General features: G+C 62.1%; 44 protein-coding genes and 1 tRNA gene (2 of these 45 cut by a window edge). 23 read left to right on the top strand and 22 right to left on the bottom strand.

Translation table 11 applies throughout. The annotated features are described in order from the left end of the window. Both ACFQDI_RS21375 and ACFQDI_RS21380 read left to right on the top strand, forming a co-directional pair. Positions 1–380: the end of a DNA translocase FtsK gene (locus tag ACFQDI_RS21375; RefSeq protein ID WP_377170737.1), read on the top strand. It extends 2,266 nt beyond the left edge of the window; only the last 380 of its 2,646 coding nucleotides appear in the window; its start codon lies off the left edge, out of view; it ends in the stop codon at positions 378–380. A 142-nt stretch (positions 381–522) separates the two neighbouring features. Next, positions 523–1,512, top strand: coding sequence for an AAA family ATPase (locus tag ACFQDI_RS21380; RefSeq protein ID WP_377170739.1), 990 nt, complete (start codon positions 523–525; stop codon positions 1,510–1,512). Between the two features lie 158 nt (positions 1,513–1,670). Here the strand turns inward: ACFQDI_RS21380 and ACFQDI_RS21385 are convergent, their stop codons facing one another. Beyond that, complete coding sequence (locus ACFQDI_RS21385; protein ID WP_377170741.1) at positions 1,671–3,194, bottom strand: hypothetical protein; 1,524 nt, start codon at positions 3,192–3,194, stop codon at positions 1,671–1,673. A gap of 855 nt (positions 3,195–4,049) precedes the next feature. Between ACFQDI_RS21385 and ACFQDI_RS21390 the strand changes: the two genes are divergently transcribed. The 8 genes from ACFQDI_RS21390 (at position 4,050) to ACFQDI_RS21425 (ending at position 13,686) form a co-directional block, all read left to right on the top strand. Further along, positions 4,050–4,961, top strand: coding sequence for a DUF58 domain-containing protein (locus ACFQDI_RS21390; protein WP_377170743.1), 912 nt, complete (start codon positions 4,050–4,052; stop codon positions 4,959–4,961). 76 nt (positions 4,962–5,037) lie between these two features. After that, positions 5,038–5,382 (top strand): DMT family protein, encoded by a 345-nt coding sequence (locus ACFQDI_RS21395; RefSeq protein WP_377170745.1) that lies wholly within the window; start codon positions 5,038–5,040, stop codon positions 5,380–5,382. Between the two features lie 247 nt (positions 5,383–5,629). After that, on the top strand, positions 5,630–6,442 hold the full coding sequence (locus tag ACFQDI_RS21400) for a hypothetical protein (protein WP_377170747.1): 813 nt from the start codon (positions 5,630–5,632) through the stop codon (positions 6,440–6,442). A 263-nt stretch (positions 6,443–6,705) separates the two neighbouring features. After that, entirely contained in the window at positions 6,706–8,049 is a 1,344-nt protein-coding gene (gene xseA, locus ACFQDI_RS21405; RefSeq protein WP_377170750.1) for an exodeoxyribonuclease VII large subunit, read from the top strand. 36 nt (positions 8,050–8,085) lie between these two features. Then, complete coding sequence (locus tag ACFQDI_RS21410) at positions 8,086–9,519, top strand: DUF1501 domain-containing protein (protein WP_377170752.1); 1,434 nt, start codon at positions 8,086–8,088, stop codon at positions 9,517–9,519. A 381-nt stretch (positions 9,520–9,900) separates the two neighbouring features. Beyond that, a complete protein-coding gene (locus ACFQDI_RS21415) occupies positions 9,901–11,418 on the top strand; it encodes a DegQ family serine endoprotease (protein WP_377170754.1) in 1,518 nt (505 codons plus the stop codon). Between the two features lie 203 nt (positions 11,419–11,621). Beyond that, positions 11,622–12,296: a response regulator gene (locus ACFQDI_RS21420; RefSeq protein ID WP_377170756.1), complete on the top strand. Its 675-nt coding sequence runs from the start codon at positions 11,622–11,624 to the stop codon at positions 12,294–12,296. Next, positions 12,277–13,686, top strand: a complete 1,410-nt coding sequence (locus tag ACFQDI_RS21425; protein WP_377170757.1) for a sensor histidine kinase — start codon at positions 12,277–12,279, stop codon at positions 13,684–13,686. The genes ACFQDI_RS21420 and ACFQDI_RS21425 overlap by 20 nt, the downstream gene beginning before the upstream one ends. A gap of 242 nt (positions 13,687–13,928) precedes the next feature. On the opposite strand, the gene ACFQDI_RS21430 is transcribed toward ACFQDI_RS21425, so the two are convergent. Both ACFQDI_RS21430 and ACFQDI_RS21435 read right to left on the bottom strand, forming a co-directional pair. Next, a tRNA-Val gene (locus ACFQDI_RS21430) sits at positions 13,929–14,003 on the bottom strand. Between the two features lie 64 nt (positions 14,004–14,067). Further along, positions 14,068–14,787 (bottom strand): VC0807 family protein, encoded by a 720-nt coding sequence (locus ACFQDI_RS21435; RefSeq protein ID WP_377170759.1) that lies wholly within the window; start codon positions 14,785–14,787, stop codon positions 14,068–14,070. A 222-nt stretch (positions 14,788–15,009) separates the two neighbouring features. Between ACFQDI_RS21435 and nadA the strand changes: the two genes are divergently transcribed. From nadA to ACFQDI_RS21450, 3 genes are read left to right on the top strand one after another with little or no spacing between them, the layout of a single operon-like run. Beyond that, positions 15,010–15,951 carry a quinolinate synthase NadA gene (gene nadA, locus ACFQDI_RS21440; RefSeq protein WP_377170761.1) on the top strand — a complete coding sequence of 314 codons (942 nt, stop codon included), beginning with the start codon at positions 15,010–15,012 and terminating at the stop codon, positions 15,949–15,951. 28 nt (positions 15,952–15,979) lie between these two features. Further along, positions 15,980–17,662 carry an Hsp70 family protein gene (locus ACFQDI_RS21445; protein WP_377170763.1) on the top strand — a complete coding sequence of 561 codons (1,683 nt, stop codon included), beginning with the start codon at positions 15,980–15,982 and terminating at the stop codon, positions 17,660–17,662. Beyond that, positions 17,652–18,971 carry a J domain-containing protein gene (locus ACFQDI_RS21450; protein ID WP_377170765.1) on the top strand — a complete coding sequence of 440 codons (1,320 nt, stop codon included), beginning with the start codon at positions 17,652–17,654 and terminating at the stop codon, positions 18,969–18,971. The genes ACFQDI_RS21445 and ACFQDI_RS21450 overlap by 11 nt, the downstream gene beginning before the upstream one ends. A 21-nt stretch (positions 18,972–18,992) precedes the next feature. Here the strand turns inward: ACFQDI_RS21450 and ACFQDI_RS21455 are convergent, their stop codons facing one another. Next, complete coding sequence (locus tag ACFQDI_RS21455) at positions 18,993–20,249, bottom strand: hypothetical protein (RefSeq protein WP_377170767.1); 1,257 nt, start codon at positions 20,247–20,249, stop codon at positions 18,993–18,995. 83 nt (positions 20,250–20,332) lie between these two features. Between ACFQDI_RS21455 and ACFQDI_RS21460 the strand changes: the two genes are divergently transcribed. Continuing rightward, a complete protein-coding gene (locus tag ACFQDI_RS21460; protein WP_377170769.1) occupies positions 20,333–22,024 on the top strand; it encodes a 4-alpha-glucanotransferase in 1,692 nt (563 codons plus the stop codon). Positions 22,025–22,071: 47 nt separating this feature from the next. Here ACFQDI_RS21460 and ACFQDI_RS21465 read toward each other — a convergent pair whose 3' ends face one another. Continuing rightward, positions 22,072–22,764: a L,D-transpeptidase family protein gene (locus tag ACFQDI_RS21465; RefSeq protein WP_377170771.1), complete on the bottom strand. Its 693-nt coding sequence runs from the start codon at positions 22,762–22,764 to the stop codon at positions 22,072–22,074. Between the two features lie 261 nt (positions 22,765–23,025). Here ACFQDI_RS21465 and ACFQDI_RS21470 point away from each other — a divergent pair, with 261 nt between their 5' ends. Further along, positions 23,026–23,658 (top strand): hypothetical protein, encoded by a 633-nt coding sequence (locus tag ACFQDI_RS21470; RefSeq protein WP_377170773.1) that lies wholly within the window; start codon positions 23,026–23,028, stop codon positions 23,656–23,658. Positions 23,659–23,886: 228 nt separating this feature from the next. Here the strand turns inward: ACFQDI_RS21470 and ACFQDI_RS21475 are convergent, their stop codons facing one another. The 4 genes from ACFQDI_RS21475 to ACFQDI_RS21490 form a co-directional block, all read right to left on the bottom strand. After that, positions 23,887–24,264 (bottom strand): zinc-ribbon domain containing protein, encoded by a 378-nt coding sequence (locus ACFQDI_RS21475; RefSeq protein WP_377170775.1) that lies wholly within the window; start codon positions 24,262–24,264, stop codon positions 23,887–23,889. A gap of 12 nt (positions 24,265–24,276) precedes the next feature. After that, the gene (locus tag ACFQDI_RS21480) at positions 24,277–25,650 is read right to left on the bottom strand and encodes an alkaline phosphatase family protein (RefSeq protein WP_377170777.1); all 1,374 of its coding nucleotides are present in this window, start codon (positions 25,648–25,650) and stop codon (positions 24,277–24,279) included. Positions 25,651–25,950: 300 nt separating this feature from the next. Continuing rightward, complete coding sequence (locus ACFQDI_RS21485; protein ID WP_377170779.1) at positions 25,951–26,337, bottom strand: hypothetical protein; 387 nt, start codon at positions 26,335–26,337, stop codon at positions 25,951–25,953. Between the two features lie 253 nt (positions 26,338–26,590). Further along, complete coding sequence (locus ACFQDI_RS21490; RefSeq protein ID WP_377170781.1) at positions 26,591–27,958, bottom strand: outer membrane protein assembly factor BamB family protein; 1,368 nt, start codon at positions 27,956–27,958, stop codon at positions 26,591–26,593. A gap of 66 nt (positions 27,959–28,024) precedes the next feature. Here ACFQDI_RS21490 and ACFQDI_RS21495 point away from each other — a divergent pair, with 66 nt between their 5' ends. Further along, the gene (locus tag ACFQDI_RS21495; protein ID WP_377170783.1) at positions 28,025–29,101 is read left to right on the top strand and encodes a hypothetical protein; all 1,077 of its coding nucleotides are present in this window, start codon (positions 28,025–28,027) and stop codon (positions 29,099–29,101) included. Beyond that, on the top strand, positions 29,098–29,946 hold the full coding sequence (locus ACFQDI_RS21500) for a phytoene/squalene synthase family protein (RefSeq protein ID WP_377170785.1): 849 nt from the start codon (positions 29,098–29,100) through the stop codon (positions 29,944–29,946). The genes ACFQDI_RS21495 and ACFQDI_RS21500 overlap by 4 nt, the downstream gene beginning before the upstream one ends. 36 nt (positions 29,947–29,982) lie before the next feature. On the opposite strand, the gene ACFQDI_RS21505 is transcribed toward ACFQDI_RS21500, so the two are convergent. Continuing rightward, positions 29,983–31,221: an aspartyl protease family protein gene (locus tag ACFQDI_RS21505; protein ID WP_377170787.1), complete on the bottom strand. Its 1,239-nt coding sequence runs from the start codon at positions 31,219–31,221 to the stop codon at positions 29,983–29,985. A gap of 242 nt (positions 31,222–31,463) precedes the next feature. On the opposite strand from ACFQDI_RS21505, the gene ACFQDI_RS21510 reads away from it, so the two are divergent. Then, the gene (locus ACFQDI_RS21510; RefSeq protein WP_377170789.1) at positions 31,464–36,152 is read left to right on the top strand and encodes a DUF7133 domain-containing protein; all 4,689 of its coding nucleotides are present in this window, start codon (positions 31,464–31,466) and stop codon (positions 36,150–36,152) included. A gap of 149 nt (positions 36,153–36,301) precedes the next feature. Here ACFQDI_RS21510 and ACFQDI_RS21515 read toward each other — a convergent pair whose 3' ends face one another. From ACFQDI_RS21515 to ACFQDI_RS21540, 6 genes are all read right to left on the bottom strand, one after another. Then, a complete protein-coding gene (locus tag ACFQDI_RS21515) occupies positions 36,302–37,078 on the bottom strand; it encodes a transporter substrate-binding domain-containing protein (protein ID WP_377170791.1) in 777 nt (258 codons plus the stop codon). 7 nt (positions 37,079–37,085) lie between these two features. Continuing rightward, complete coding sequence (locus tag ACFQDI_RS21520) at positions 37,086–39,038, bottom strand: NAD(+) synthase (protein ID WP_377170793.1); 1,953 nt, start codon at positions 39,036–39,038, stop codon at positions 37,086–37,088. A gap of 215 nt (positions 39,039–39,253) precedes the next feature. Continuing rightward, positions 39,254–39,670 carry a thiol-disulfide oxidoreductase DCC family protein gene (locus ACFQDI_RS21525; RefSeq protein ID WP_377170795.1) on the bottom strand — a complete coding sequence of 139 codons (417 nt, stop codon included), beginning with the start codon at positions 39,668–39,670 and terminating at the stop codon, positions 39,254–39,256. A gap of 2 nt (positions 39,671–39,672) precedes the next feature. Then, positions 39,673–40,323, bottom strand: coding sequence for a DUF1361 domain-containing protein (locus ACFQDI_RS21530; protein WP_377170797.1), 651 nt, complete (start codon positions 40,321–40,323; stop codon positions 39,673–39,675). Positions 40,324–40,426: 103 nt separating this feature from the next. After that, positions 40,427–41,500 (bottom strand): dual-specificity RNA methyltransferase RlmN, encoded by a 1,074-nt coding sequence (gene rlmN / locus ACFQDI_RS21535; RefSeq protein ID WP_377170799.1) that lies wholly within the window; start codon positions 41,498–41,500, stop codon positions 40,427–40,429. After that, positions 41,500–42,117, bottom strand: coding sequence for an MBL fold metallo-hydrolase (locus ACFQDI_RS21540; protein ID WP_377170801.1), 618 nt, complete (start codon positions 42,115–42,117; stop codon positions 41,500–41,502). The genes rlmN and ACFQDI_RS21540 overlap by 1 nt, the downstream gene beginning before the upstream one ends. Before the next feature lie 106 nt (positions 42,118–42,223). Between ACFQDI_RS21540 and ACFQDI_RS21545 the strand changes: the two genes are divergently transcribed. The 3 genes from ACFQDI_RS21545 to ACFQDI_RS21555 all read left to right on the top strand — a co-directional run bounded on the left by ACFQDI_RS21545 (position 42,224) and on the right by ACFQDI_RS21555 (position 47,041). Next, positions 42,224–44,599, top strand: a complete 2,376-nt coding sequence (locus ACFQDI_RS21545) for a carboxy terminal-processing peptidase (protein ID WP_377170803.1) — start codon at positions 42,224–42,226, stop codon at positions 44,597–44,599. Positions 44,600–44,619: 20 nt separating this feature from the next. Continuing rightward, entirely contained in the window at positions 44,620–45,096 is a 477-nt protein-coding gene (locus tag ACFQDI_RS21550) for a MogA/MoaB family molybdenum cofactor biosynthesis protein (protein ID WP_377170805.1), read from the top strand. Between the two features lie 565 nt (positions 45,097–45,661). Continuing rightward, positions 45,662–47,041 carry a Gfo/Idh/MocA family protein gene (locus ACFQDI_RS21555; RefSeq protein ID WP_377170807.1) on the top strand — a complete coding sequence of 460 codons (1,380 nt, stop codon included), beginning with the start codon at positions 45,662–45,664 and terminating at the stop codon, positions 47,039–47,041. A 423-nt stretch (positions 47,042–47,464) separates the two neighbouring features. Here the strand turns inward: ACFQDI_RS21555 and ACFQDI_RS21560 are convergent, their stop codons facing one another. Genes ACFQDI_RS21560 through ACFQDI_RS21580 form a run of 5 tightly spaced genes read right to left on the bottom strand, consistent with a single transcriptional unit; the run spans position 47,465 to position 55,255 of the window. Then, on the bottom strand, positions 47,465–48,871 hold the full coding sequence (locus tag ACFQDI_RS21560) for a DUF1501 domain-containing protein (RefSeq protein ID WP_377170809.1): 1,407 nt from the start codon (positions 48,869–48,871) through the stop codon (positions 47,465–47,467). Next, on the bottom strand, positions 48,871–50,289 hold the full coding sequence (locus ACFQDI_RS21565) for a DUF1501 domain-containing protein (RefSeq protein ID WP_377170811.1): 1,419 nt from the start codon (positions 50,287–50,289) through the stop codon (positions 48,871–48,873). Before ACFQDI_RS21565 ends, ACFQDI_RS21560 begins: the two co-directional genes overlap by 1 nt. A 36-nt stretch (positions 50,290–50,325) precedes the next feature. After that, positions 50,326–50,712, bottom strand: coding sequence for a four helix bundle protein (locus tag ACFQDI_RS21570; protein WP_377170813.1), 387 nt, complete (start codon positions 50,710–50,712; stop codon positions 50,326–50,328). A gap of 53 nt (positions 50,713–50,765) precedes the next feature. Beyond that, entirely contained in the window at positions 50,766–54,473 is a 3,708-nt protein-coding gene (locus ACFQDI_RS21575; protein ID WP_377170815.1) for a DUF1553 domain-containing protein, read from the bottom strand. Continuing rightward, complete coding sequence (locus ACFQDI_RS21580) at positions 54,470–55,255, bottom strand: IclR family transcriptional regulator (protein WP_377170817.1); 786 nt, start codon at positions 55,253–55,255, stop codon at positions 54,470–54,472. Before ACFQDI_RS21580 ends, ACFQDI_RS21575 begins: the two co-directional genes overlap by 4 nt. Before the next feature lie 187 nt (positions 55,256–55,442). On the opposite strand from ACFQDI_RS21580, the gene queF reads away from it, so the two are divergent. Together queF and queC are read left to right on the top strand one after the other, a co-directional pair. Beyond that, positions 55,443–55,874 carry a preQ(1) synthase gene (queF, locus tag ACFQDI_RS21585; RefSeq protein ID WP_377170819.1) on the top strand — a complete coding sequence of 144 codons (432 nt, stop codon included), beginning with the start codon at positions 55,443–55,445 and terminating at the stop codon, positions 55,872–55,874. Beyond that, positions 55,871–56,533: a 7-cyano-7-deazaguanine synthase QueC gene (queC, locus tag ACFQDI_RS21590; RefSeq protein ID WP_377170821.1), complete on the top strand. Its 663-nt coding sequence runs from the start codon at positions 55,871–55,873 to the stop codon at positions 56,531–56,533. The genes queF and queC overlap by 4 nt, the downstream gene beginning before the upstream one ends. Here queC and ACFQDI_RS21595 read toward each other — a convergent pair. Then, a protein-coding gene (locus tag ACFQDI_RS21595; RefSeq protein WP_377170823.1) for a sigma-54-dependent transcriptional regulator crosses the window boundary here: on the bottom strand, positions 56,515–57,671 show its 3' portion. The gene runs 319 nt beyond the window's last position; 1,157 of the gene's 1,476 nt are visible here — the last part of the coding sequence; its start codon lies beyond the right edge, outside the window; the stop codon is at positions 56,515–56,517. The two genes, queC and ACFQDI_RS21595, sit on opposite strands and share 19 nt — an antisense overlap.

Below are 57,671 nucleotides of genomic sequence, written 5' to 3' on the forward strand. Positions count from 1 at the left end.
TCTACGTGCCTCCCGGTGGTGCGCAGCCGGTTCGCAGCCAGGGCGCACTGGTGACGGATGATGAAATCCACGCGCTGGTGGAGCACTGCGTGGCGCAGGGCAAGCCGGTCTTTGATGTCAAAGTCGACGACGAAAGCGGCGAGTTCGGTGATGAAGACGGCGAAGACGAAGACGGCGTGAGTTCTGAAGAGCAGGAGTGCCTGGAGAAGTGCCTGGAGGTGATCCGCCAGGAGAAGAAGGCCAGCACCAGCCTGCTGCAGCGCCGCCTGCGCCTGGGCTACGGCAAGGCCGCCCGCATGATCGACATCCTCGAAGACCGTGGCATCATCGGCCCCGGAGAAGGTGCCAAGCCGCGTGAGATTTTGGTGCAGATGGACTGAGGCCGGACAAAGTAGTCCAGAGGTTTGCTTCGCGGCTGCGCAGCAGCTCGTTCAGGGCCTGCGGAGCTTTCCCGGAACGAGCTAAAGCTCCAAACTACTTTCATGCCTTGCGCAATCGGAGCCGCTGGCGAGAGTCGCCCGTATGTCCGACCACGCAGACTTCCGCACCCTGTTCACCAGCCTCAAGGCCGAGATGCAAAAAGCCATCGTCGGGTACGATGAACTGCTCAGCGATGTGCTGGTGGCCATCTTCTCCGGCGGGCATGTGCTGCTGGAGGGTGTGCCGGGCCTGGGCAAGACCTACCTCGTGCGCACGCTCTCGCAGGTGGTGGGGCTGGAGCCGGGCCGTGTGCAGTGCACGCCCGACCTGATGCCGGCGGACATTCTGGGAACGCACATCGTGGGCGAGGATGAAAAAGGCCGCCGCACGCTGCGCTATGAAAAGGGGCCGGTGTTTAAAAACCTGCTGCTGGTGGATGAGATCAACCGCGCCACGCCCAAAACCCAGGCCGCGCTGCTGGAGGTGATGCAGGAGCGCTGCGTGACGACCGGTGGCGAGCGCCACACGGTGCCCGAGCCCTTCCTCGTGCTGGCCACGCAGAACCCCATGGAAATGGAAGGCACCTATCCGCTGCCCGAGGCGCAGCTGGACCGCTTCATGTTCAAGATCAAGGTGCCGTTTCCAGATCTGGATGCGCTGGTGGAGATCTCACGCCGCACCACCGGCTTCACCGAGCCGAAGCTGGCCACGCTGACCGATGGGCCAAAGCTCATCGCTTTGCAGCAGCAGCTTTCCAAGATCCCTGTGGCCGATCCCGTGGCGCACTACGCCTCCCGTCTGGTGCTCAGCAGCCACCCCGAGCAGCCGGATGCGCTGCCGGAGGTGAAGCGCTACGTCAGCTACGGCGCAAGCCCGCGCGGCCTGCAGTCGCTCATCCGTGGTGCCCGCGTGTGGGCTGCCATCCAGGGGGCGACGGCTGTTTCCACGGATGACATCCGTGCCATCGCCCACGTGGCGCTGCGTCACCGCATCATCCTCAATTTTGAAGGCGAGGCCGGTCAGGTGAAGGTGGACGACATCATCACCAAACTGCTCGATCAGGTGAAGACACCCGCGCAGCAGGCGGCGTGAGGATCCCAATGTGCGCGGCGGAGCGCCCTTAGCTTTTACCAACAAAACGCGCACACGGCATGGAGAAATCCTCACCTGCAACCTCGCATTGGAGGCTTGTGATAAGGAGAGCTGACGTCTCGATTTATCATCCGGTCCCCAAATGATTTCCCAATGTCCTAGGCAGGGGCGGCTTGCCAGATGGTCATCGTCGGGTCATTCAACCGGGCGGTAAAAACGTCTTCCATTCGAAGTTCAAAATGGGGGTGTTCGTCGTCGCGCTCGGGGAGTGAACTGTGGACATAATCCGCTTTGTTTAACCAATAGTGCCACGCATCCCGAAGTTTCCAATTGATGCCGAGACCCAGTGCTTGGATCATACGCCCGATGAGCCAAGAGACATAATGTTGAAGATGGTCTGCAAGTTGGGGGAGACATGCGGCGGCAATCCCGTCATGGACTAGGAGGTTTCTTGCACGATAGATACGATAGAGGTGCCAGCGGAGCCGCGTCTCACTCTGTTCCATCCGGCGCCTCACGGATTTCGGCGAGGAGAACTGTTTCCATGCTTTGAACATGCGGAACACCAGTAGAGGGTGTCCCCCTGTAAATGACGTTAACTGCTTCAATGCCGGGGAATCATCAGGCAGAGTGAGTACTTTTAAAAGCTGTTCTGGCGGAACCTTTTGATTGTAACCAAGACGGAAGGGCAGATCTGCCGTGTTCAAATCAGGATTGGACTTGATCCAAAGATGAAGGCTAATCGAGAGGTATCGGATGTATTTGTCAATGTTTCGCCACGCAAGTAGAGGAGGCGCGGCACGGAGCACGCGGTTGATGATGGTATCGCCTTCTAGCACTGCCGTTAGGCACTCCAGGGCAGACCAGAGGTTGACCAAACGAAAGCGGTGGTCCGATGTGCTCAACGCGGCATTGTGTAGGTCTAGCGCAGCAAATATGGCTGGCTCTGAAACTCCGGAAAGACTCTTCACTGCGAGGTCTGATAACTTCAGAGCCTGGGCGCGGGCGTGGTGGTTTTTCAATGTCTCGTCGCGGGAAGATACTGCTATTGCATTTCCATTCTGGATGATCCAACCTCCTGGATGCAATGAACTCGCTGGGCACTGGTAAAAAAGCGCCATCACATTCAATGCGTTTCGCGTCCTCTCGCGGAGTTGTTCCACTGCCTCAGTCGCGTTCCCTGCAGTAACTTTGCAGCATAGCCACCCCGAACGCTGATGCTCAGCAAGCGCCGCCTGTGGCGGTAGACCTTGAATGTGTGTTCCCGCTTTATAGACACGGTCTGATTGAGCGGGCTTGCCGTGATCCAATACTTTTCTTAGTTCCGTTAGCTGGAGGTCAGTGACGCCTTGAACGCCAACGATGCATTCGAACTCGCCACTCACGAAATGCTCTTTGAGATCGAATAGCTTCTGAACGCGTGGTGCCCCTTCTTTCAACGCTTGCTGCAGTGCAGTCTCGCCAACTGAAACGCCCCCTCTCCGATATGCCACCGTAGCCGCGTGACTCAATATTATGTCACAATCAGTTTTCTTCTTCTCACATCCCGCCAGATCAATCTGTGCAGCTTTTTCCGCTATGAACGACTCGATTTGATCGTCAATTCCTTCTAGCAATAGCAGTCGAGTGATATTTGTTGCCTCCGAATGCTCCGTTTGCGCACTTCCAATACGGAATAGCATTTTTCGGTGTCTCGGGCTTAAGCAGTTAGATTCCAAGCTGGAGGACCTTTCTGCGATTTCCTCCCGGACCAGTTGCATGTGTTTCTGCCAAGCCGCGTGCCGTGAAATCTGTTCGCCTATAAATTGAGCCTCCTTCAGCAGTCCCGGAAGATTGAATAGGGAGGGATGAAAAATATCAGGTGTATGACTGCTGAACAACTCATGCCACCGCAATGCGGCGAACGATGTTCCGATATCGCAAACGGCAATTGATTCTCGCGAGGGGCACCACATAAAAAAAGAGAAGGGCGTCTTTGCAGACGCCCTTCTCTGGTTAAGTTTTGAAAAAGGAGGGCGTAGGATGAAGCGGAGCGAACCCCAATCCTCACCGGCAGCCCTAAGCAACAATAGACTAACTGTCGCAATAAATGATTGCAAGCTGTTTTTGTCTCTATCGATGGAGGGGCGTTGCGATATGGAATAATCTCGGAGCAGCACAGATGATCTGTAATTTAGGTAAGTTTTGATCGGGCCAATGAGGCATGCCCGTACTACACTGCCCGCCGTGCGGAGCAGGGTGGGCAGGCGGATACGAGTGGCCGTGGACCATGCTCTCCATGGTGGTGGCTGGTGGGGCATCTTTTGATGATCCAGACAACTGCATAGGCGGCAAGGACGTGACGGCGGAATTGCTGGCCTCTATAATGAGGCCGCAGCGTGCTGCATCCATCATGGCGCAGTTGTTCAAGTTTCAGGCCGACATTCTTTTTTGTGGGCGTTGCGCATTTTTGTCCTGCACATTCGGTTGAGTGTCTTTGCATCAATCGCGAGCGTGTAGCATATATCTCATTAAGATTTTTCAATCTGTACTACCCGATGCCCGACACCCTCGAACGCGAAGATCTCTTTGACGCCTCCTTTCTGGACCGGCTGCGTGTGCTGGCGCTGCGTCTGCGCAAACGGCGGCAGCTCATGCGGCGGGGTTCGCAGTCGACTTCAGCCACGGGCTTTACGCGGGAGTTCAAGGACTACCGCCATTACACGCCACGGGAGGACTACCGTGCGATCGACTGGCGGCTTTATGCGCGGCTGGACAAGCTCTTTGTGCGTCTGTACGAGGAGACGCAGGAGCTGAACCTGCACATCATGCTGGACACCAGCACCTCCATGGCGGAGCCGTTTCCGGAGAAGCGGCGGCAGGCGCTGCGCTTTGCGGTGGCGCTGGCCTACCTGGCGCTGAGCGCGCAGCAGCGGGTGAGCCTGTACTCCATGAGCAGCGGTGTGCACCAGGAGCTGCCGCCTCTGCGAGGGCAGGGGAACATTGAAAAAGTGATCCAGGCGGTGATGAAGCTGAAATTTGAAGGCCTCACGGACATGAAGCGCTGCTTTGAGGAATTCCGCCCCAGCAAGCAGCGCTACGGCATCATCTTCATCATCAGCGACTTCTTTGGGCGGGAGATTGGCAGCGCGGCCGAGGCCGTGGCGCGTGTGGCGGCGTGGCCAGGAGAGAACCATTTTTTGCAGATCGTGCATCCTGATGAGAGACAGCCGGAGATCGAGGGGGAGCTGGAACTGACCGAGGTGGAGACCGGCGAGCGCCGCCGGTTCTGGCTGACCAAGCGCGATGTGCAGCGTTACGTGGAGACTTTTGACGCCTTCGTGGGCAATCTGGCCAGCGAGTGCGCCAGCCATAGCGTGGACTTCATGCAGGTGACGAGTGATGAGGCCTTTGAAGAGCGCTTCCTGGACCTGCTGGTGCGTGGCTCTGCGCTGGCGGGCGGGGCGTGAGGGCAGGGATGGAGCATAAGCTGGAGGCCTATCCTCCTGTGCTTGGCATCCGGCTTTCCTATGCTCTCATGCAAGCATGAACTGGCCTGTGATCAAAGCGGTGGGACTCCTGGTGGGGTCGAATATTTTCATGACGTTTGCGTGGTATGCGCACCTCAAGGACTTGAAGAGCAAGCCGTGGTTCATCGCCGCCCTGATCAGCTGGGGCATCGCTTTCTTTGAATACATGCTGCAGGTGCCGGCCAATCGCATCGGCAGCACGGCGCTGAGCCTGCCGCAGCTCAAAATCATCCAGGAGGTGATCACGCTGACGGTCTTCATTCCCTTCGTGGTTTTTTACATGAAGGAGTCCTTCAAGTGGGACTACGTGTGGGCGGCGCTCTGCATGTGCGGGGCAGTGTACTTCATTTTCCGCAAGTGAACCGTTTCACTGAAAGCTTTCTGGGGGAGCGCCTGGGCGACCTCGGTGCGTGGTCGGCCCGGCTATTGACTCTCGGGTGGTGCAGGCCGGAACGAGAGTCCTGGGTGGCAGTGACTATTGGCTTTGTGGTGCTGACCGTTTTGTTAATTACCTGTGAGAAGTTGTGAGAATTACACACATTATTATTCACATATTCACATTTAAATTGTGAAGATGTTTAAGAAAGGTTAAACAACTCATCATTCCCATGTCCACCGCGAACGTTCGCAGACATCTTCATGAGACCCGCAACCGCCCTGCTGGCATCAAGAACCGACACGATGCGCATCGTGATCGCTGGCTGCTGATGACCAAGCGCTGGATTGGTGGTGCGGTGCTGGCCCCGGCATGTCTGGTGACGGCCATCACGCTGATCATGATGCTGTGGCGTGCGGTGGCGCGCATGGACTTCCTGAAGTCAGAGGAATTCATCTTTTTCACCTTTGGCGGCGTGGTCTGGGCCGTGGCCTACCTGGCCGGGGTGCGGCCGGTGACGGCGTATGTGTTTGGCCATGAGTTCAGCCACCTCCTGACGGCGCGGCTTTTTGGGGGGCGCATCTTTGACTGGAAGGTCAGCGCCGAGGGCGGCTATGTGGAGACGGACAAGTCGAACACCTGGATCACCCTGGCTCCGTATCTGATCCCGTTTTACACCCTGGTGATCATGCTGGTGTTTGGCATCGTGGGGCTGGCGCTGGACATGCAGCAGTCGCATGCCGTGCACGTGTGGAAGTGGACGGTGCACCTGAAGCCGCTGCGCTTTCTATACGCGCTGGTGGGGCTGACCTGGTGCTTTCATGCCACCTACACGGTGAAGACGGTGATCGCGGAGCAGGGGGACCTGAAGCGCAACGGGGAGTTTTTCTCGATGATGCTGATCTTTCTGATCAATGCCTTTCTGCTGATCGCGCTCTTTCTTGCCTCGTCGCCTGCGCCGGGGCTGGGCTTCATGGAGGTGGCGCGCTGCTGGTGGTCGGTGGCGTCGGGGATGGTCGGCTGGCTGTGGCACCTGGTTTTCTAAGACAGAGGGCAGGGGGTGTCAGGGCTGGATGGGAAGAGTCGTGCAATGCCGAATGAGTAAATCCGAATGACGAAACAAGGCCGAATGCCGAAGCTCGAAAGTTAAGGCAAAGGCGCTGGCCGCCTGTTTCAGCCTTTGGCTCTCTTCATGGCTGGATTCGTGATTCGGGCTTTGTCATTCTTTAGTCATTCGGATTTACTCATTCGTCATTTCCACCCGCATGGCTGGACTTTCCTTTCATCCCAGCCGATGACATCGCAACCATGCCCGAAGACCCTGATGTCCTTTCTGTGACCCAGCTCACGCGCGAAATCCGCGACGTGCTGCAAAGCCGCATCGGCACCGTGTGGGTGGAGGGGGAGATCAGCAATCACCGCCTGCAGTCCTCCGGGCACCAGTACTTCACGCTGAAGGACGCGGGTGCGCAGCTGAGCTGCGTGATGTTTCGCGGAGCAGCGGCGCGCAGCAGCGTGCGCATCCAGGACGGGGCGCTGATGCAGGTGCATGGCGAGATCAGCGTGTATGAGCCGCGCGGTCAGTACCAGATGGTGGTGAAGCAGGTGCAGGCGAAGGGCAAAGGCTCGCTGCAGGAGCGCTTTGAGGCGCTGAAGCGCAGGCTGCATGCGGAGGGGCTGTTTGATGGGGACAGGAAGCGCGCCATCCCGCGCTTTCCACGCGTGGTGGCGCTGGTGACCTCGCCCACAGGTGCGGCCATTCAAGACATGCTCAACATCCTGACGCGGCGTGCGCCGTGGGTGCGGGTGCTCGTCTTTCCCGTGCGTGTGCAGGGGCAGGGGGCGGAGCTGGAGATCGTGCGTGCGCTGCGGGTGCTGGGAGATGCGGAGGACTTCGGCCTGCCGGTGCCGGACACCCTTGTGGTGGGGCGCGGCGGTGGCAGCCTGGAGGACCTGTGGTGCTTCAATGAGGAGGTGCTGGCGCGGGCCATCGCCGCCTGTCCCATCCCGGTCATCTCCGCCGTGGGGCATGAGATTGATTTCACCATCGCGGATTTTGTGGCCGACCTGCGCGCGCCCACGCCCAGCGCGGCGGCGGAGCTGCTGGCACCGGACAGCGCGGAGCTGCAGCGGCATTTTGACAGCATCGCCCGCACGCTGAAGGCGCGGGTGGGCACGCTGCTGGAGCACCACCAGCACGTGATCGAGCTGACGGCCAAAGGCCCGCTGCTGCATGCACCGGACCGTTTGCTGCAGCAGGCGGAGCAGGGCGTGGACGAGCAAGAGCAGCGCCTGCGTGAAAGTCTGCGCGAAAGGCTGCAGGCGTGGGCGGATGACCTCACGCAGAAGCAGCATGTCCTGGCCGCGCATCACCCCCGCGTACAACTCACCGAAGCCGTGCACCGTGCGGAAACGAGTGGGCGCCGCTTGCAGCAGGGCTTGCAGCATCGGCTGGACCGCCTGGCGGACAGGCTGCAGTCGCGCGCGGAATTGCTCAAACACATCGGCCCGCAGGCTGTGCTGGCGCGGGGCTTTTCTTTCGCCACGAATGCGGAGGGGAAGGTGCTCAAGGACGCTGCTGAGGTGAAGCCGGGGGAGGAAATCGTGACGCGGCTGGCGCAGGGAGAGATCCGGAGCGTGGTGAAGGGATAGCAGGAAGAATCGCCCCACTCGCTGCGTAGGTAGGTCATGCTCTCACGCCGCTCCATGTTGAACCGCTCCGCCTACGGGATTGGCGGCATCGCCCTGGCCACGCTGCTGAAGGAGCAGAACCTCCTCGCCAGCCCGGAGCAGATCGGGCCCAAGCATTTCGATCTCAAGCCTAAGATGCCGCACGGCTTTGGGCAGGCGAAGGCGATGATCTCCATGTTCATGCAGGGCGGGCCGAGCCACATGGACCTGTTTGATCCCAAGCCCGAACTCACCAAGTACGACGGCAAGGATTTCCCCGGTGAGGTGAAATACGACGATGCTGCCGGCGCCAGCCGCGAGTGCCTGGGCAGCCCGTGGAAATTCAAGAAATATGGCCAGTCCGGCATGGATGTCAGCGAGCTGCTGCCACACTTTTCCAACATCGTCGATGATGTGACGCTCATCCGCTCCATGCACACCGGGGTGAACAACCACGGGCAGTCCATCTATGCGCTGCTCAACGGCCAGGTGACCGGCGGCCGCCCCACGCTGGGGAGCTGGCTCACCTATGGGCTGGGCACGGAAAATCAGGACCTGCCCGCGTATGTGGCGCTCACCGACCCGCGCGGCCTGCCCGTGCTCGGTGTGGACAACTGGAGCAACGGCTGGCTGCCCTCGCTGTATCAGGGCACCGTCATCCGGCCCAAGGAGCCGCGCATTCCCAATCTCGACGCGCCGCTCAGCCTCAAGGGCGATGCGCAGTCGCGGTACCTCAATTTTGTGCAGCGGCTGAACCGGGAGCACCTTGAATCGCGCCCTGGTGAGGCGGATCTTGAGGCGCGCATTCAGAGCTTTGAACTCGCCGCGCGCATGCAGACGGCGGCCAAGGAGGCGCTCGACATCGATCAGGAAAGCGCCGCCACCAAGAAGCTCTACGGCCTGGACAATCCCGCCGCTGCGGAGTTCGGCACCCGCTGCCTCATCGCCCGCCGTCTGGTGGAGCGCGGTGTGCGCTGCGTCTCCCTCTTCACCGGAAACCAGACCTGGGACAATCATCAAAACATCCGCACCGCGCTGCCTGCCGCCTGCCAGTATGTGGACCAAGGGGCTGCCGCCCTCGTCATCGATTTGAAACAACGTGGACTGCTGGACACCACCATCGTGCACTGGGGCGGCGAGATGGGCCGACTGCCCGTCATTCAGAATCGCTCCGGCTCCAAGGACCGCAGCACCGTGGGCCGCGACCACAACACCTACGGTTTCAGCATGTGGGTGGCCGGTGGCGGCTTCAAGGCCGGCCACATCCACGGCGCCACCGACGACTTCGGCCACCACGCCGTGAAGGACGTCGTCAATCACTACGACTACCACGCCACCCTGCTGCACCTCTTCGGCCTCGACGCCAAGCACCTCAGCTACCGCCGCAACGGGACTGAACAGGTGCTGGTGGAGAATCCGCAGGCGCGGGTGGTGAGTGAGATTCTGGCGTGAGCCAGTACGATGGACACTTTTGTCCGTCGATCAGCGGCACCGCAGACACTCCACGCTCACGCTGCTCCTTTACGGCAGGACAGCCCGTCCGCAGACACCCACACCTGCCACAGCGGTGCATCCTGCCTGCTCCCCCTGTGTTTCGGCGAAGCAGTGGGACTGGTGGATAGGACTTTGCGCCAGTTCGATGACAAGGCGGCCTGAGTGAGCGCTGATCGACGGACAGGAGAGCCGAGGCTTGGCGAGACTGGCGAAGCCGATCCATCGTACCACTGAGCAAACCTTACACGCTTGTAATGCTCCGGTAACGCAAAGGCCACGGGGCGGGTGTTTTTGTTGGGCGGAAATCAATCCACCCCAATCCATAACCCAACAACATCCATGAAAACCTCATCCTCCAATCAGACACTCTGGAAGCGCACGGTCGTGCTCGGCTCTGTGTGCGTCCTGAGCGCTTCGCTGATGGCCTTTACGTCTGCGAAAGACGGGGCTGCCGGCAAATCAGACCCTCTCAGCATCCAGGTCAGCGATGCCCCTCTGTCCGCCGCAGGGCGGGCTTACCCGAGCTTTGCACCCATCGTCAAAGCTGTGGCTCCCAGCGTGGTGAAGATCGCGGTCTCCAGCGAGGCCAAGGTCAGCCGCATGGAGCTGCCCGGCGGCATGGACCTGCGCCGCTTCTTTGGCCCGGGATTCCAGTTCCCGGATGAAATGCAGCAGCCGCAGCAGCGCCGCCACATGCCCAAGGAGCAGGGCGTTGGCTCCGGCATCATCGTGAGCAAGGACGGCTACATCCTCACCAACAACCACGTGGTGGAAAACGCCAGCACGATCAAGGTCTCCATGACCGATGGGCGCGAGTTCAGCGGCAAGGTGGTCGGGCGTGACCCGAAGACGGACGTGGCCGTGGTCAAGATCGAGGCCAAGGACCTGCCTGCCATCACCTTTGCGGACAGCGACAAGATCGAGGTGGGAGAGACGGTGCTGGCCGTGGGGCATCCCTTTGGCATCGGGCAGACGGTGACGACCGGCATCATCAGTGCCAAAGGCCGCGCCACTCTGGGGCTGGACTATGAGGACTTCATCCAGACGGACGCTGCCATCAATCCGGGCAACTCCGGCGGTGCGCTGGTGGATGTGGACGGACGCCTGATCGGAATGAACACTGCCATCCTGAGCCGCAGCGGAGGCAATCAGGGCATCGGTTTTGCCGTGCCCACCAACCTGGCCCGCTGGGTGATGGAGAGCCTGGTGAACACGGGCCGTGTGGACCGCGGATTCCTGGGGGTGAACATCCAGGACCTGACCCCGCAGCTGGCGCAGCAGTTCAAGATGGACGGAGCCAAGGGCGCCCTCGTCTCGGCCGTCAATCCTGGCAGCCCTGCTGACAAGGCGGGTGTGAAGAGCGGTGATGTGATCACTGAATTCAATGGCAAGACGGTGAAGGACAGCCGGCACCTGAAGCTGCAGGTGGGCTCCACCACGCCAGGCGCGGCCGTGCCGATGAATGTGCTGCGCGATGGCAAGACGGTGAACCTGACCGTGACCGTCAAGGAGCTGCCCGGAGACAAGGTGGCGGACGCCACCCCTGCCGCTGGCAACAAAGATGACGCCCTGCACGGCGTGGGTGTGGCAGACCTGGACCAGGCGACGCGTGAGCAGCTCAAGGTGCCCTCCCATATCAAGGGGGCCGTGGTCGCCTCTGTGGACGAGGACTCCGTGGCCTATGAGGCGGGACTGCGTGAGGGTGATGTGATCCTGGAGATCAACCGCCATCCCGTCAAAGACGCCGAGCAGGCCACCGCCCTGTGTGCCAAGCCGGAGAACATGGTCACGCTGGTGAAGGTGTGGAGCCAGGGCGGCACCCGCTTCATCGTCGTGGATGAAAGCAAGGCGGGCTAATGTGTGAGCGAGCGATCGTGTGTGAACGCGGCCCGCCCTGGTGCGAAAGTGCCGGGGCGGGTTTTTTTCCAGAAGGTAGCGCGGGCAATCCTGCCCGCAGCGAGGGCGCTCTTCTTCGGGCAGGATTGCCCGAACTACTTCCGCCTCCATTGGACAATCCTTCTCATCACCGCTAATCAGTCATGAGAACTTCCCAGCCATCCATGCGCATTTTAGTGATCGAAGATGACAGCAAGATCGCCTCGTTCATCGTCAACGGGCTGAAGCAAAATGGCTTCGGTGTGGATGCCGCCACCGATGGCGAGCGCGGGCTGGACCTGGCCTGCACGGTGACGTACGACTGCATCGTGCTGGACCTGATGCTGCCGAAGCTGGACGGCCTTTCGCTGCTGCGGCAGCTGCGCCGGGAGAAGGTGAACACGCCCGTGCTGATCCTCAGCGCCAAGGCCAGCGTGGATGACCGCGTGAAGGGGCTGCAGGCTGGCGGGGATGACTACCTGACGAAGCCCTTCGCGTTTTCAGAACTGCTCGCGCGGGTGCAGGCGCTCATCCGCCGCGCCACGCATACGGTGGAGCCCACCACGCTCACCGCTGCGGGGGTCACCCTTGATTTGCTGTCGCGTGAGGTGAGGCGGGAGGGGCGGAGCATCGAGCTGCAAAGCCGTGAGTTTGCCCTGCTGGAGCTGCTGATGCGCACGCCGGGCCGCGTCGTCACCAAGACGATGATCCTGGAGCATGTGTGGGACTACAGCTTTGATCCGCAGACGAATGTGGTGGACGTGCTGGTGCACCGCCTGCGCGCCAAGCTGGACAAGGACTTCGAGGTGAAGCTCATTCAAACCATCCGCGGAGTCGGCTATGTCTTCAAACCTGCCTAAGTCCTGGGGCCGCAGCTTTGCCGTGCGGCTGACGCTCGGCTATGCGCTGATCTTCACGCTCAGCGCGGTCGTGCTGTTTGGGCTGCTGTACGTGCTGCTGGCCTCCGCGCTGGAGAGGAAGGACCGCGAAGTCATCGAGGCACGGCTGAAGGAATGCGCCGCCGTGTATGCGAGCGGGGGGCTGCCGGCGCTGCGGAATCTGGTGCAGCTCAACGGCAGAGACGAAGGCAAGTCGAAGTCCTTCTTTGTGCGCGTCACCGGCAGTCTCGGCAGTGTGGTCTTTGTCAACGTGCCCAATGACTGGCTGCCGGCGGACGCCAGCGCGTTTCAGTCTCAGGCAGACGCCTCCAACCTCGACTGGCTGCGCATCCCGAAAGACGAGGAGCGGGACCTCACGGTGGCGACTGCGCGTCTGTATGACGGCTCCGTCCTGCAGGTGGGGCGCAGCACGAACAGCCGTGAGACCGTGCTGCAGCCTTTCCGGCGGAATTTCCTGCTGGTGATGACGCCCACGCTGCTGCTGGCCGTGCTGGGCGGTGCGTTCTTTGCGCACCGTGCCACCAAGCCCGTGCGTGATGTGGTGGACACCGCGCGTACGATTTCAGACACCGGGGACTTTTCCGCCCGCGTCACCGCCCATGTGAGCCAAGCAGAGCTGGAGGAGCTGGCCACCGAGTTCAACCGCCTGCTGGACAAGAACCAGTCGCTCATCCAGGGCATGCGCCATGCGCTGGACAATGTGGCGCACGACTTGCGCACGCCGCTGACCCGCCTGCGCGCCACCGCCGAGGCGGCCGTGCAGACCACGCCCGATCCCGTCGCGCGCGAGGCGCTGGCGGACTGCGTGGAGGAATCCGATCGCGTGCTCACCATGCTCAAGGCGCTGATGGACATCAGCGAAGCCGAGGCGGGCATGATGAAGCTGCACCGCGAGCTGACGTCCATCCCAGCGCTGCTTCAGCAGGTGATCGAGCTGTACGATCTCATCAGCGAGGAGAAGCACATCACCATCACCACCGACTTCGCGCCCGACTGCCAGGCCTCCGTGGACCCCACGCGCCTGAGCCAGGCCTTTGCCAATCTGCTCGACAATGCGCTCAAGTACACGCCCGAGGGCGGCACGGTGCATCTGGCCTGCGCCTGCGCTGACAACGCCGTGACTGTGCGGATACGTGACAGCGGCATGGGCATTCCCACGAGCGACCAGCCGCACATCTGGGACCGGCTTTACCGTGGCGACAAAAGCCGCACGCAGCGCGGTCTTGGCCTGGGGCTGAGTTTGGTAAAGGCCATCGTTGAAGCTCATCAAGGGACCGTGGCGGTGGCGAGTGAGGCGGGGAAGGGGACGGAGTTCACCATCACCGTGCCGCAGATTCCGCTGGTGGGGTAGGGAGTGGATTTGGAGTGCGGCTGCGCAACGAGGCACGAGTGTAGCTGCCGCTTTCGAGCGTCTCGTGGCGCACGTGTGGTGACTGGTCTGCGCGAATTGATCAACGTCTGCTTTGGAATGCTTTCTGGCATTCGTATGTCAGCAGGCCTGCGGAAAGCGGTAGCTGCGCTCGTTCCTCGCTCCGCGACCGCACTCCAAATTTGCTGGTTCATGGGAGGTGGACTGAAATCTTCAATCGAAGATGGTGCGCGATACAGGGTTCGAACCTGTGACCCCTACCATGTCAAGGTAATGCTCTACCACTGAGCTAATCGCGCGAGTCCGGGGGCGAAGTCTATAAACGGCCTCGGAGGTTTGAGCAAACGTTTTTTAAGAAGGAAATCAGCCGTTGTTCACCTGCTTGCGCACGGTGGTGCCCTGATTCAGCAGATCGTCGCGCTCCAGACCGGTGAGGGCGGTGATGGAGCGCAGCAGCCAGAGCAGCAGGGCCAGCGTGACGCCCATGAGCGGGATGCCGATGACGAGGAAGCCGCTCCAGTTCAGGCGGCCGATGGCCTGGGTGTATTCCTCGCTGCCGGGGGCCTTGTCTCCCAGCAGGTAGAGGGCGAGGGCGAAGTTCATGGCCGAGGACAGCAGCATGGTACCCGCCATGCCCCAGGAGGCTTTTTTGAGAAGCTGCGCGAACTGGTGGTGCTTCTCCGGGGTGTTCAGCGCCTGATGCAGGGCAGGCTGGTTGATGACCTGCGGGTTGAGCAGCATCTCGTTGATGAGCGGCTTGCCCCAGCGGTGGCTCAGCGGGAAGGCGATGCCGAGGAAGATGGGGAACATGGCCTCCTTGGCGGCAAACCAGGTGGCGTTCAGATTCCACAGGCCGAGCACGCCGGTGATGATGACGGCGACGAGGCCGAGCACGGAGAAGAAGTTCAGCCCGCGCTTCTGCATGAAGCACCAGATGCCAAAGCCCAGCGGCAGGAGCAGCGCCACGATCAGCGCCCACAGCGGCCCGAGCCGCTCCGGGGCGCTGAGTTTTTCCAGCGCGATGGAGGGTAGGATGACGGTGAGCGCGAGGTCGAGGAGCGGGTGGGGCTGTTTTTGGGTCACGCGGGAACTTTGGAATGATGAAGGGGGAATGTCGAATGCGGAATGACAAATGGGCACGCTCACCTGGCCATTTTCGGCTTCTCGATCCCGCAGCACTCAGCGGGCGTATCATGATCGAGGACGAGTAGGAGCACGAGAACGAGGACGAACTCCCATTGACCACCCCGACTCCCCTCTTGCTTACTTTCCGCTCCGTTTTACGCTCTTCTTCATCTCATTTCCATGGTCGCCACCACCGCCCCCAGCCTTACCGAAGAAATTCTCCGCCTCAAAAAAGAACGCAATGCCGTGATCCTGGCGCACAACTACCAGGACAAGGCCATCCAGGAGATCGCCGACTTTGTGGGGGACTCTCTCGGCCTGGCCTACAAGGCCAAGGAGACGGAGGCGGACGTCATCGTCTTCTGCGGCGTGCACTTCATGGCGGAGACGGCCAAGATCGTGAACCCGGGCAAGATCGTGGTGCTGCCGGATGCGAATGCGGGCTGCTCGCTGGAGCAGAGCTGCCCCGGCCCGCAGCTGGAGGCTTTCCTCAAGGCGAACGCGGCCAAGAACTACTACGTGATCGCCTACATCAACTGCAGCGGCCACGTGAAGGCGCTGAGCGACTGCATCTGCACCAGCGGCAACGCGGACAAGATCGTGGAGGCTGCGCCGAAGGATCGCCCGATCCTCTTTGTGCCTGACCAGAACCTGGGCTCATGGGTCATGGAGCGCACGGGCCGCAAGATGGACCTGTGGAAGGGCGCCTGCTACGTGCATGTGGAGTTCACGCGGGACAGCATCCAGCAGATCAAGGACGAATACCCGGACGCCAAAGTGGTGGCGCACCCTGAGTGCACCTACGCCGTGCGCATTCTGGCGGATGAGGTGTGCAGCACGGAGAAGATGGTCGGCTATTGCCGCAATAGTCCCGCGAGCACGTTCATCATCGTCACGGAAAGCGGCATGCTGCACCGCCTGGAGCGCGAGGTGCCGGGCAAGAAATTCATCCCCGGCCCCACGGGCCACTGCGCCTGCGCCGACTGCCGCTACATGAAGCTGAACACGCTGCAAAAGCTGCACGACTGCCTGCGCGACCTGACGCCGCGTGTGGAGATGGATGAAGAGCTGCGCAAGCGTGCGGAGAAGCCCATCCTGCGCATGCTGGAGCTGAGCCGGTAGGCCACAAATCACAACCTCCTCTTCTGCTATGATCGGGATCGACCTTGGCACCACCAACAGCTTGGTGGCCATCCTCCGTGACGGACAGCCGGTGACATTGAAAAATGAACTGGGGGAGGATTTGATCCCTTCTGTCGTGGCCGCAGCGGAGGACGGCACGCTGCTGGTGGGCCGTGCCGCAAAGGACCGGCTGGTGACTGCGCCGGACTCCGGGCAGGCATGCTTCAAGCGGGACATGGGCACCGACACGACGTATGAGTTTGGCGGGCGGAAGTGGTCGCCTGTGGAGTGCTCCGCGCTGGTGCTGCGGGAGCTGAAGCGCATCGCGGAGGCGCAGCTGCAGGCCCCGGTGGACGCGGCAGTGATCACCGTGCCCGCCTATTTCCATGATCTGCAGAGGCAGGCCACGGTGGATGCGGCGGCGATCGCCGGGCTGAAAGTGCTGCGCCTGCTCAATGAGCCCACCGCTGCTGCGCTGGCCTACGGCTACCGTGCCAATGACGAGCTGAACACGCTGCTGGTCTTTGACCTGGGCGGCGGTACGTTTGATGTGACGCTGCTGGAGTCGTTTGAAGGGGTGGTGGAGGTGAAGGCCTCCTCTGGTGAGAGCCGGCTGGGCGGGGAGGATTACACGGATGCCCTGGCGCGGTGGATCGAGCGTGAGTTCAAGTGGAGCCCTCCCGCCGGAGATGCGCGGCGCTGGCGCGAGCGGGTGGAGCTGCTGAAGCGCGAGCTGACCCGGCAGGCCAGCACCACGATCACCCTGCATGGCAAGGAGGCGCCGATCACGCGGGATGACCTGCTCACTGCGACGGCAGACATCACGGCGCGGCTGCGGCCCGTGGTGCGCCGGGCCATGCGCGATGCGGGGCTCACTCCCAAACAGATCGATGCCGTGCTGCTGGTCGGCGGGGCCAGCCGCATGCCGGTGGTGTATGAAGATCTCAAGGACCTGCTGGGCATGGAGCCCTCCCGCACGCTGGACCCGGACCGCGTCGTGGCGCTCGGGGCTGCGGTGCAGCAGGCGCTGGTGGCGGGGGATTCCGCCGTCAAAGACCTGGTGCTCACGGACGTGTGCCCTCACACGCTGGGGATTGAAACGACCAAGGAGCTGGTGCGCGGGCACCGGGAGAATGGCTTCTTTGCCCCGATCATCGAGCGCAACACCATGGTGCCCTGCAGCCGCAGCGAGTGCTTTAGCACGCTCACTCCAGAGCAGGATGAGCTGGCCGTGCAGGTGTACCAGGGGGAAAGCCGCTTGGTGAAGGACAACCGCAACATCGGCAAGCTGCTCATCCAGGGGCTGCGCGCACGCCCGGGCCAGAAGCATCCAGGCCAGGTGGATGTGCGCTTCAGCTATGACATGAACGGCATCCTCGAGGTGGAGGTGACCATCAAGGAAACCGGGAAAAAGGTGACGAAAGTCTTTGAGCAGCGCCCGGGCATCCTGAGCGCGGAGCAGATCGCCGCAGCGCTGCGCAAGCTGCAGCCGCTGAAGACAAACCCTGCGGATCTGCCGGAAAACCGTGCGCGCATCGAGCGTGCGAACCGCCTGTATGCCGATCTCTCCGGGGAGATGCGGCGCTCGCTGGAGGGCTTTCTCGAAGCCTTTGAGGCGGCCCTCATCACCCAGGAGCGTGAGCAAATCGCCGCTGCGGCGCAGGATCTTGACACTTTCATGGCCCCTTTCTTCCGCGACAATGATGGCTGATCCTTGGAGCATCCTTGGCCTGAGTGCTGACACTGCGGATGAAAAGCAGGTGCGCAGCGCGTATGCCAGACTGCTCAAGGTTCACCGCCCGGATGCGGACCCGGAGGGCTTTCAGCGGCTCCGCACGGCCTATGAGCAGGCCCTGCAGTGGCTGCAAAGGCGTGCTGCCTCAGCAGATGAAGACGAGGACTGGGGGGCGGATGATTTGGAAGCGCTGCCGGAAGAGGAGGAGGCTGCGCCTGCGGCGGCGGAGGCACCCGGCGTGCCGCCCCCGCTTTCTCCCTCCTGGGGAGAGGGCAGGGCCCCGGAGCTGCCGTACCACCTGCAGCCGCCTGCGCCCAAGCCCCCGGTGCAGAGGCGGCCTGAGCGTGACTGGCCGCGGGAGTGGTCCTACTCCATCGAGTCGCTGGACCGGGCTCTGCTGGACGGGCAGCGCACGTCCGATGACGTGGCCATGGCGCTGAAGGCGCTCGCCGCAGATGTGGTGGAGTGCGGCATCCCGCCGCAGGCCCTGGACTGCATTCTCAAGGATGCCTTTCAGGGAGAGGCCGGGCTGTTTGGCTCACACACGCCCGCCTGCCTGCTGCAGTGGCTGCTGCTGGCCGGGTGCACCGATCTGCCGCTGGAGGCGCTTGCAGAGCTGGAGCGCGCCGGCCATCCCACCCGCATCGTGCTCCTGGTGCAAAAGCTGGATGAATGCCTGGCGGAGGTGCTCTCTCCACACACGGCGGATGTATTCTTCCAGGCGGCGGGGCTGGTGGCCCTGCACCAGCCTTTTGTGGCCCAGTCCATGCTGCGCAAGCTGGAGGGCGCGCTGGCCACCCCGGGGTATGCGGCCAAGTGCGAAAGGCTGCAGGCGGGCATCGCCCGCGGCCTGGCGCTTCGCGAACTGGCGCCGGAGTGCCGCACGTTTTGGCTGCGGCGGCTGGAGCATCCGGAAGAGGCCTGCGACTGGAAGGCCGAGGCTGCGGTGCAGGCGCTCATGAATGTGGTCGTGCTCGGCCCCGGGTGGGTGGGCCGCCCGCTGGTGCAGGGCGTGGTGCCTGCGGATGTCTGGCAGAAGGCCTGGCAGTACCGCTGGGTGCAGACGACAGTGTTTCAGCTGGTGAGGCTGTGCAGTCCGCACAATCTGAGGGTCGCGGGGTTTGCCGTGCTGGGCGGAGGGTTCCTGATCTTCGGCGCGCACCTCGCCACCAAAGTCACCCCCGATGGAAAGCGCCATGTGCCCTCCGGGCGCAGCAAGGTGCCGACTGAGCTGCAGAGCAGGGATGAGAAGAAGCCGGAGCCGCCTCAGCCGGGCGGCCGCTGAGTGCTGGCGGCGGGCACGCCGCTAGCGCCACCACACGGGGAGGTCTGTCAGGGTGTCCTTGAGAATGCTGCGGATGGCGGCGCGCTCTGCGGGCGGGATGTGGGCGTGCTGGGCGTCGGGCTGCTCGCGCAGATAGAGGGCCATGTGGTAATAGACGCGCTCCTTGAGCTCCTTGGGGGCGTGCTTCCAGGTGTCCGTGTAGAGCATGTAGCTGCAGCGGTGCTTGAACATGCGGGTCTTGAGGTCGAGATCCTTGAGGGACAGGCCTGCCTTTGAGACTTTGCGGTCGCGCAGGAAATCCTGCACATAGGCGGGGTCTCCCACCATGCCTTTGGCGGGGAATTTGGCCTCGTCTGCAAAGGTGATGTAGCGTGCGAGCTCCTGTGCACGCTCCTCGATCTCCTCCTTGGCTGCTGCGCCCAGCATGCCTTTGCCCTCGCTCTTGAGCTGGCGCACGGTGTAGATGGCATAGACGAGGCGGTTTTCGAAGCCCATCTGGTGCTCGTTCGTCAGGTTGGGCAGGATGTCGCTGGTGGGCAGCAGGTGCAGGCTGAGGTCGGAGAACTGCCCGGGATTCACGGGGGTGATCTCGTTTTTGCCGGCATTGGGGATGCCCATGACGTTCGCCTTGTGGTTGGCGATGTTGTGCTGGCCGGTGAGGTGCCAGCCGCCAAAGCGGTCCTCCAGCGGGATCTGGTGCCCCTGCACATCCCGGCGGTAGGTCTCCAGGCTGGAGCCTGCGCGGGAGACCAGCAGGGACTCGGCGATGAGGCCGGGCAGCCGCCGCGTGGCATTGCCGGCGTGGCAGTTCATGCACTTGGTGGAGCGCGTCACCCTGGGCACCGGCCCGCCGGGGCGCAGGCGGTCAAAGACGTAGAACATGGGGCCCATTTCCGGGTCTGCGGCGATGATCTCCACCAGTCCGCCGGGCACCCAGCCGAGGTAGGTGTCTTCGTTGAAGTAGAGCGCGCGCGGATTGCGCGGATTGATGATCTCGCTTTGCAGGGAGCTGGCGGAAAACACCATGATCTGCGAGCTGACGGGGATGTCGAGCGCCTGCAGCAGGCTGGTGAGGAAGGCCTTGTCATTTGAGGTGTCCAGCTTCACCTCGCCCTTCTGCGCCTTTTCCTGCAGCTCGGCAAAGCGGTCCTTGGGCTTCCATTCCAGGTAGTTGTGCGGCGGCCCTCGGAAATCGATGACCCGTGGCTCTTTCGTCTCCGCGGCCGAAAGGGCGGAGATGGAGAAAAACAGCAGCAACGTGAGGGATTGGGAACGCATCGTGCTCTTATACGCTTGCGAAGTTACCCAAATCGCAGCAGACAGCCACCAAACATTGTCATTCTGGTCATCCTCAGCCGCCCATGCCATCCATTCAGCCACGCCGCGCCGGTATTCTGATCCCCGTTTTTGCCCTGCGTACCCTTGAGGATCTCGGCATCGGCGACGTCGGCGGCGTGCGGCAGCTCATTGACTGGGCGGCAGAGACGGGCCTCGGCTTTGTGCAGTTTCTGCCCATCAACGCCACTGGCAGCGACAGCAGCCCCTACAATGCCATAAGCTCCGTGGCGCTGGACTACCTGACGCTGGATCTCTCCCCGGCAGCGGTGCCGGAGCTGGATGAGAAATATTACAGCACCGTCACCGGCATCCTGCGCGTGGACCTGCTGCGCCAGGGCTCGGTGAACTACCCCAAGGTGCGGCGGCTGAAAAACAACCTGCTGCGCCGCGGCTTCAGCCAGATCGAAAGCCAGGCGGAGCGCATGGCGGAGTTTGAAGCCTTCTGCGCGCGGGAGGCGGCCTGGCTGGATGACTTCTGCCTTTTCAAGGTGCTGATGGAGGAGCACGGGCACGAGGACTGGACGAACTGGCGCGATGAGCTGAACACCGCCGCCAAGGCCCGCGCCTGGCGCGAGGCGCAGGGGGATGCGATCGACGACCGCATCCTCTTCCACGCCTACGTGCAGTGGCTGTGCTTCAGCCAGTGGGGGGAGCTGCGCGCCTACGCCAATGGCAGGGGCGTCAAGCTCATGGGAGACATCCCCTTTGGCATCTCCTGGTGCAGCGCGGATGTGTTTTTCAAGACCGACCAGTTTGACCTGGAATGGTGCGGCGGAGCCCCGCCGGAGACCTATTTCAAGGACGACTACTTTGTGCAGCACTGGGGGCAGAACTGGGGCATCCCGCATTACCGCTGGGACGTCATGGGGCAGGGCGGCTTCCAGTGGTGGCGGCAGCGCACCCAGAAGCTGACGGAGATCTTCGACATCTTCCGCATCGACCACGTGCTGGGCTTTTACCGCATCTACAGCTTTCCGTGGCGGCCCACGCGAAATGCGGAGTTCTGCTATCTCACCGATGACGAGGCCATGGCCCTCACCGGCGGCCGCCTGCCGCACTACATCGAAAACGCCGACGACACCCCCGAGCACAAGGCCGCGAATCTGGCCAACGGGGACAAGTACCTGCGCATGATCCTGGACGCCGCAGCCGGCAAGGCCGAGGTGGTGGCCGAAGACCTGGGCACCGTGCCCGACTATGTGCGCCCGCACCTGCTCAGCCTGGACATCCCCGGCTTCAAGGTCAGCCAGTGGGAGCACAACGACCAGGGCCGCGTCGTCATGGGCAGCACGTATGACAACTGCGCCTTTGCCACCTACGCCACGCACGATCATGAACCGATGAAAACGCTCTGGGAGCACCGCCGCCGCGATGCCATGAGCGGCGATGAAGCCGAGCAGGCCGTGGGCAACAAGGAGCTGGGAGATCTCGCCGAATTCGCCGGACTGCGCTTTTCCTCCGAAGGCTGGCCGGAATACGACGCCCACATCCGCCACGCGCTGCTGGAGGCGCTGCTGACGAGCAACGCCCGCTTTGCCGCCTTCATGCTCACGGACCTCTACGGCCTGGAAGACCGCTTCAACGTCCCCGGCATCGCCGCCGACAGCAACTGGAGCGCCCGTCTGCCCATGACCGTGGCGGAACTGCGGAATGCCTCGCCATGGAAAGAAGAAGGCGAGTGGCTCAAGAAGGCGATCAAGAGCACGGGGCGGTAAAGTAGACCAGTTGCGCCGCAACTGGTCTAATTTGCTTTGCGAACAACCTACGGCAGTCCCCAAGCCCCACGCAGGGCGGCGTAGTCGGCCTTGGGCAGCAGGACATAATGCGGAGAGGCGGAGGGATCGAGCCAGCGGAGGAGGCGGGTAAGGTCTCCTTCCGCCATGGTGGTGCAGCCGGCGCTGGGCTTGTCCGGGCCGCGTCGCACATGGAAAAAGATGGCGCTGCCGTAGCCGGGGGCGGAGGGATTTTGATTGTGGCGGATCTCCAGCATCCACTTGTAGGCGGCGTCTCCCAGGCGCATTTTCTGCTTCTCAAACCACGGCGGAATGCCCTGGCGGGGATCGATACGGATGTGGCGGTTGTAATACTGGGGCAGGGTTGAGTCGTCCACGTAGGCGTCCCAGGGGCCGACCTGGATGTAGGGCCAGCGGGCGCCGCCGGGCGGGGTGGGGGCGTAGCCAAAGAGGGAGCCGAGCTGGAAGACGCCGGCGGGGGCGCGCCAGTCTTTTTCCACCTTGGGGGGGATGCCGTTCTGGGGGGGATTGAAGACGCCACGCCCCCAGGCGAGGCCCTTTCTGCCCAGCAAAACCGGCACCGGTTTCTCAAACACGGCCTGCCATGGAGCCCCGGCGGAGGCGCGCTGGTAGCACTGCATGCTGGCAGTGTTGGAGGTCCAGGTGGCGGCCTGGGAGACGATGACCTGGCGCACGGCGCGGCCCAGTTGTGCGTGAGTCACCGAAGGCAGCAGGGCTAAAATGCCGATACCCAGCAGGGGGATAAGGCACGTCTTTTTTCGATGGAAAACTTTTTGGTATTGCATGGCGAAGCTGTTTCCGAATATATTCAATAAATCAACCCTGCCGGGTTAATTGGATTCAGGTTTTGGGGGTTTTTTTCCTGAGCTCCGAGTTCCGGCAGGGTTGTTTTTTTCCCCTCGCTGAGATTCCAGGTGAATCTACCACATTGATTCGCGTCCAAGGGCGTTCTAATGATAACCATGATGAACTTCCGGTGCTTTTCAGCCATTCTCCTCGGAGCCGCAGCCAGCCTCAGCTTCTCTTCCTGTTCCAATTCATCGGTCGTCAGCCTCGACTATGTGCCGCAGCCGGGCCTGATGGTGCGGGGAAACCCCGACTTCGCCGTGGGGGAGTTCAAGGACAAGCGCGGTGAGAAGGCCCAGGTGCTGGGCCATGTGCGGCTGCCCATCGGCCCTTCGGTGGACACCATCCAGACACGCCTGCCTGTGAGGGATGTGGTGCGCAACGCCTTTGCCTACGCCTTGGAGGAGCGCGGCATGCTGGCCACTGAGGTGAAGGGCCGCTTTATCCTCACCGGGGAGATTCAGGATCTGCGCTCGCAGCTTCTGGTGCATCCCTATGGCTATGCGCGCATCCGTGTGAATGTGGTGGATGCCGCCTCCGGGCGGGTCGTTTTCACCAAGGTCTATGAAGGCGAGCGCCAGAGCAATGCCTACCGCCCTGGCAGTGGCTCGCCCGTGCCCCTGCTGCGGGACCTGACCTCCCGCGCGCTGCAGGATTGCGTGGACCGCGCCCTGGATGACACCCGCATGCGCCAGCAGATCGGCACCAGCGTGGACAGCCGCCCGCGCTACACGCCGGGAATGTTGTAGGAAACGGAGGGGGATCATCTTGATCCCCTGGTGCAGCGCCGATGGATGTGGCCTCACCGAAGAAGAAAGCCGCGTCTTTCCGGCGCGGAACTGAGTGCGAGCACGGAGTGTGTTGGGATCAGGATGATCCCACTCCTGCCGGAGGCTCTGGGTGGATTGGAGGAGAGGGACCATCTTGGTCCCTCATCACTCCGCCCTGCGCATCAACCTTAACCACAAAGTGTCTGATCAAGAGGGCGTGTACCCGGAGTCGGCTCTTGCCTGAAGCCTTTTTGCCAGCTTCTTCTGCCGGCAATCGTAGCAGCGCTTGGGTTGCTGGTAGGGGGAGGCTTTGGAAATCTCGAAATAATGCTGCTGTGAACCGGCAGACCAAAAGTCAGGCCTGCCGCAGTCGCTGCAGACAAACTCGATGTCCTGATAGCAAACAGCCGGGATGCAAAGGGTGGCCTTCGTCGAAAGCTCAGGATCGATCGGAATGGCATCGGCAGGAATCTCCGACGCATTTTTGATCAATCCCCGTTCCAGCAGCATTTGAATCCGTCGTGGCCGGTCATCCAACACCTTGCGCAGGCGTTGTTTTGACTGAGCCCGGCGGTCCTTGTCCATGAGCCAAGGCGCTTACTTCACCAGTGCCTCGTCCAGCACGCGGCCATCCGCGCCGGGGAAGGGGATGCCGAGGAGTTTGGCCATGGTGGGGGTGACGTCGATGTTCTTGATCTCATCGACCACCGCGCCCTGCTTCACACCGGCGCCGGAGATGACAAAGCCGCCGTAGAGATTGGGGTCGAGCTGGAAGTGGCCGTGCGCGCCTTTGGGCGGATCATTGGGGATGATGACGTCGTTGTCAGCCAGGGAGTCGGTGAAGGTGTAGCCGTCACCTGCCAGCAGCACGAGGTCGGGTTCGCGGCCATCTTTGGCGGCGGTGATGTGGTGCAGCTTGGCATCGAAATCCTTCGCCTCGACGACGCCTTCCACACCTTCCAGTTTGCCGAGCGTTGGGGTGATCTGTTTCAGGATGCTGTCACGATTGGCAGCATCCAGCACATAGACGAAGCAGGCGCCGCCTTCGGCCATGGCAAAGACCTGGGAGTCGGGCGCGAGGCTCTTGCCCAGCACGCTTTTGACAAAGCCGTCCTTTTTCAGCGCGGCGTTGGCGTTGATGGATTTGGTGAAGGTGACGAAGCCGTGGTCAGTGGTGATGACGAAGACCGTCTTGTCACGTATGCCGGCCTCTTCCGTGGCGCGCACGATGTCGGCCACGCGGTTGTCGGAATCATTGGCGGCCCAGTAGGCCTCCGAGACCTGACGGCCATGCGCATGCTCAAAGGAGTCGAGGCTGACGAGATGCAGCGCGAGGAAGTTCGGCTTGTGCTTTTTGATGATGTGCTGCGCGAGCTGCGAGTACATGTAGTCGCGGTGCGCCTTGCCCGGATTTCCCAGCTTGCACCACTCGTTCTGCTTTTCGATGGGGATGCCAGCGGCGCGTGCTTCCTCCAGCAGGGAAGGGGTGCCGTATTTCTCGAAGAGCTCCTGCTCAAACACATCCGGCACCGTCCAGTCCAGAGTCTTCGCTCCGCGTGAGGCGGGCCAGATCACTCCGGCGGTGGTCAGGCCGGCGGCCTTGGCCGCGTCGTAGATGGTGGGGGTTTTGACGATCTCGTCCTTGTTGAAGATCGGGTCGGGAATGAGGGGCACCTTCTTGCGGGTGGTGCGGTCGAAGTACTCGTTGGCCAGCACTCCATGCTTCCCCGGATGCACACCGGTGACGAGCGTGGTGTGGTTCGTCCAGGTCACGGTGGGGAAGGAGCACTCCATACGCTTCGCCCGCACGCCCTTGGCCGCCAGTGCCTTCACCGTGGGCATGTGGCACTTGGGATCATCAAAGTACTGATGCGCCCAGCCATCGATGCTGATGAGGATGACGTGTTCAGCAGGGGCTGCGTGGGCCAAGGAGGCGGCGGTGACGAGAAGGGCGAGGGCGCGGTAAAGCATAAAAGGGAGTATGATCTACGGGGTGTTGGCGTCAATCCTGTCTGCCAAGAGGAAGTATGAAGCTCATGAGCCTCATTTGAGCCTGGAGCGTCGCTTACGGTGAAGGAGGAGGCGCAATCTGGGCAACCAAGCTCACCTGCGAACTCCTGCGCGCATCCATGGCAGACAGTGGAAATGCTTTTCCCCCCCCTGGGGGACTTGTTTCCTTCCTAGGCTCAGGATCATGATCCTGATTTGATTCCAGTTTGATCCTGATCCTGGAGCGATGCCACTCTTGTCAGGATGCAGGAGGTGACTGAGCTAGCCCCATGAGACATAAACAACCGTGCAGTTGTCTTCAAGTCCGACACTGCATTCGACATAGGTGCCGCTAGGCAGATACTGCACACGATCAATGCGGGACTCCAGACGGCCACGCCGCCACCACGTCGTGGCCGAGCCAAGCTCATAATGTGGACTGCGTTCAAGCCCCGCCGAAAAAATGGAGTTCTGCATGAATGCGTCACGGCAGGAATCCGGCAGCTCGAACTTGGAGGCCACGTTTGCCGACAAAGAAGAGGCGTCTTGCAGGCACAGGCCCACCAGTTTTGCGGCAGGTGGAAAAACCACGCCGGTGTGCTGAGTAACAAGCAGGATATGATCTGACGTCAGCTGATCTCCCAGCAACTCGTTGGCTGGAGGGCGCATGCGAAACAACAAGAGCAGACCACCGATGAGCAGCAGTCCGAGTCCTGAGAGCAGTAGTATTCCCTCTGCCACGCCTTCAAGCGGGGCTCCAGGCCCGGAGCCGCGAGTTGGGAGCGTAAGAGATATGAGACAAAGAACGCAGCCAGCCAAAAAAATAATAACGTTCAATAACAGCCGGCAACGGTAGAGGAGTGACCTCCTTGCGGGCTCAGTCATGGGACGAAGTCTGGTTCGGCGGGATGGCTCCTCGTACTCAAGGAGCCGCCTGCACTTTCTTGCCGATGCAGTACAGCTTGTCCTGCGAGCGGATGAAGAGGCAGCCGTCGCTGATGGCGACGCTGGCGCGCACGCTGGAGGCGTTGCCGTTGGGCTTGGTGCCGTTGCCCATTTCGTTCATGCCGAGCAGCTCAAACTGGTCGGTGTTGGCCTTGGCGACATAGACTTCGCCCCAGAAGTTGATGCAGTAGACTTTGTCGTCCACCACGGTGGGGCTGCTTTCAAACTTGGTCTTGCCGCCGAGTTCGCCGGTCCACACGACTTTGCCGGTCTTGGGCTCCAGGCAGCTCAGGGTCTTTCTGCCGCCGTCGAGGACGTAGAATTTTCCTTTGTAGAAGGCGGGGGTGGGCACGTCGCTGGTCACGCCCTTGGGCTCGGTCTGCCAGACGGGTTTGGTCTCGCCTTTGGCATCCAGCGGCATGGCAAAGATGGGGGAGTTTTTGGGTGCGCAGACGATGGCCATGCCTTCGCCCACGACGGGGGAGGGGACGAGGCGGAAGAACTTGTTGTAGCCTTCACCGGGCGGGTTCCAGGTGGCGATGCGGGAGAACTCCTTGCCGGTGGCGGCGTCGTGGATCGTGAGGGTGTCACCGCCGGAGATGAGCATGAGGCGCTGGCCTTTGTAGGTGGTGAAGATGGGGCTGCTGAAGGCCTCCAGAGACTCGGTGCTGGCCTTGCTGGGGCGGATGTGCTTCCAGAGGTCCTTCCCCGTGGCGGGGTCCACGGCGAGGATGTAGCTGCTCATGTCCTTGCCGGCGGTGCCTTTTTCAAACTTGTCCTGGAATTTGAAGGCCTCGTTGCGCTGCAGCACCTGGATGTAGAGCTTGCCGCCGTCCAGCGCGGGGCTGCTGCCGTAGGTCCACTGTGTGGCGAAGGCGCCGTGCGTTTCCTTGAAGTCGCGCTTCCAGACGATCTTGCCCTCGAAGTCGCACGCGGCGGCGATGGCGTTGGCAAAGAGGAAGAAAACGCGGTCGCCATCCGTCACGGCGGAGGGGCTGGCGAGGTTGCTCTTGTCATCCCACTGGATCTCCGAGCCTTCGCTGATGGTGGTGCGCCATTTTTCGCGGCCGGTCTGCTTGTCATAGCACAGGCCCACGAGTTTTTTCTCCGCATCGATGGGGGCGGTGATGAAGACATTGTCCCCCCAGATGACGGGGACGGAGGCGGAGAGTCCCGGCACGTCGGCGGCCCAGCGCACGCCCTCGGTGGGGCTGAATTTCGCAGGCAGGCCGGTCTCGCCGCTGGAGCCGTCCTGGTTGGGCCCGCGCCAGCTCGGCCAGTTTTCAGCGAGAGCGGCGGAGGAGAAGGACAGGCAGGCGAGCAGGAATGCGGCGGGTGATTTCATGGCGGAAGGGAGAGAAGCGAATACGCGCTGGCATGTCGAGATGTTTTCGCGAATTGATCAGCCGCTTTGAATTCGACCCACTGGCAATCGACCACGCTCGCCCTCCTCGGCTTTGGCACGGGGCTGGTGCTGCACCTGCGCTGGCACCCGCTGCGCAGGCATCTGTCAGACGCCTGGGACTGCCTGCGGCTGCGCCCGGCCCTGCTCCTGCTGACGGCCGGGGCCATGCTGCTGGCCACGGCTTTTGCCGAGACGCGGCATGTGCCGTATTCGCTCTCCCAGCTGATGGACTGGCGGGGGATCCTCCTGCCGCTGGTGCGCGATGCGCTGGCCCACATGGCGGTGCTGCCGCATGCGCTGCTGCCGCCATGGCCGCAGGCCTGCGGGGTGCCGCTGCTGCTGGTGTTTCTGACCATCCGCATCTGGCGCTGGCCCTACCGCTACGGTGAGCGCAGGCCGGGGCCGGAGCAGAAGTTTGGCCTGCTGGCCGTTACATTGGCGGGGTTTGTCTGGCTGGGGCTGGAGGGGGCCAGCGCCCGGCACGCGCTGGCTGAAGGTGTGGAAACGGCGAAACTTGGGTGTCGTTACATTTTCGCCGCCCTGGCTGCGGCGTGGGCGCAGGTGTGGCTGGTGCGCTTTGTCATCGCCTGGGAGAGGCCCAAGAAGCCGGAGCCCGGTGGCGATGCCGCCGCTGCGCTGGAGCATGCCTTTGCGCGCTGGCAGGGCGTGGGCTGCCTCGCGGGCTTTAACCTCCTGTGGATGAGCTGGCGCTGGTGGCAGATGAACACCCCGCAGAGCATCGGCGCCTGGTGGTGGGTGGAGCTGCTGCTGCTCTTTGCCGCGCTGCCTGTGGCGGTGGCGGCGGTGCCGGGGTCCTTCTGGCAGCAGGGGGCGGCAGCGCTGCGCATCCTGGGGCGTGCCGTCTTGCCTCTGCTGATGCTCGCCATCACCTCCCTTTTCATTTTTGTTCTCGCGCTTTACGCAGTGGAAATGGGGCGCGCAGGCTGCGCCGGGTCGCCCGTCTGGCGCATGGTCGAGCAGCCCCTGAGCGCTTTGGTGCTTGCCATGCTCGATTGCTGGCTATTGCTAACGGCCCTACTTCTCATGCTGCGCTTTGGCTTTTCACGTTCCCCCTCCGCATGACCAGCGGCACGCTCTCACCAGAACAGATCGTGCGGCGGGCGAAGTCGAACCTCGCTTTCGCGCTCGCCTGCCTGCCCAAGGAACGCCGCAGGGACATGATCGCGTTTTACGCCTTCTGCCGCGTGGTGGACGACATCGCGGACGACCCCAATGCCAGCGAGGCGGACAAGGAGAAAGAGCTCACTCACTGGAAGCGCTGCGTGGAAGAAGGCAATCCGCCGGGGCATTCCGTGCTGGATGAAATGATCCTGCTGCCGGAGAAGTACGGCTTCCCCCGTGCCTGGCTGTGCGAGATCATCGACGGCGTCGCCAGCGACATCACGAAGACCCGCTACGAGACCTTTGAGGAACTGCTGGCCTACTGCTACAAGGTCGCCAGCGTGGTCGGGCTGGTGAGCATCGAGATCTTCGGGTATCAAAATCCGGCCACCAAGGACTACGCGATCAATCTGGGCTACGCGCTGCAGTTCACCAACATCATCCGCGACGTGGGGCAGGACGCCAAGGACACCGGCCGCATCTACCTGCCGCAGGCCGAGCTGCGGAAGTTTGGCGTGCTGGAAAGCGAGATCCTCGACGCCCGCCCGAGCGAGCGCTTCATCAAGATGATGGACTTTCAGTATGCCCGTGCGCGCAGCTACTACGACGCCGCCGAGAAGTGCCTGCCCCCGGAAGACCGCAAAAACATGGTCGCCTCAGAGATCATGGGGGCCATCTACTCGCGCATCCTGGAAAAGCTCAAGCGCGAGCGCTACCCCGTCTTTGCCAAACGCTGCCGACTGAGCAAGCTGCACAAGGTGTGGATCCTCGCCAGTCATCTGCTCAAGGCGCGGTTTGGGAAGTAAAGTAGCCCAGTTGCGCCGCAACTGGATGGGAAGGTCTCATTCTTTCACCAGTATCAGGTGGGTTTCCACGGGACTGAGCCCGCCACGGCGGTACCGCACCTTGACAGGAGTGCCGGGGGGGAGGCGTTTGAAAGTGGTAAACTCCTCCCGCGTCATGGTTTTGAGGGGATGGTCCTCGATCTCCTGCATTTCATCTCCGGCACGCAGTCCGGCTTTGTCCGCCGGCCCGTCTGGCACGACGCTGATGATCCTGAAGTCAGGATTCATGTAGATGCCTGCCGTAGAGGAGCGCGTGATCTCCTGCACGGTGCCGAGGGGCTTGAGACGAAGTTCACCTGCGGAGAAACGAAAAGTCAATACGTAGTGACGGAGCAGGTTCAGGCCGACGATTCCCTTGTCCTCATCCGCCGAACCGGGAGGAGGGCTGATGACATTCGTGCTCAAACCGTGCAGAGTATCAGGACCAAACGTCAGTTCCGGAAGTTTGGCATCCCGGCTCAGCGTTTTGCCGGAAATAGAAAAACCGGTGACCAATCCGGGCAGCGCGTTCTTCAGTGCTTCGGGGGCCACTTTTTCCATGAGCACGCTCGGAAGTTGGAAAGTGGTGCCATGACCGGTGTCAGGGGTGGCCATGAGTTCGTGATGGCCCACCCGCACCGGCACGGCGAGGTTCATCTTATGATATCCCTGCCGGTTGGATATGCCCGCCTGCGGATGGACCATCTTGCAGGAAAGCGGCAGGACCGTTTCGCCCTCCAGCGGCGGTGCTTTGCCAGCGGGGAAGAGGGTGAGTTTTTTGTTTGCAGGATCGATTCGCACATCCCAGTCCGCCAAGGTGCTCACGCCCAGCAGTCCATTCATGCCCGGCGGCATGTCGTAAATGAACACGGGCTCATTTTCAGTCCATGCATCTCCAATGCTGATGCGCTTGGTCAGCACACGCTGGCCAGCCACGCGCTCGCCAGAGGCGCTCGTAGCTGATTCACTTCTTCCTACGGCCGGGAGCCCCAGTTTCTGCGCTGTTCCCGGCGAAAAAGCAGTGACGCAGGAGCCCGAATCCAGCACAAGCCGCATCGGCTTTCCGTCGATAAGGACCTCCACGGTGAACGATCCAGAGATGTTGTACTCAAACGGAACGGTCACACTGTCCGCCCCTGCTGGCAGGCCTGAGGTGCGCAAGGCGCCGGCCAGCGCTGCAGAGATGGGCTGCGGGTCTTCTCCTTGCAGAGGGAGGACGGCGCAAGAAAGCAGCAGAGCAAGACATCGCGGGAGCATGGTGTCAGAGATTAAAGGGGAGTGAGGCAGGACTTTCAGGTCCCCGCCCAATAACGCCTCAGACGTTCCCGTGTTGCAGCCGCTTCGCCATTGGACTATGGCGCGCAGCAAGTAGCCCAGTTGCGCCGCAACGGGTCCGGGGAAAAACCCCCAGTTGCGGCGCAACTGGTCAACTTTGTTTCCAATACTTTTCTGATGGAAACCCCGCCTTTTGTGCGGCTATTGCTTTCCCTCTCTTCTCCATGCGTCCCCTAGCTCTCCTGCTCCTCCTCTCGACGGCCATTCTTGGCCATGCTGAAACCAAGCCTCTCAAGGCCCTGCTCGTGGCCGGTGGCTGCTGCCATGACTATGCGAAGCAGCATGTGATCCTGAGCCAGGGCATCCAGGCGCGGGCGAATGTGCAGGTGGATGTGGTGTGGACAGATGACAAATCGGTGACGCCGCCGCTGCCGCTGTATGACAATCCGGACTGGGCCAAGGGCTACGACATAATCATCCACGACGAATGCGCCGCCGGCGTGAAGGACATGGCGCTGGTGAAGCGCATCCTGGATGTGCACCAGACCATCCCCGCCGTGCATCTGCACTGCGCCATGCACAGCTTTCGCACCGGCACGGACGTGTGGTTCAAGCACCTCGGCATCCAGTCCGCCTCGCACGGCCCGCAGGAGCCCATCGCCATCACCTTTGTGGACAAGGAGCACCCGATCACCAAGCCGCTGGCGGACTGGACCACGATCAAAGAGGAGCTCTACAACAACGTGAACATCTTCGACGGCCACCCGCTCGCCATGGGCAAGCAGGTCGTCAAAGGCAAGGACGTGGACTACGTGGTGGCCTGGACGAATGAAAAAGTGGGCGCACGCAGCTTCAGCACCACCATCGGCCACAACAACGACACCGTGGCGGATGCACGCTACCTGGACCTCGTGACCCGTGGCCTGCTCTGGGCCATGGACAAGCTGACGCCGGATTACCTCACGCCGTTCAAGGGACAGAACAAGATCACCTTTGTGCCTGCCAAGCCCGTGGAAGCTCCCAAGCCGCCCGTGCTGCCGAAAGACGGCCTGCCGGTGAAAGCCAGCGCCAGCAGCGAAGAATCCGGCAAGGGCAACTACGCATGGAAAGCCGTGGATGGCGATGAGAGCACCCGCTGGTGCGCCAGCAACGCCAGCTACCCGCAGTGGCTCCAGCTTGAGCTCGAAAAGCCGCAGACGCTCACCGGCATCCAGACCGTGTGGGAAAACGGCGGTGTGTATCAGTTCAAAGTCGAAGGCAGCACCGATGGCAAGGCCTGGACCACGCTGGTGGATGGCAGCAGCAACACGAAGAACGCGCCTTACTCCAACGAGTTCGCCAAGGTGGAAGGCATCCGCTTTGTGAAGATCCACGCGCTGGGCAAGACCAGCGGCGGCTGGGCCAGCATCCGCGAGGTGCGCCTGCAGGGCCCTGGCATCAAGGCCGTGGCACCGAAGCTCAGCGAGGCGCAGAAGAAGGAATACGACAAGGCCAGCGATCCGCTGAAGGACGCAGGCAACGTGGCCCCCAAGATCGTGAAACTCACGCCCGAGCAGGAGGCCGCCATCTTGAAGGATGTGAAGGTGGCCGAGGGCTTCGAGGTCTCGCTGTTTGCACCGCCGCAGTCGGCGAACTATCCCGTCTTCATCGCCGCCGCACCCGACGGCACGCTCTATGTCAGCAGCGATGGCAACGGCTCCCTCGGCCGCAATGCGCACCGTGGCCGCATCCTGCGCCTCAAGGATCTGGATGGCGATGGCCGCGCCGATGAGGTGAAGGAATTCGTCAAAGACGTGGACGCTCCACGCGGCCTCGTCTGGGACAAGGACCGTCTCTACCTCGTGCATCCGCCGCACCTAAGCGCCTACATCGACAAAGACGGCGACGGCGTGGCCGATGAGGAGAAGGTGCTCGTCAAAAACATCGCCTTTGGTTACAAAGACCGCCCCGCCGACCACACCACCAACGGCCTCAGCCTCGGCATCGACGGCTGGCTCTACATCGCAGGGGGCGACTTCGGTTTCATGGACGCCGAAGGCACGGATGGCAGGCACCTGCAGCATCGCGGTGGCGGCGTCATCCGCGTGCGCCCTGACGGCACCGGTTTGGAAATCTACAGCACCGGCACGCGCAACATCCTCGAAGTCGCCATCAGCCCCACCATGGACATCTTCGCCCGCGACAACACCAACGACGGCGGCGGCTGGAACGTGCGCTTCCACCACTTCACCGGCCTCGACGACCACGGCTACCCACGCCTTTACAAGAACTTCAACGACGAGTGCATCCAGCCCCTCGCCGAATACGGTGGCGGCAGCGGCTGCGGTGCCGTTTACATCGACGAACCCGGCTTCGGCAAATGGAACAACGCCCCCTTCACCTGCGATTGGGGCACCGGCGCCCTCTGGCACCATCAGGTGAAACCCAAAGGCGCGACCTTTGAAGAAACCCGCCCGCCCGAACCCTTCATTAAAATGACCCGCCCCACCGACGCCGACGTGGACGGCAACAGCCGCGTCTACTGCGCCAGTTGGAAAGGCGCCACCTTCAACTGGGAAGGCCCAGACGTGGGCTACATCGTGCAGGTGCGCCCGAAAGGATTTAAGCCTGAGCCGCTGCCGGATTTCGCGAAGGCGAGTGATGCGGAGCTGGTGAAGCAGTTGGAGTCGCCCAGCAACCGGCGGAGGATGGATGCGCAGAGGGAATTGATGAGAAGAAACCTTGCTGAATCATTGCCCAATAAAGTGATCCAGAAAGTTGCCGCAGATGTTTTCAATGACTCTAGCAAATCCATCACAGCACGGATCGCTGCCTTGGGTGCTGCTCGAAGCGAGGGAGATGATGTGGGGCGCGTGGCTCCCCCTGTGGCCTTGAATGCAGGAAGTGAATTAGCGCCTTGGATGGCTCAACGAATGTATCCCACTCCCGTGTTTCCCGCGGGGACCAAATTTGAGCAATGGGTTCGAGTCAGGTATGGAATGCGCGAAGATCTGTCTAAATACAAACCCCTCGAACAGTGGACCATCTCCAAAATTGAGCAGCGCTTTTTGGAATCGTGCATCAAGAGCAAAAACCCAAGATCCCAGGTCGCGGCACTTAGAACAGCTTCAACACTGACACTTTTAGAGCCAATCACAGACTCTCTTTGGAATGCTGTTATTGACGCAATGCTCAGTAGCGATCCTGTTGTCGCTCACACGGCGGCAAACGCGGCAGCCGATCTATTGAATGAGCTGTCAAAGTTTCGAGAGCTTGGCCAGCGATTGACCAAAGAGAGCTTGGATGAACCTCAGAGTGAACCAAGCGAGGGTTTCGTTAAGCTGATGTCTCAAATCAAAACCAATGATGAATTCTCTTTGAGCACCGAGCATGAACAGTTTCGCAAGAACGCGGTTAACAACCGAAATGCCTTCACTGCCAAAACGCAGAAGACTTACGAGCTGGCAGTTCAGAGAGCATTTGAATCACTGGAGAGTCGCTCTCAAATGCTGATTGCTTTGAGGAAAGTGCACACCCCCGAAGTCGTCACCGGCCTCATCGAACGCCTCGCCAAAGCCACCGATCCCGCACTTCGCCAAGGCATCCTCTCTGCTCTCTGCCGCCTGCATTTCCATGAAGGCGAATGGAAGGGCGATTCCTGGGGCACGCGCCCGGACACTCGTGGGCCGTATTACCAGCCGGAGGCATGGAGCGAGACGCCGAAGATCGCGGCGGCGCTGAAAGACGCGCTGGCGAAGGCTTCGCCGGAAGAGGCAGCGTTTTTGGTGAAGGAGATGAACCGCAATCGCATCCAGTCGAACGATGCCCTCGAGCGCATCCTCGTCCTCGCCAAGCAGGATGCGAAGGTGATCCCGGATGCCGTTGCGCAACTCGCCACGGCGGAGACGATTCCTGCGGATGGCATTCCGCTGCTGATTGCTGCGGCGAACAGCAAGGAACTCGATCCGCAGAGCGCGGCAACGACTCTGGCCAATACGCTGACAGCCATCGCCAAGACTGATAGCGCGGAGGCCTGGACGGCGGCGCTGAATGCTTTGGTGGCGCTCGATGCGCAGCAGGGTGCAGGCAAGGAGCAGGAGGCGGGCAGGACGGCCTTCCTCACGGCACCGAAGCTGGAGAACGTGCATCAGGCCTTTGAGGCCGAAGCCGCCAAGGCCGGCACTCCCACCAGCGCGTGGGCGGATGCCGCGCTGCTGAGCCTGGCCGCACGCAAGACCGGCAGCCCCGAAGCGCGTGAGATGTCGCAGAAGTCTCTGGATGCCGGATGGGCCGATGCGAAGCGCCGTTTGCAGATCATCAATGCCGCCGTGAAGACCAAGAGCCATGCGGTGGACGAAAAAATCCTGGCCGCCGTTTCCGCCGCCGACGCCCCCACAGCCAAGGCCGCGCAGAATGCCGTGAAGAGCCTCAAGCTGGTGGCCAAGGGCGAGGACAAGTCGCCGAAGGTCGGCGCGCTGAAGCCCGAGGACGCCATTGCCGCAGTGCTCAAGATGAAGGGCGACGTGGCCATCGGCGAGCAGGTCTTTACCAAGGCCACCTGCGTAGCCTGCCACACCACCAAGGAATCCGAAGCGCAGAAGGGGCCGTATCTTGGCAACATCGCGCAGACCTACAAGCGCCCTGAGCTGGCCCAAAACATCCTCGATCCGAACAAGACCATCGCGCAGGGCTTTGCCAGCGAGGTGATCACCCTGAATGACGGCACGCAGCAGATGGGCTTCATCACGCTGGAGTCCGCCGACAATGTGAAACTGCGCAATGTGGCCTCCCAGGAGTTCACCTTTGCTGTGAAGGACATCAAGAGCCGCCAGCGCCTGCCCATCTCCATCATGCCACCCGGTTTGATGACGAACTTCAGCGTGCATGAGTTCGCCAGCCTGCTCGACTACCTGGAGTCGCTGGCGAAGAAGTAAAACGAGCTTCCCAGTTCGTTGGTCGGGGGCGGAGGATCAGGGCTGAACGAATCTGGAGATTGGTGCTCCAGATTCCCGGGGGGCGGTGTCTCCGTCAACGCCCCGCCTTGAGTGGGCTGCCCCAGGCTGTAGCCCGGGCGTGCGCCGTATCACTTCAGCTCAAAGACAAACGGCAGGCCCTGCGCGTTCATCATGGCTTTTTCCGTCCGCATGAAGCGCTCGGCCAGCCGGGTGAAGCTGCCGTCGCTCTGCATGCGGGAGACGACTTCGTTGACCTTGGCTTTGAGCTCTTCATTACCCTGCTTCAGGCCAACGGCCCAGACTTCCTCGCGCAGCGGGGCGAGAAGAGCGCGAGTCTTGTCAGAGTATTTCTTCTGATAGTTCATGATGGAGAGCTGATCGTAGATCCATGCGTCGACACTCGCGTTCACCACCTCCAGCACGCAGGAGACATCGGCGTCCAGGGCGATGATCTTGGCCTCCTTGAGATTTTCACGCGCCCAGCTTTCTCCTGTGGTTCCCAGGCGGACGACGATCTTGCGGCCCGGAGTCTTCAGGTCGGCGGCGCTTTGTACCGTGGAGTTTTTGGAGGCGAGAATCGCGAGGCCCGTTTTCACGTAGGGCTCGGAAAAGTCGATGGATTTGCGCCGCTCCGGCGTGGCGGTCATGGACGAAAGCACGAGGTCGACGGAGCCGGTGCGCAGCGCGGTGATGAGGCCGTCGAAGTTGATGTTGCGGAACTCCACCTCCTTGCCCAGGGCCTTGCCGATCTCCCGCCCCACCTCGATGTCCACTCCGCTGATCTGGCCTTGGGCATCCACGAACTCAAAGGGCGGGTAGGTGGCGTCGGTGCCGATGATGAGCTTGTCGCTGCGGGAGCAGGCGCAGAGCGTGAGGAGCAGGGAAAGGGCAAGATGGCGAAGCATGGGGCAGTCAGGAGTTTAAATCACCGGCGTAATCGCTGGGCATGCGCCAGTCGCCGCGCGGGGAGAGGGCCACGGAGCCGACCTTGGGGCCGTCCGGCACGCTGGAGCGCTTGAACTGGTTTTGGGCAAAGCGTTTGAAGAAAACCGCGAGCCACTTGGAGATTGTGGCGTCGTCGTATTTGCCGGGGAAGGCCTGCGCGGCCAGCCAGCGGATTTTTTCGGCGCTGCTGCCGTGACGCACAAAGTGAAAGAGGAAGAAGTCATGCAGCTCATACGGACCGACGGTGTCCTCGGTCTTCTGCTGCAGGGATTCATCGGCCGCCAGGGGCAGCAGTTCGGGGGAGATGGGCGTGTCGGCGATGTCCTGCAGGATGGCGCCCGCCTTCTCTGCAAAGGGGCCTGCCGCACACCACTCGATGAGGTAGCGCACCAGCGTCTTCGGCACACCGGAGTTCACGTGGTACATGGACATGTGGTCGCCATTGAAGGTGCACCAGCCCAGCGCCGCCTCGGAGAGATCTCCGGTGCCGACGACGATGCCGCCGGTCTTGTTGGCCAGGTCCATGAGGATCTGCGTGCGCTCGCGGGCTTGTGAGTTTTCGTAGGTCGCGTCGTGCTGGGTCTCCGAATGGCCGATGTCTGCGAAGTGCTGACGCACGGCGTCATTGATGGAAATGGTGCGCATCTCGACATTGAGCGCCTCGGCGAGCTTTTCGGCATTGCCCTTGGTGCGTGTGGAGGTGCCGAAGCCGGGCATGGTCACCGTCAGGGCCGCGCTCAGGGGCATGCCGGCGCGCTTGAGGGCCTCCAGCATGACAAGCAGGGCAAGGGTGGAGTCAAGCCCGCCCGAGAGGCCAAGCACGGCGGTCTTGGCGCGTGCCTGCTTCAGGCGGCGTGCGAGGCCGGTGGCCTGAATGGCGAAGATCTCCTCGCACACGGCTGCGCGATCGACTTTGGCGGAGGGTACAAAGGGATGCGCTGTGACGGGGCGCCGCAGCGTGTCTGCCTCGCCCATAGCGGCGCCCAGGCTGAAGGTCACGCGCCGGCAGCCGCTGCTGACGGCAGCGTCACGGAAGGCGGAACTTTTCAGCCGGTCATGCGCCAGGTGCTGGAGATCGACGTCGGTGACGATGGCGCGAGTTTCAAAGGCAAAGCGTTCGGTTTCGCCGAGGATGACGCCGTTTTCCGCCACGATGCCATGGCCGGAATAGACCACGTCGGTGGTGGACTCACCGGCACCTGCGCCGGCATAGACGTAGGCGGCCAGGCAGCGCGCCGCCTGCTGTGCCACGAGATGGCGGCGGTAAGGGGCCTTTCCCAGCACCTCGGTGCTGGCGGAGGGATTGGCCAGCAGCGTGGCACCGGCCAGCGCGAGGTGGCTGGAGGGCGGGATGACCGTCCACAGATCCTCGCAGATCTCCACGCCGAGCACGAAGCCGGGCACATCGAGCACCTCAAACAGCAGATCTGCACCGATGGCGACGTCCACGTCATTCAGGCGCAGAGTCGCGACATCCAGCGTGTGGGCGGGCGAGAACCAGCGGCGCTCGTAGAACTCGGCGGAGTTGGGCAGGAAGGTCTTGGGCACCATGCCGAGCAGGCGGCCCTTGGCCACCACGGCGGCCATGTTGTACAGGCGGTCGCGCACGCGCAGGGGCAGGCCGACGACGAGCACGCAGGGCAGGTCCTGGGTCTGCTGCACCAGCTCATGCAGCCCTCTCACCGCCGCGTCCAGCAGCGCGCTGGTATGAAACAGATCCGCGCAGGAGTAGCCGGTGAGGCTGAGCTCCGGGAAAACGGCCAGGCGGCAGCCGCGCTGTGCCACCGCGCGCGCCTCACGCGCCAGGATGGCCACGTTCTTTGCCACGTCTCCCAGCACCAGCTCTGGAGACACGGCTGCGACACGCACAAAGCCGAGTCGTTCGCGCGTGGAGGTCGGGGTGGGGGCGGGCTGTGGCATCGGGGAAAGTAGCACGTGGGGTTTGGGGTGCGCGAGGAGTAAGTACGATGGGCGCTCTTGTCTGTCGGTGACCATCGCTTCGCTGAAATCCACCAGTTGCAAGCTGTCCTGCCGTGCAGCCCCAGAAGGCTAACGCTTGCGTCGATAGATTTTAATTGGGTGCAGGCTTGGGGGATTGCGAGAGCGCTGACCGACAGGCATGAGTGCCTATCGTACTATTCCAGCATCCGCGCTTTCAGCTCCGGCGTGGGCATCATGCAGGACTCGTCTTTGCCAAACCAGCGGTAGCGATTGCGGGAGATGAAGCCGTAAGCGGCGTCGCGCAGGGCTCTTGGCAGGAGTTTGAAAATGAGTGCGAGTTTCCACGGGCCGCCGAGCGTGCGGGCGATCTCGAGAGCGGCGTCGCTGGCCTTGAAGGCGCCGCGGGGAGTGATGAAAAGCATGGTGTCGGGCGCGGCGGGATCGAGGCCATGCTGCGCATAGAGCTGGCTGCCCAGCGGGCTCTGGATGGGGGCGAATTTGATTTTCGCCTGAAGATCACGCTTCACGATGAAGCGCACGCTGGCATCGCAGAGATGGCAGATGCCATCAAAGAGAAGCAGGTGGTCGCGGCTGGGATCGTAGTGGGGCAAGGCTAGTCGAGCTTACGATTGTCCTGAGCGGTTGGCACGGACGAAAACCAGAAGAGGTAGGCGAAGATGAGCAGGGTGCCGAAGCCAAGCGTGAAGCTCCAGGTGCGTGTGTGGGCCATGGGATGAAGAATGTAGGTGGCGATGCGGCTGAGCAGGGAGGCGGGCCGGTGCAGGAGGTCCCAGCTGTTCCAGCGGTCAAAGCGGCCGAGGTAAATGCCAAAGCCGCTCAGGCCCAGGGCGCCAATGCTCACACACCAGGCGGTGGCATGGGAATACTGCCGCGCAAACCAGTGCTGCACGATGTGCAGAGACTGAAAGCCGAGCCCGAGCGAGACGAGGGCAAAGGAAAGCAGCATGAGGAGATCGAGCCACTTGGGGACGCCGCCGGGGTGCTCGCTCAGGTGCATGAGGTCCGTGAGGACGTAGGGCGCGTTTGGGAAAAAGAGCAGCCACGCGGCCAGCAGCGGCAGTGCCAGGATGGGGCGCCTGACCCGGCGCAGACCCAGGCTGAGGCCCAGCGGGATGGCGGCCAGAAAGAGATTCCACAGCATGAAGGCGTAGTAGTGATGCCCGGCCATCTGCATGCGCAGATTCAGCACGATGCAGCACCACAGACAGGCGAGGAGATACAGCAGAAAGACGCGGGGAGACATGGCGGCGTCATGATACGCCGATGAGGAAGGCAACGGCAAGCGGCGCCGGATTTGTGAAGACGAATTCACGCAGCCTTCATGCGGAGTTCATCGGGCGACGGCCTCAGGCGGTGGTCTTGCGCCGCTCCCGCTTCGCCGCCTTGAGCTGGCCGCAGCCCGCCGCCACGTCGATGCCACGCCTTTGCCGGATGGTGCAGGGAAATCCGGCGTCTTGCAGGATGCGGTGAAAGGCGTCTGCGGCGCTGTCGCTGCTCTCGGTGCCGGTGTAGCCGTCGGTGCGGTTCAGCGGGATGAGATTGATGTGTGCATCCAGTCCCTGCAGCAGCTCCGCGATGCGGCGCGCGTGCTCCGGGGTGTCGTTGACGCCCTCGATCAAGGTCCAGGCAAAGAAGATGCGGCGGCCGGTCTGAGCATTGTAGCTGCGGCAGGCGGCCATGAGCTCGGTGAGCGGCCAGCGCTGGTTGGCGGGGATGAGCTTGGCTCTCTCCTCCTCCGTGGCGGCATGCAGGCTGACGGCCAGGTTGTAGGGCCGGTTTTCCGCCGCCATGCGCAGGATGCCTGGGACGACGCCCACGGTGGAGACGCTGATCTTGCTGGGGCCGATGTTGAGCCCGCGCGTGTCGCAGATGATGTCCAGGGCGGTCATCACGGAGTCGTAGTTGTGCAGGGGCTCGCCCATGCCCATGAAGACAAGGTTGCGCAGGCCTTTTTCCCCCTTGGCGCGCACGCTGCGCTGCGCATGCAGCACCTGGGCCACGATCTCCCCGGGGCGGAGGTGGCGCACAAAACCCATCTGGCCGGTGGCGCAAAAGACGCAGCCCATGGCGCAGCCGGCCTGGGTGCTGATGCACGCCGTGTGGCGGCCGGTGTAGCCCATGATGACGGTCTCGATCTCCTGCGCGTCCGCCATGCGGAGCAGGAATTTGTGCGTCAGGCCGTCGCTGCTGGGGGTGTCCAGAGAGACCGGCGGCGCATCGAGCATCCATGAGCCGTCTCCCAGCACCTGGGTCAGCCATCTGCGCAGCGGCGGGGGGAGATCTTCACGGGCCAGGGGATCCTGCATGGCGCGGAAGTGCAGGGTGTTCCAGAGCGTGCCCGCATGCGCCGGACGCAGACCCGCGGCCACGATGTGCTCGCGGAGCTGGTCAAAGGTCAGGTCATGGAAAGACTGCGGCATCAGGTGAGGTAGGGGTTTTCGCGCTTCTCGCGGCCGATGGTGGTGTCATCGCCATGGCCGGGGAAGACGCGGGTGGCATCTGGCAGGACGAAGAGCTTCTTGATGATGCCGCTGAGCAGCAGCGATCCGGATCCATTGGGAAAATCGGTGCGTCCGACGCTGTCCAGAAAGAGCACGTCTCCGCCAAAGAGCAGGTTTTGTGCAGGCAGGTGAAAACACATGCTGTCAGGGGAGTGGCCGGGCACGTGATACAGCTTCCATGTTTCGCCGAGGACTTCGATCTGGCTCTGGCCTTCGATCACTTCATCCACCTCAAATGGGGGGACGGAGAAGGGACTGCCTGTCACCGCGCCGTAGAGGATCTCCAGTGTCAGCTCGCGGGAATACGGGGCAAAGGAGTAAACCCGGCAGCCGTGCTCGGCCCTGATGGCGGCGGCATCCAGCACGTGGTCGAAGTGCTGGTGGGTGAGGAAGAGGGCATCGACTTTGATTTTTTGCTGCTTAAGCCATGAGCCTATGCCATCTGGGGCGTCCACCAGCAGAGTGCCGCCGGGCAGGGTGAGGACGTGGCCGTTGGTTGCGGCGATGCCGCCGGTGTAGGTGGAGATTTCAGGCATGGGATGGCGAAAGACGGGAAAGAGTTGGACATTTCAACCCAGAAAAGGCAAAATCTGAACGCAAAACGCACCGCGAGGTTCGTTATAGATTTGGACGACCCCCACCATGACTCGCTACCTACTCACCCCCGTCGCGGCTGCGGCAACCGCCCTCGCGCTTCTAATTCCTGCAGCGAAAGCGGAGACTAACTTTGGCCAGGTGGCCATGCATGTGGCCTACATGCTGCAAAACCACCATTACTCGAAGCAGGACTTCGACGACAAGGTGTCCGGGGTGATGCTGCACAACTACCTCAACATGCTGGACTTCAAGCACATCTTCTTCACCGAGCAGGATGTGGCCAGCTTCAAGGACAAGTATGAGACCACCCTCGACGACCATGTGCTGATGCGGAACATCAGCCCGGCCATCGAGATCTATGACATCTACAAGGAGCGCGTGAAGGAGCGCGTGGACTTCCTCAAGAAGGCTCTGGAGAGCAACAAATTCACCTTTGACTCCAAGCGCACCATCGAGATCAAGCGTGACAAGGCTCCGTGGCCGAAGGACAAGGCGGAGCAGGACAAGCTCTGGCTCGACATCATCGAAGACAACCTGCTCGCGGAGCGCATCGCCGACGAGACGCGCGAGCGCGATGAAAAGAAAAAGGCGGAAAAGGCCGCCGCCAAGAAGGCCGACACCGCCGCCGAGGTGAAGCCCGAGGCTGCGCCTGAAGCCGGCAAAGTCCCCGCACCGCAGAAGCCTGCTGCAGAAGCCCCCAAGATCGCTGCCAAGAAGGAGAAGGATGAAAAAGACCTGACTCCCAAGGAGCGCGTGCTCAAGGACTACACACGTCTGCTCGAAAGCATCGACGAAAACGACACCAAGGACGTGGTGAACTTCTTCCTCTCCAGCCTGGCCACCGCCTACGACCCGCACACCGAGTACATGAGCACGGACGAGAGCGACAACTTCAAGATCCACATGCAGCACAAGCTGGTGGGCATTGGTGCGCTGCTCGGTCAGAAGGACGACGGCGCTGAGATCCAGGGCATCGTGGTGGGTGGTCCGGCAGACAAACAGGGCCAGCTCAAGCTCAACGACCGCATCATCGCCGTGGCCCAGGGAGATGACGAATTTGTGGACGTGAAGTACCTCAAGCTGCAGAAGATCGTGGACATGATCCGCGGCGAAAAGAACACCACCGTGCGCATCAAGATTGTCCCTGCGGACGATCCCTCCGGCACCCGCATCATCGCCATTGTGCGTGATGAAGTGCCGCTCAAGGAGAAGCTCGCCAATGCCGAGCTCCTCGTCACGCCTCCGGATCTGGGCAAGACACTCAAGGTGGGCTGGATCAACCTGTCCAACTTCTATGCCGACATGGAAAACAACACCGTCAGCACCAGCGTGGACGTGGAGCGCCTGCTGCGCCGGCTGATGAAGGAAAAGATCGACGGCCTCGTGCTGGACCTGCGTGACAACGGCGGCGGCTCCCTGGATGAAGCCATCAAGCTCACCGGCCTCTTCATTCCTGCCGGCCCGGTGGTGCAGGCGAAGGACTGGCGCGGCAGCATCACCTGGCGCGACTGCGAAAACGAAAAGCCCGTGTATGACGGCCCGATGATCGTCCTTATCAACAAGGCCAGCGCCTCGGCCTCTGAAATTCTGGCCGCTGCGTTGCAGGACTACCGCCGTGCGCTCATCGTGGGTGACAAGGCCTCCTTTGGCAAAGGTACGGTGCAGACCATCCTGCCAGTGGAGCGCTACATGCCCTTCTTCAGCGACAAAAAGGGTGCCGGTGACCTCAAGGTGACGATCCAGAAGTTCTACCGCATCGCAGGTGGTTCCACCCAGCTCAAAGGGGTGGAGTCTGACGTCCCGCTGCCGTCGATCCGCGACGTGCTGGACATCGGCGAATCCTCCGCAGAAAATGCGCTGCCCTATGACACCATTCCTCCGCGCAAGTACCCCCTCTTCCGCAAGGATGCGTTCCCGGTCGAGGAGATCAACGCACGTGTGAAGAGCCGCATCGCTGCCAATCCTGAATTTCAGAACGTGGTCGAAGAGTCCCGGCGCCTGAAGGAAAAGATCGACCGCAACACCGTCTCCCTGAACCTGCAGGATCGTGAGAAGGAGCGCCTCGACACCGAAGCGCGCCGTGACAAGCAGACGGAAGAGCGCGCCAAGCGCGTCAAGGAAGTGGCGGAGCGCATCAAGGAGAACGGCTTCAAGACCTACCACCTCACGCTGGACAATGTGGACAAGCCCGACCTGGTGCCTGAGTCCGCCTTCAGCAAGGAGATGAACTCCGGCATGCGCACGGCCTCCAAGGATGACGACAGCGGCAGCGACGAGTCCAAATTCCCCTACGGCGTGGAGCCTGTGAAACTGGAAACCATCCACATCCTGCGCGACCTGCTGGAGCTTGACCACAAGCCCACCACCGCCGCCAAGACTGAGGACAAGGCTGCAGCTGCTGCCAAGCCCCAGGCTCAGTAACCGCCCTCTTTCCATCGAGAATGCAGGTTGGCATCATCACCGTGTCTGATCGCGCCAGCGAGGGCGTGTACGAGGATCTGGGCGGTCCGGCGCTGAAAAAAGCGGCGGAAGGTTATGGCTGGACGGTCGCCGCAGAGGCGATCGTCCCCGATGATCTTCAGCGCATTCAGGGAGCTGTCCGCTCCTTTTCCGCCCAAGGCTGCGCGCTCATCCTCACCACCGGCGGCACGGGCATCGCCGAGCGGGATGTCACCCCCGAGGCTATCCGTGGCATCATGCGGGTGGAGATTCCCGGCTTTGGCGAGCTCATGCGCATGAAGTCGCTCGAACTGACGCCGAATGCCATCCTCTCCCGCAGCCTTGCAGCGGTGGTGGAGCGCAGTCTGGTCATCGCCCTGCCGGGCAAACCTCAGGGTGCCGTGGACTGCCTCGGCTTTGTGCTCGGGGCCATCCCGCACACGGTCAAGCTGGCCCAGCGGGTGCCGACAAGCTGCTAAGTTGGTATTTGCAAGCGCGTGCGCATTGCGTTTTGCCGTACGCCGGTCCTCCGGCGCTTTTGAACGTTGTATGGCCTGCGAAAAGCTCCAGAGGACTGGGGCACTCCAGGACGCTCTCGCGATTGATACCACGATGCGATGAAAACGGGTCTGAAGGTGGAGGCACGAGCCGACGGAGGGGGATCATCTTGATCCCCCCCACCTGCAGCGTGTTCGTGGATGTTCGAGGGCGCAGGGCGATGCGGGAGCGTGTGGGATCGGGACGATCCCACTCCGCCGGAGGCTTCGCCGCAGCGACGGAGGGGGATCATCTTGATCCCCCCACCTGCAGCGTGTTCGTGGATGTTCGAGGGCGCAGGGCGATGCGGGAGCGTGTGGGATCGGGACGATCCCACTCCTCCGGTGCGCTGGCTGGCCGCATGGAATGCTGGCTTTCACCCCTGAGACCCGTTTTCAGCTGTGCGTGGTATGAGCAGGCTGCTTCATTCACCGAGCCTGCATTTTGCGGCTCGACTTGTCCTCGGACTCTCGTTTTAATCCTCCAGTAATCAGCCCCACCACCGCCATGAAACGCATCCCTGTTTCCTCCCGCCGCCAGTTCCTTGCCAAGTCCGCCGCCGCCATCGGCTTTCCCACCATCATCCCGGCCAGCGTGCTGGGGCAGAACGCCCCCTCCAGCAAGATCACCATGGCCGTCTTTGGCTGGGGCATGATGGGGCCGAGCAACACCGCTAAATTTCTCCAGGAGCAGGACTGCCAGATCGTGGCTGCGTGCGACATCGACAAACGCAATCTGCAGAAGGCGCTCGACACCATCAACGGCGCGTACAAGAACCAGGACTGCAAGCCCTACCACGACTACCGCGAGGTGATGGCGCGCAAGGACATCGACACGGTGATGCTGGCGCTGCCGGACAACTGGCACGCCCTCACCGCCATCGAAGCCGCAAAAAACGGCAAGGACATCTACGGCGAGAAGCCCCTGGCGCGCACGATCGCCGAGCAGCAGGCCATTGTGAAGGCAGTGCAGAAGCACGGCCGCATCTGGCAGACGGGCTCCTGGCAGCGCAGCGAGGACAACTTCCGCATCGGTGCGGAGATCGTGCGCAACGGCCTCATCGGAAAGCTCAAGGAAGTGCACGTGGGCCTGCCTGCCGGACACAATGACTTTGCCAAGACGGGGGACAAGCGCAGCGTGACACCGCCGCCTGCTGAGCTGGACTACGAGATGTGGATCGGGCCTGCGACGATGCAGGACTATATCGAGTGCCGTGTGCACAAAAACTGGCGCTGGGACTACAACATCGGCGGCGGCCAGCTTCTCGACTGGATCGGCCACCACTGCGACATCGCCCACTGGGGCATGGGCATGGACAGCAGCGGTCCGGAAGAGGTGAACCCCATCCAGGTGGACATGCCGCCGCGCACGGACATCTGGAACACCGCCACCAAATACCGCGCCGAGGCCAAGTATGCCGGCGGCATCACCATGACCATTGCAGGAGGCCATGACGACATCAAGATGGGCACCAAGTGGATCGGCACGGACGGCTGGGTGTATGTGAACCGCGGCGGCGCGTATGACTGCTCCAACCCGGCCTTCAGGCAGACGGTCAAGAAGCGCAAGGACGACAAGGACCCGAAGAGCGAGATCATCGAAGTGGCCAAGGCACCGAAGCTGGGAGACGACGTCATCAAGACCCGCCTCTACGAAACCAAGGGTCATCACCGCAACTTCCTCGACTGTGTGAAGAGCCGCCAGCCCACCGTGACCCCCGTGGAAACCGCGCACCACAGCGCGACCCCGGGCCACCTGGCGCTCATCTCTTTCCTCGTGAACCGCTCCATCAAGTGGGACCCCGCGAAAGAGGAGATCCTCGGCGATGCCGATGCCGCCAAGCTGCTGGGCCGCGAGTATCGCGGTCCGTGGAAGCTGGAGGTGTAGGACGTGTCTGCCCGTAGGTTGGGTGTGTTTGGCGCGCTGCATTTTGCAGCATCCATAGGTTGCTTCGCCAAACCGCCCGACTGCGAGGGTGCTCTTGCTCCATGGCGGTTGCGGTACGCTGAAGGACGGGCGGGCTGTCGCCACACCCATCCTGCCTCTTATACCCTGATGCGTTGAAAACGGGTCTGAAGGTGGAGGCACGATCCGACGGAGGGGGATCATCTTGATCCCCCTACCTGCAGCATATTCGCGGATGTGCGATGGCGCTGGATGATGAGGGAGGCTCGGCTTTGTGGCGGCACGAGAATGCAGGGCGATGCGGGCGCGTGAGGGATCGGGACGATCCCTCTCCTCCAGAGCGCTGGCTGGCCGCATGGGATGCTGGCTTCCACCCATGAGACCCGTTTTCAGCTGTGCGTGGTATTACGCGATCACATCGCGCAGCACGTTGCCGTGCACATCCGTGAGGCGCAGATCTCTTCCGCTGAAACGGTAGGTGAGCTGCTCGTGGTCGATGCCCATGAGGTGCAGCACCGTGGCCCACATGTCATAGACGGTGCAGGCGTTTTCGATCGCGTGGTAGCCGAAGTCGTCCGTGGCGCCGTAGATGTGGCCGGGCTTGATGCCGCCCCCGGCCATCCAGATGGTGAAGCCGTAGGGATTGTGATCGCGGCCGTCGGTGCCCTGCGCAAAGGGCGTGCGGCCAAACTCGCCGGCCCAGATGACGAGCGTGCTGTCCAGCAGGCCGCGTGATTTGAGATCTTTGACGAGGGCAGCGATGGGCTGGTCCACCTGATAGGCCATGTTGGCGTGGCCTTTTTTGATCTGGCCGTGCTGATCCCAGGGATTCGCTGCCTGAGTGCCGCTGCCGAGTTTTTGGGGCAGGCAGCTCAGCTCCACAAAGCGCACACCGCGCTCCACCAGACGCCGCGCCAGCAGGCACTGGCGCGCGTAGGCGGTGCGCGTGTCATCAGGGCCGCCCATGCCGTAGAGTTTTTTCGTCGCCTCGGTCTCTCCGGAGATGTCGCAGAGCTCGGGCACGGCGGACTGCATGCGCCAGGCCATTTCGTAGTTCGCGATGGCGGCGTCCACATGCACATCATGCTGAGCTGCGCTGGCAAAACGGTGGTCCATCGTGCTGATGAAATCGAGCTGGCGGCGCTGCCTTTCGCGTGGCTGTGCAGAGCGGATGTTTTTCACGGCTTCCTCGGCATCGGCCTTGATGATGCTGGCCTGATGCTGCGCGGGCAGGAAGCCGTTGCTGAAGACACCCACACCGCCGTGCGGCACCGTGGCGTCGCCGCTTTGCAGCACGATGTAGCCGGGAAGGTCACGCGACTCCGTGCCAAGACCATAGCTGGCCCAGGCACCAGCGCTCGGATAACCGAGAAAGGGGAAGCCGGAGTGCATGAAGAAATTTCCCTGCGCGTGCTCGCTGAACTTGGCCGTCATGCTGCGGATGACGCAGATCTCATCCGCCAGCGTGGCCATGTGCGGGAAGAGCTCGCTCACCGGCATGCCGCTCTGGCCGTGGCGATGAAAAGCCCAGTGTGCGGGCTGGACGGTGCCGTTGTTGTTGAACTGCGTCTTCTTCACCTCCACCGGCATGGGCTGCCCGGCGTATTTTTCCAGCAGCGGCTTGGGATCAAAGGAGTCCAGGTGGGAAACACCGCCGCTCATGTAGCAGAAGATCACGCTGCGGGCCTTCGGGGCAAAGCGTTTGGCGCGATGCACGGGAGACTCTGCCTGCATCAATCCCGCAAGCGCCGCCATGCCAAAGCCGGTTGAGGCATTGGCGAGCATCTGGCGGCGTGAGAGGAGGGAATTCATCAGGCGATGATGTCTTTGAGCACGTTGCCATGCACATCCGTCAGGCGCAGATCGCGACCGCTGAAGCGGTAGGTGAGCTGCTCGTGGTCGATGCCCATGAGGTGCAGCACGGTGGCCCACATGTCATAGACGGTGGAGATGTTTTCGACGGCGTTGTAACCGAAGTCATCGGTGGCACCGTGCACGTGGCCGCCTTTGACGCCACCACCGGCCATCCAGACGGTGAAGCCGTAGGGATTGTGGTCGCGGCCATTGGTGCCCTGGGCAAAGGGCGTGCGGCCAAACTCACCGGCCCAGACGAGAAGCGTGCTGTCCAGCAGCCCGCGCGAGCGCAGGTCTTTGATAAGCGCGGCGATGGGCTGGTCGATCTGGTTCGCCATCTTGCCGTGGCCTTCCTTGATCGCGCCGTGGTGGTCCCATGGGTTGGCACCGTTGCCACCGCCCACGTTGTAGGCCAGCGTGCTCAGTTCGATGAAGCGCACGCCGCGCTCCACCAGCCTGCGTGCCAGCAGGCACTGGCGGGCGTAGGCTGCTTTTTTGGGCTCGGGGTCGTCGAGACCGTAAAGCTTCCTGGTGGCTTCGGTTTCGCCGGAGATGTCGCAAAGATCCGGCACGGCGGACTGCATGCGCCAGGCCATCTCGTAGTTGGAGATGGCGGCCTCCACATGCCTGTCATGCTGCGTGGTGCTGACGAAGCGGCGGTCCATCGCGCCGATGAAATCGAGCTGCTTGCGCTGCATGTCCTGCGACTGGCGTGGGCGGATGTTGACGACGGCTTCGGCTTCATCTGCCTTCACAATGCTGGCCTGATGCTGCGCAGGCAGGAAGCCGTTGCTGAACAAACCCACGCCGCCATGCGGAGTGGAGGCACCACCGCTCTGCAGCACGATGTAGCCGGGAAGATCGCGCGACTCGGTGCCGAGCCCGTAGCTTGTCCATGCTCCTGCGCTGGGATAGCCGAGGAAGGGGAAGCCGGTGTGCATGAAGAAATTTCCCTGCGCATGCTCGCTGAATTTGGCCGTCATGCCACGGAGCTGGCAGAGCTCGTCCACCACACCGCCGATCTGCGGAAAGAGATCGCTGACCTCCAGGCCGGACTGTCCGTAGCGTTTGAAATCCCAGTGCGAGGGCTGCACCGTGCCGTTGTTGTTGAACTGTGTCTTCTTCACCGCGCCGGGCATCGGCTGGCCCGCATACTTTTGAAGCAGCGGCTTGTGATCGAAGGAGTCCACATGCGAGACACCGCCGCTCATGTAGAGGAAGATGACACTGCGTGCTTTGGGCGCGAAGCGTTTGGCGCGATTGACCAAAGGCGTGTTTGCCTTGGCTTCCTCTTGCATGAGACCTGCAAGCGCGGCCATGCCGAAGCCGGTGGAGGCGCGGGAGAGGAGCTGGCGGCGGGAAAGGGGGGAGTTCATTGTTCTCTGTTCTCTGTTCTCGGTTCTCGATTGAGTTCAGTTGGTGGCCGTGCGGCGTTCGAGGTGTTTCGAGAGATAGTTTATGAATGCACCGATCTTGTTGCGAGTGAGTGCTGTTTGGTTGTAGATCGTCTCGAATTGATCTTGTGAGCAGTAGCTTTGATCCAGACAGCGGTAGAGCTGGCTTTGCAGTTCGGAGCAGGAGCGCTTTGAATATTGAAGAAAGCGGATGAATTCTCGATTGGTTCCGCCATCGAACCCCTCGGCGATGTTGTCCATAATGGAGCCGGAGGATCTGACCATTTGATCCTTGAGCGAGAAATCCCTGCCAAGCGGGCTGTTCTTTGCCAACTCATAAACAGAACGACAAAGTTCGCGTGCAAGCTGCCAGCCTTCAATGTCTTCAAAACGTTCGATTTTCATGTGAAGCTTTAATGATTGGACAACTGAGAACCGCGAACAGAGGACTATTAAGCTTATTGAAGATAGATGAACTCTTTGAGGTTGATGAGTGACTGCGCGAGGCTGCTCCAGCTTTGGACGGCGGCATCATCGCCAGAGGTTGAGGTGCGGAGGGATTCGAGTTGTTTTGACTGCTCGTCGCGCTGGGTTTGGAGCTGGGCGAGCTGTTTGCGCTGTGCGTCGGTGAGAGCGGCGAGGATGTCGGCCTCGGTGATGGAGCTGGATTCGATGCGGGCGGTTTGTGAGATCTCTTCGGGAGTCAATGCGCGGTCATAAAGGCGGGCGCGGAAGATGCGGCCGGTCAGGCCTTTGTTGCCGGCAGGGGCACCGTGGCGGCAGCCGAGGAGGATCTGGGAGGCATCGGCGGCGAAGGTGGCAGCGGGGGCTTTGCGGTAGGTGCGGCCGTAGGGCTTGCCATCGCGGTAGCCGGAGATGGTGCCATCGGGCTGATACACCACGGCCACGTGCACGGGGCGGGTGGTGGCCTCGGTTTCGGCGCTGCCTTCAAAGAGCTCGCTGCGGTCAAAGAAGTTGCTGCCAGCCACCCAGTGCTGCGGGGTTTTCTCGGCAAAGACGATGGAGTCAAACTGGCCGCCGTCCTTGTGCTGCACGGTGACTACACCGCCTCCGCGCTGCGTGAGATTGTCCAGCATGACCCAGGCTTCGAGGGTTTTGGTGGTGAGCGTCTTCGGCAGGGAGCCGGATTTGGCCATGGACTTGCCATCCAGGATGAGAGCGCCGTTTTCCACACGGGCGTTGCCGACGAGTTCGAGGTTCATGCGGCCTTCGGTGTCGCGGGCGTCTTTGTCAAAGGTCCACTCGGCCAGCGGGGCAGGGGTGTTGAGCGGCACGGCGGGCAGCTTGCGCTCGGCCTGCAGTCGAGTGCGTGCGGGCTCCAGCAGGGCGGAGATTTGCTGCGTGACTGCCGCGAGCTTTTGTTCCTTGGAGTTCAGCTCCTGCACGAGTTCGTTGTTTTCCTGCTGCAAGATGCCGAGGTAGGCCAGGCTTTGTTTGATCTCATCGGGCGTGGCTTCGCGCGCGAAGGCCTCGCGGAACATCTGCTGCACACGGGCTTTGTCGTCGAGCTTGCTGGAGCGCAGCGCCCATTCGCGTGACCAGCGGATGACGTTGTTGTCATTGAGCAGGGTGAGGGACTGTGCGGGGACGTTGGTGGTGTCGCGCTTGCCACGGGTGGCAAAGGGGACGGGGGAGTCGAAGGTGGTGAGGAAGGGATCGAGTGAATTGCGGATGACCTTGACGTAGATGCTGCGGCGTGTGTTGCCGCTGCCGATGGGTTCACCATAGAGCCCGGGGTCCAGCTTGCCGGTGAGGGTGAGGATGGAGTCGCGGATGGCCTCGGCCTCCAGGCGGTGGATGGTCCAGTGGCTGAGCAGCTTGTTCTCGGGGTCCTTCTGCATCGCGATCTCCGAGGCCTGGGCGCTGCGCTGGAAGGCCCGCGAGCTGACGATGAGCTTGAGCATGGCCTTGATGTCGCCGCCGCTGTCGATGAAGCGCTGGGCGAGGAAGTCGAGAAGCTCGGGATGCGTGGGCTGGTCACCGAGCTTGCCGAAGTTGTCCACGGTGGCGACGATGCCGCGGCCAAAGACATGGTGCCAGAGACGGTTCACCATGACGCGTGCGGTGAGCGGGTTGTTCCGCATGTCCGCCATGCGTTCGGCCAGTTGCAGGCGACCGCTGCCGGGGGTGTTGAAGGGCTTGGGATCGAGCGCATCCAAGAAGCGGCGGGGAACGATTTCCGATGGCTGCTTGTGGTCGCCACGGACAAAGAGCGGCGCGTCTTTGGCATCGGCCTCGATGACGCCGGGCACACGTGTGGGCATGGGCAGGCGGGCTTCGATCTCGCGGTAGCGTGCCACCAGCTTGGCGGCCTCGGGAAGATCGGCGAGTTTGTTGGGAAGCCTGCCGGTCTGCACAAGGCGGTTGAGCACTTCGGCCTGTGTGTCTGTCAGCGTGTCTTTCTGCCAGGACTGAATGAGATCGCTCGCGGCGAACTGGGCGCGTGCTTCGACAGATGGAGGTGTTTTGTCCTGGGTGATGAACACGTCGGTGAGGCCAAACCACGAGCGGGCATCCTTGTTGAACTCAGCGGGCAGGTCGGCGGCGGTGGTGATCTGGATGAAGATTTCATCGCCCTTCCAGAATTCGAGATCGAGGGAGCGCCAGCCGAGCTTTTCATCCTTGGCATCGCTGAGGACGACTGCCTTGTGGATGGTGCCGGTGCGTGGGTAGTTTTGCACCACATACTTGGCCTTCACGCCGCCATTGCCTGCCACGCGGAACCACAGCGTGCCGCCTTCGCATTTGAAGCGGTTGGAGAAAAGCACGGCGCGCTCCTTGGTGCTGAGCAGGTCGCTGAAATAGCCGCCAGGGTGGATCTGCGACACTGCGTTTCCGCCTTCGAGTGCGATGGAAAATTCTCCTGCCTTGGTGAGGCTGACGCCATTGGCAAACCACTGCAGTTTGCCCAGGCCGGGGTGCGTGGATTCGGTGTTCTCATTGGCGGTGATTTTGGCGGCTGACTTGAGCCAGTGCGCAGCCACGGCGTCTTTGATCTGCGTCTTGAGCTTTGCCAGTTCCTCGTGCTCGGCCTTGCCCGTGCCGGGGGCGTTCACATCAATGACAGCGGGGTGGGTGCTGGTGAAGATGCCGTAGAGGGAGTAGAAATCGGTCTGCGAGATGGCGTCAAACTTGTGATTGTGGCAGCGGGCGCAGCTCACCGTGAGGGACTGGAAGGCCTTGGTGACGGTGTCGATCTGGTTGTCGGTGAAGGTGACCATTTCATCCAGCGAATCGACGGGGGAGAAGCCATGCAGCACCATGCGGAGCTGGGCGATGCCGATGGCGCTTTCGTTGATGCCGTTCTTGATGCGGGGCTTGGCGAGGAGATCGCCAGCGATGGCTTCCTTGACGAGCTGCGGATAGGGCACGTTGTCATTGAAGGCACGGATGAGGTAGTCGCGGTACTGGTGGGCGTAGGGGATGGCGGGGTCGCCCTCGGAGCCGTAGGTCTCAGCGTAGCGCACCCAGTCCATGAAGTGGCGGGCCCACTTCTCGCCAAAGTGCGGGGAGGCCAGCAGGTCGTCGATGCTTTGCCCGCCTGAGGGCGGCAGACCGGTGAGCACGTAGCTCAGGCGGCGGCGCAGTGTTTGTGCATCGGCAGGTGCTGCGGCGGGGATGCCTTGCTTGGCCAGCTCTGCGTCGATGTAGTCATCGATGGTTTTGTTCGCAGGCTGCTTGGAGACGGGCTGGAAGGACCACCACTGCTTGCGGCGGTCGAGGATGCTCTTCCAGTCGGTTTCCTTGGCGATCTCGGCTTTGGAGGGAGCGGTGTCGCGCGGGTCGGCGGCACCGTCGCGGATCCATTGCTCAAAGTCGGCGATGACCTTGTCATCGAGCTTGGCTCCGGCCTTGGGCATCTTGATGTCGTCGTGCTCGTGCTTGATGGTTTGCAGCAGCAGCGACTCGGCGGGGTTGCCCGGTTTGATGACATCGCCGGATTCGCCGCCCGACTGCCAGCCGGGGCGGGAGTCGAGCACAAGGCCGCCTTTCTTCTTGGTGGCCGTGCTGTGGCATTCGTAGCACTCCTGCGCGAGGATGGGGCGGATCTTGGACTCGAAGAATTCGATCTGCGCAGGCGTGGGCGCGGCGTGCAGGCTGCCACTGAAAAGCGCGGCGGCGGAGATGAGGAAATGCTTGTTCATGCCAGGAGCCTCTGGGTGATGTTTGCGGCGGCCTCGATGCAAAGTCTGCCGGCTTTTTCAAACTGGTCGCGCTTCAGTCGGAAGGAAGGTGACATGACGGTGATGGCGGCGACGGGGTAGCGATACTCATCCAGGATGGCCGCAGCCACGCAATGGATGCCCTCCAGCCCTTCGGCGATGTCGGTGGAGTAGCCACGTTTGCGTGTTTTGGTGAGGTCTGCTTCCAGAAGCTCACGTGTGGCCAGGGTGGTGGGTGTGTACTGCTTGAGCTGCACGGCGGCAAAGAACTGGTCCAGTTCCGCAGGCGGCAGATGCGCCAGAACCGCTTTGCCCGGGGCGCAGGAGTACATGGGCACCTGCAGGCCGACGGTGCTGCTGACCTTGATGGGCTGGGAGGAGATGCACTGCTCCAGCACGGTCATCTTGTGATTCACGCTGGCGAGGATCTGCGTGGTCTCGCCGGTTTCATCACGGAGCCATTTGAGGGATTCCAGAGCGCAGACGACGAGGCTCTTTTCGCGCACCTGCGGGCGGGAGAGGTCGAAGAGCTTGTTGGTGAGGACGAAGCGCTTGTCATCCTCCCTGCGCTGGAGGTAGCCGCGATTGTGCAGCGTGCCGGTGATGCGGAAGACGGAGTTGACCGGCAGGTCGAGCTCCCGTGCAATCTCGGTGAGGCTGAGCCCGGCGCGGTGGCGGCCGAGGAGTTCGAGGATGGCAAGCGTGCGCTCCGTGCCGGGCGCGAGCGTGTCGTCAGTGAGGGGGATGGCGGCTTCTTTGAGCATTCTGGATTTAGAAACGTTTCCACATTTGGAAAAATATCAACCGAATGTCGTTGGGCCCGGTTGGGCTGCCCGGCACGGCCCCAGCCAAGGAGGGACTGAGGCCGGCACCCTGCGAAAAGCTGTGCATTTTTTGCATTTCGATCCTGCCCGTTGCATTCAAGGCGTGGTCGGGCATTCTGGAGGGAACATGTCTTCCTCCTCTGATCTCACCCTGCTCGGACGCTCTGAAAACCGCCTGCCCGCCTCGCCGGACGTGGCGGTGCTGGAGACCTTTCCGAACCGCACACCGGGCCGCAACTACCGCATCCACCTCAGCGCGCCTGAATTCAGCTCCATCTGCCCGGTGACCGGGCAGCCGGACTCCGCGCATCTGGAGATCTATTACATCCCGGATGAGAAGTGCGTGGAGACAAAGTCGCTCAAGTTCTACCTGGCCTCCTACCGCAACCACGCCTCCTTCAATGAGGCGATCGTGAACCGCGTGCTGGACGACATCGTGAAAGCCTGCGCTCCCAAGCAGGTGGTGGTGCGTGGGAAATTCGGCGCACGCGGGGGCATCCAGCTCACCTGCGAGGCCCGCTTTCCCGATGTGGAGGAAACCCTGCGCCTGCCGGAATGAAAACGCTCGTGCTGCTCTCCGGCGGGATGGATTCCGTGACGGCTCTTTACTGGGCGCGGCATGAGGATGAGATCGTGGGCGCGGTGAGCTTTGACTACGGCGCCAAGCACAACCACCGGGAGATTCCGCTGGCGGCGTGGCATTGCGCCCACCTCGGGGTGAAGCATGACATCATCGACCTGGGGTTCATGAACCAGCACTTTGCCTCCGATCTTCTCAAATCCGGCGGCACCATCCCCGAGGGGCACTACGCGGATGAAAACATGAAGAAGACCGTGGTGCCGTTTCGCAACGGCATCATGCTCTCCATCGCCTGTGGTCTGGCAGAGAGCTGCGGCGCGGATGCGCTCGTCATCGCCGCGCATGCGGGAGATCACATGATTTATCCCGACTGCCGCGAGCCCTTCATGCAGGCCATGGCCTCCGCCATGCGGGAAGGGACCTATGCGCACGTGGAGCTGATGCGCCCTTTCATCCATCTGGACAAAGCAGGCATCGCCAAGACAGGCGCGGAGCTGGGAGTGGACTACGGAAAGACGTGGTCCTGCTACAAAGGCGGCGACCTGCACTGCGGCAAATGCGGCACCTGCGTGGAGCGCATCGAGGCCTTTGTGCTGGCCGGCATCCATGATCCGACGGTTTACGAAACGGAAGCCTGAGGATCTGCCGGCGGGGCTGTGACCCGCCTGCGGTGGGTGCGCACCATGTTCAGCTCCTTGAGCTTGCGCTGCAGGGTGCGGCGGCTCATGCCCAGCATCTCGGCGGCGACGGTGCGGTTGTTGCCGCTGCGCTGGAGGGCGGTGAGGATGAGCTGGTGCTCGGCCTCGGTGATGTCCAGATCACTCTTGGGTTTGAGGGCGGGGTCGGCACCGACGGGTGCGGTGGTAGCTTCCTTGGCTGCGATCAATGAGGGCGCGCGCAGGCCGAAGCCCAGGCTGTGCGGATTGAGCAGGTAGGAGGGCAGGTGCTTGAGCATGACGCGGTTGCTGTTGCTCATGACCACGCCGTGCTCGATGGCGGCGCGCAGCTCGCGGATGTTGCCGGGCCAGTCGTAGTTCATCATGGCGGGCAGGGCGTCCTCGCCGAGCGGCTTGTAGGTCTTGCCGTTGGCCTTGGCCAGCTCCTTGAGGAAGTGGTCCGCCAGCACGGGGATGTCACTTTTGCGGGCACGCAGCGGCGGGAGCTGGATGGTGACCACGCGCAGGCGCCAGTAGAGATCCTCACGGAATTTGCCCTCCTCCACCATCTTGGCGAGGTTGCGATTGGTGGCGGCGATGACGCGGACGTTGATCTGGATGGGCTTGCTGCTGCCCACGCGCTCGATGGTCTGCTCCCCGAGGGCGCGGAGGAGCTTGACCTGCGTGCTGGAGTCGATCTCGCCGATCTCATCCAGGAAGAGCGTACCGCCGTTGGCCTGCTCAAAGCGGCCGATGCGGCGCTCCTGCGCGCCGGTGAAGGCGCCTTTCTCATGCCCGAAGAGCTCGCTTTCGAGGATCTGCGGCGAGAGTGCGGCGCAGTGCACGGCCACGATGTTGGCCTTGGGCCTGCCGCTGAGATTGTGAATGGCGCGGGCGACGAGCTCCTTGCCGGTGCCGCTTTCGCCCTCGATCAAAACGGTGGCGCGGGAAGGGGCCACCTGCTGGATGGTGTCGAGGATGGGCTTCATCACCTCGGCCTGGCCGAGGATGCCCTCGATGGAAAACTTGCGCTCCACCTGCTGCTTCAGCGCCACGTTTTCGTGCTCCAGCGAGCGGCTGCGGAGGGCGCGTTTGATGAGCAACTCTACCTCGTCGAGGT

Source organism: Prosthecobacter fluviatilis, assembly GCF_042655725.1.
Lineage (GTDB): Bacteria > Verrucomicrobiota > Verrucomicrobiia > Verrucomicrobiales > Verrucomicrobiaceae > Prosthecobacter > Prosthecobacter fluviatilis.

Bases quoted from the DNA above. Each gene is read 5' to 3' on its own strand.
- queC (WP_377170821.1), top strand. From the start codon at position 55,871: ATGAAAACGCTCGTGCTGCTCTCCGGCGGGATGGATTCCGTGACGGCT.
- ACFQDI_RS21455 (WP_377170767.1), bottom strand. From the start codon at position 20,249: ATGCGTTCCCAATCCCTCACGTTGCTGCTGTTTTTCTCCATCTCCGCC.
- ACFQDI_RS21400 (WP_377170747.1), top strand. From the start codon at position 5,630: ATGTCCACCGCGAACGTTCGCAGACATCTTCATGAGACCCGCAACCGC.
- ACFQDI_RS21445 (WP_377170763.1), top strand. From the start codon at position 15,980: ATGATCGGGATCGACCTTGGCACCACCAACAGCTTGGTGGCCATCCTC.
- ACFQDI_RS21500 (WP_377170785.1), top strand. From the start codon at position 29,098: ATGACCAGCGGCACGCTCTCACCAGAACAGATCGTGCGGCGGGCGAAG.
- ACFQDI_RS21560 (WP_377170809.1), bottom strand. From the start codon at position 48,871: ATGAATTCCCTCCTCTCACGCCGCCAGATGCTCGCCAATGCCTCAACC.
- ACFQDI_RS21450 (WP_377170765.1), top strand. From the start codon at position 17,652: ATGATGGCTGATCCTTGGAGCATCCTTGGCCTGAGTGCTGACACTGCG.
- nadA (WP_377170761.1), top strand. From the start codon at position 15,010: ATGGTCGCCACCACCGCCCCCAGCCTTACCGAAGAAATTCTCCGCCTC.
- ACFQDI_RS21530 (WP_377170797.1), bottom strand. From the start codon at position 40,323: ATGTCTCCCCGCGTCTTTCTGCTGTATCTCCTCGCCTGTCTGTGGTGC.
- ACFQDI_RS21540 (WP_377170801.1), bottom strand. From the start codon at position 42,117: ATGCCTGAAATCTCCACCTACACCGGCGGCATCGCCGCAACCAACGGC.
- ACFQDI_RS21470 (WP_377170773.1), top strand. From the start codon at position 23,026: ATGATGAACTTCCGGTGCTTTTCAGCCATTCTCCTCGGAGCCGCAGCC.
- ACFQDI_RS21545 (WP_377170803.1), top strand. From the start codon at position 42,224: ATGACTCGCTACCTACTCACCCCCGTCGCGGCTGCGGCAACCGCCCTC.
- ACFQDI_RS21395 (WP_377170745.1), top strand. From the start codon at position 5,038: ATGAACTGGCCTGTGATCAAAGCGGTGGGACTCCTGGTGGGGTCGAAT.
- ACFQDI_RS21580 (WP_377170817.1), bottom strand. From the start codon at position 55,255: ATGCTCAAAGAAGCCGCCATCCCCCTCACTGACGACACGCTCGCGCCC.
- ACFQDI_RS21515 (WP_377170791.1), bottom strand. From the start codon at position 37,078: ATGCTTCGCCATCTTGCCCTTTCCCTGCTCCTCACGCTCTGCGCCTGC.
- ACFQDI_RS21550 (WP_377170805.1), top strand. From the start codon at position 44,620: ATGCAGGTTGGCATCATCACCGTGTCTGATCGCGCCAGCGAGGGCGTG.
- ACFQDI_RS21485 (WP_377170779.1), bottom strand. From the start codon at position 26,337: ATGCGCCCTCCAGCCAACGAGTTGCTGGGAGATCAGCTGACGTCAGAT.
- ACFQDI_RS21380 (WP_377170739.1), top strand. From the start codon at position 523: ATGTCCGACCACGCAGACTTCCGCACCCTGTTCACCAGCCTCAAGGCC.
- ACFQDI_RS21410 (WP_377170752.1), top strand. From the start codon at position 8,086: ATGCTCTCACGCCGCTCCATGTTGAACCGCTCCGCCTACGGGATTGGC.
- ACFQDI_RS21385 (WP_377170741.1), bottom strand. From the start codon at position 3,194: ATGCTATTCCGTATTGGAAGTGCGCAAACGGAGCATTCGGAGGCAACA.
- queF (WP_377170819.1), top strand. From the start codon at position 55,443: ATGTCTTCCTCCTCTGATCTCACCCTGCTCGGACGCTCTGAAAACCGC.
- ACFQDI_RS21460 (WP_377170769.1), top strand. From the start codon at position 20,333: ATGCCATCCATTCAGCCACGCCGCGCCGGTATTCTGATCCCCGTTTTT.
- ACFQDI_RS21425 (WP_377170757.1), top strand. From the start codon at position 12,277: ATGTCTTCAAACCTGCCTAAGTCCTGGGGCCGCAGCTTTGCCGTGCGG.
- ACFQDI_RS21390 (WP_377170743.1), top strand. From the start codon at position 4,050: ATGCCCGACACCCTCGAACGCGAAGATCTCTTTGACGCCTCCTTTCTG.
- ACFQDI_RS21570 (WP_377170813.1), bottom strand. From the start codon at position 50,712: ATGAAAATCGAACGTTTTGAAGACATTGAAGGCTGGCAGCTTGCACGC.
- ACFQDI_RS21555 (WP_377170807.1), top strand. From the start codon at position 45,662: ATGAAACGCATCCCTGTTTCCTCCCGCCGCCAGTTCCTTGCCAAGTCC.
- rlmN (WP_377170799.1), bottom strand. From the start codon at position 41,500: ATGCCGCAGTCTTTCCATGACCTGACCTTTGACCAGCTCCGCGAGCAC.
- ACFQDI_RS21475 (WP_377170775.1), bottom strand. From the start codon at position 24,264: ATGGACAAGGACCGCCGGGCTCAGTCAAAACAACGCCTGCGCAAGGTG.
- ACFQDI_RS21565 (WP_377170811.1), bottom strand. From the start codon at position 50,289: ATGAACTCCCCCCTTTCCCGCCGCCAGCTCCTCTCCCGCGCCTCCACC.
- ACFQDI_RS21520 (WP_377170793.1), bottom strand. From the start codon at position 39,038: ATGCCACAGCCCGCCCCCACCCCGACCTCCACGCGCGAACGACTCGGC.
- ACFQDI_RS21575 (WP_377170815.1), bottom strand. From the start codon at position 54,473: ATGAACAAGCATTTCCTCATCTCCGCCGCCGCGCTTTTCAGTGGCAGC.
- ACFQDI_RS21415 (WP_377170754.1), top strand. From the start codon at position 9,901: ATGAAAACCTCATCCTCCAATCAGACACTCTGGAAGCGCACGGTCGTG.
- ACFQDI_RS21510 (WP_377170789.1), top strand. From the start codon at position 31,464: ATGCGTCCCCTAGCTCTCCTGCTCCTCCTCTCGACGGCCATTCTTGGC.
- ACFQDI_RS21480 (WP_377170777.1), bottom strand. From the start codon at position 25,650: ATGCTTTACCGCGCCCTCGCCCTTCTCGTCACCGCCGCCTCCTTGGCC.
- ACFQDI_RS21490 (WP_377170781.1), bottom strand. From the start codon at position 27,958: ATGAAATCACCCGCCGCATTCCTGCTCGCCTGCCTGTCCTTCTCCTCC.
- xseA (WP_377170750.1), top strand. From the start codon at position 6,706: ATGCCCGAAGACCCTGATGTCCTTTCTGTGACCCAGCTCACGCGCGAA.
- ACFQDI_RS21420 (WP_377170756.1), top strand. From the start codon at position 11,622: ATGCGCATTTTAGTGATCGAAGATGACAGCAAGATCGCCTCGTTCATC.
- ACFQDI_RS21505 (WP_377170787.1), bottom strand. From the start codon at position 31,221: ATGCTCCCGCGATGTCTTGCTCTGCTGCTTTCTTGCGCCGTCCTCCCT.